The sequence below is a fragment of the Parachryseolinea silvisoli genome, assembly GCF_021190955.1.
Lineage (GTDB): Bacteria > Bacteroidota > Bacteroidia > Cytophagales > Cyclobacteriaceae > Ohtaekwangia > Ohtaekwangia silvisoli.
In genome coordinates this window covers 173015-230685 of sequence record NZ_JAIOAO010000006.1, presented here as the reverse complement: position 1 = coordinate 230685, position 57671 = coordinate 173015, and the positions used below count along the sequence as shown (strand labels likewise).

At 52.9% G+C, this 57671-nt stretch carries 46 protein-coding genes and 1 riboswitch (2 of these 47 running past the window's edge); of the genes, 21 read left to right on the top strand and 25 right to left on the bottom strand.

Annotated elements, in window-relative coordinates; genetic code table 11:
• Positions 1-1111, top strand: the 3' portion of a protein-coding gene (locus K7P01_RS28445; protein ID WP_267297991.1) for an acyltransferase family protein. It extends 8 nt beyond the left edge of the window; the window shows 1111 of its 1119 coding nt (coding positions 9-1119); its start codon lies beyond the left edge, outside the window; it ends in the stop codon at positions 1109-1111.
• Here K7P01_RS28445 and K7P01_RS28440 read toward each other — a convergent pair.
• From K7P01_RS28440 to K7P01_RS28430, 3 genes are all read right to left on the bottom strand, one after another.
• Entirely contained in the window at positions 1108-1818 is a 711-nt protein-coding gene (locus K7P01_RS28440; protein WP_267297990.1) for a 2-phosphosulfolactate phosphatase, read from the bottom strand. The two genes, K7P01_RS28445 and K7P01_RS28440, sit on opposite strands and share 4 nt — an antisense overlap.
• A 73-nt stretch (positions 1819-1891) precedes the next feature.
• The gene (gcvT, locus tag K7P01_RS28435) at positions 1892-2977 is read right to left on the bottom strand and encodes a glycine cleavage system aminomethyltransferase GcvT (protein ID WP_267297989.1); all 1086 of its coding nucleotides are present in this window, start codon (positions 2975-2977) and stop codon (positions 1892-1894) included.
• 124 nt (positions 2978-3101) lie between these two features.
• Complete coding sequence (locus K7P01_RS28430; protein WP_267297988.1) at positions 3102-3563, bottom strand: hypothetical protein; 462 nt, start codon at positions 3561-3563, stop codon at positions 3102-3104.
• Positions 3564-3897: 334 nt separating this feature from the next.
• On the opposite strand from K7P01_RS28430, the gene K7P01_RS28425 reads away from it, so the two are divergent.
• The 5 genes from K7P01_RS28425 to K7P01_RS28405 all read left to right on the top strand — a co-directional run bounded on the left by K7P01_RS28425 (position 3898) and on the right by K7P01_RS28405 (position 9127).
• Positions 3898-4740 (top strand): prephenate dehydratase, encoded by an 843-nt coding sequence (locus tag K7P01_RS28425; protein WP_267297987.1) that lies wholly within the window; start codon positions 3898-3900, stop codon positions 4738-4740.
• 13 nt (positions 4741-4753) lie between these two features.
• Entirely contained in the window at positions 4754-5950 is a 1197-nt protein-coding gene (locus tag K7P01_RS28420) for a pyridoxal phosphate-dependent aminotransferase (RefSeq protein WP_267297986.1), read from the top strand.
• The gene (locus tag K7P01_RS28415) at positions 5947-6855 is read left to right on the top strand and encodes a prephenate dehydrogenase (RefSeq protein ID WP_267297985.1); all 909 of its coding nucleotides are present in this window, start codon (positions 5947-5949) and stop codon (positions 6853-6855) included. Before K7P01_RS28420 ends, K7P01_RS28415 begins: the two co-directional genes overlap by 4 nt.
• Before the next feature lie 12 nt (positions 6856-6867).
• Entirely contained in the window at positions 6868-7971 is a 1104-nt protein-coding gene (locus K7P01_RS28410; RefSeq protein WP_267297984.1) for a bifunctional 3-deoxy-7-phosphoheptulonate synthase/chorismate mutase type II, read from the top strand.
• Between the two features lie 325 nt (positions 7972-8296).
• Complete coding sequence (locus tag K7P01_RS28405; protein ID WP_267297983.1) at positions 8297-9127, top strand: sensor histidine kinase; 831 nt, start codon at positions 8297-8299, stop codon at positions 9125-9127.
• On the opposite strand, the gene K7P01_RS28400 is transcribed toward K7P01_RS28405, so the two are convergent.
• Complete coding sequence (locus K7P01_RS28400; RefSeq protein ID WP_267297982.1) at positions 9119-9751, bottom strand: response regulator transcription factor; 633 nt, start codon at positions 9749-9751, stop codon at positions 9119-9121. The two genes, K7P01_RS28405 and K7P01_RS28400, sit on opposite strands and share 9 nt — an antisense overlap.
• 115 nt (positions 9752-9866) lie before the next feature.
• On the opposite strand from K7P01_RS28400, the gene K7P01_RS28395 reads away from it, so the two are divergent.
• From K7P01_RS28395 to K7P01_RS28385, 3 genes are all read left to right on the top strand, one after another.
• Positions 9867-15470, top strand: coding sequence for an alpha-2-macroglobulin family protein (locus K7P01_RS28395; protein ID WP_267297981.1), 5604 nt, complete (start codon positions 9867-9869; stop codon positions 15468-15470).
• 93 nt (positions 15471-15563) lie between these two features.
• Complete coding sequence (locus K7P01_RS28390) at positions 15564-17111, top strand: hypothetical protein (protein ID WP_267297980.1); 1548 nt, start codon at positions 15564-15566, stop codon at positions 17109-17111.
• 121 nt (positions 17112-17232) lie between these two features.
• Positions 17233-18792 (top strand): hypothetical protein, encoded by a 1560-nt coding sequence (locus K7P01_RS28385; RefSeq protein ID WP_267297979.1) that lies wholly within the window; start codon positions 17233-17235, stop codon positions 18790-18792.
• A 9-nt stretch (positions 18793-18801) separates the two neighbouring features.
• On the opposite strand, the gene K7P01_RS28380 is transcribed toward K7P01_RS28385, so the two are convergent.
• Both K7P01_RS28380 and K7P01_RS28375 read right to left on the bottom strand, forming a co-directional pair.
• Entirely contained in the window at positions 18802-21315 is a 2514-nt protein-coding gene (locus K7P01_RS28380; RefSeq protein ID WP_267297978.1) for an Hsp70 family protein, read from the bottom strand.
• The gene (locus K7P01_RS28375; protein ID WP_267297977.1) at positions 21312-21635 is read right to left on the bottom strand and encodes a hypothetical protein; all 324 of its coding nucleotides are present in this window, start codon (positions 21633-21635) and stop codon (positions 21312-21314) included. The genes K7P01_RS28380 and K7P01_RS28375 overlap by 4 nt, the downstream gene beginning before the upstream one ends.
• Positions 21636-21730: 95 nt before the next feature.
• On the opposite strand from K7P01_RS28375, the gene pbpC reads away from it, so the two are divergent.
• Positions 21731-24094: a penicillin-binding protein 1C gene (pbpC, locus tag K7P01_RS28370; RefSeq protein WP_267297976.1), complete on the top strand. Its 2364-nt coding sequence runs from the start codon at positions 21731-21733 to the stop codon at positions 24092-24094.
• Between the two features lie 87 nt (positions 24095-24181).
• A complete protein-coding gene (locus K7P01_RS28365; protein WP_267297975.1) occupies positions 24182-25414 on the top strand; it encodes an OmpA family protein in 1233 nt (410 codons plus the stop codon).
• 12 nt (positions 25415-25426) lie between these two features.
• Here the strand turns inward: K7P01_RS28365 and K7P01_RS28360 are convergent, their stop codons facing one another.
• The 8 genes from K7P01_RS28360 to K7P01_RS28325 all read right to left on the bottom strand — a co-directional run bounded on the left by K7P01_RS28360 (position 25427) and on the right by K7P01_RS28325 (position 33691).
• Complete coding sequence (locus K7P01_RS28360; RefSeq protein ID WP_267297974.1) at positions 25427-26797, bottom strand: pyridoxal-phosphate dependent enzyme; 1371 nt, start codon at positions 26795-26797, stop codon at positions 25427-25429.
• Between the two features lie 73 nt (positions 26798-26870).
• Positions 26871-27797: an aspartate carbamoyltransferase catalytic subunit gene (locus K7P01_RS28355; protein ID WP_267297973.1), complete on the bottom strand. Its 927-nt coding sequence runs from the start codon at positions 27795-27797 to the stop codon at positions 26871-26873.
• A 6-nt stretch (positions 27798-27803) separates the two neighbouring features.
• The gene (pyrR, locus tag K7P01_RS28350) at positions 27804-28346 is read right to left on the bottom strand and encodes a bifunctional pyr operon transcriptional regulator/uracil phosphoribosyltransferase PyrR (RefSeq protein WP_267297972.1); all 543 of its coding nucleotides are present in this window, start codon (positions 28344-28346) and stop codon (positions 27804-27806) included.
• 39 nt (positions 28347-28385) lie between these two features.
• Positions 28386-29939 (bottom strand): hypothetical protein, encoded by a 1554-nt coding sequence (locus K7P01_RS28345; RefSeq protein WP_267297971.1) that lies wholly within the window; start codon positions 29937-29939, stop codon positions 28386-28388.
• Positions 29878-31485 carry a hypothetical protein gene (locus tag K7P01_RS28340; RefSeq protein WP_267297970.1) on the bottom strand — a complete coding sequence of 536 codons (1608 nt, stop codon included), beginning with the start codon at positions 31483-31485 and terminating at the stop codon, positions 29878-29880. The genes K7P01_RS28345 and K7P01_RS28340 overlap by 62 nt, the downstream gene beginning before the upstream one ends.
• Complete coding sequence (locus K7P01_RS28335) at positions 31482-31886, bottom strand: EVE domain-containing protein (RefSeq protein ID WP_254085480.1); 405 nt, start codon at positions 31884-31886, stop codon at positions 31482-31484. Before K7P01_RS28335 ends, K7P01_RS28340 begins: the two co-directional genes overlap by 4 nt.
• A gap of 112 nt (positions 31887-31998) precedes the next feature.
• A complete protein-coding gene (gene ispE, locus K7P01_RS28330) occupies positions 31999-32811 on the bottom strand; it encodes a 4-(cytidine 5'-diphospho)-2-C-methyl-D-erythritol kinase (RefSeq protein WP_267297969.1) in 813 nt (270 codons plus the stop codon).
• A gap of 67 nt (positions 32812-32878) precedes the next feature.
• Complete coding sequence (locus tag K7P01_RS28325) at positions 32879-33691, bottom strand: enoyl-ACP reductase FabI (RefSeq protein ID WP_267297968.1); 813 nt, start codon at positions 33689-33691, stop codon at positions 32879-32881.
• 178 nt (positions 33692-33869) lie between these two features.
• Here K7P01_RS28325 and K7P01_RS28320 point away from each other — a divergent pair, with 178 nt between their 5' ends.
• Positions 33870-34607, top strand: a complete 738-nt coding sequence (locus tag K7P01_RS28320) for a hypothetical protein (protein WP_267297967.1) — start codon at positions 33870-33872, stop codon at positions 34605-34607.
• Here K7P01_RS28320 and K7P01_RS28315 read toward each other — a convergent pair whose 3' ends face one another.
• The gene (locus tag K7P01_RS28315; protein ID WP_267297966.1) at positions 34608-36752 is read right to left on the bottom strand and encodes a WG repeat-containing protein; all 2145 of its coding nucleotides are present in this window, start codon (positions 36750-36752) and stop codon (positions 34608-34610) included.
• A gap of 85 nt (positions 36753-36837) precedes the next feature.
• Positions 36838-37971 (bottom strand): ABC transporter substrate-binding protein, encoded by a 1134-nt coding sequence (locus tag K7P01_RS28310; RefSeq protein WP_267297965.1) that lies wholly within the window; start codon positions 37969-37971, stop codon positions 36838-36840.
• Positions 37972-37996: 25 nt separating this feature from the next.
• A riboswitch (cobalamin riboswitch) is annotated at positions 37997-38251 on the top strand.
• 58 nt (positions 38252-38309) lie between these two features.
• On the opposite strand from K7P01_RS28310, the gene K7P01_RS28305 reads away from it, so the two are divergent.
• Genes K7P01_RS28305 through K7P01_RS28290 form a run of 4 tightly spaced genes read left to right on the top strand, consistent with a single transcriptional unit; the run spans position 38310 to position 42188 of the window.
• Positions 38310-40178 (top strand): TonB-dependent receptor, encoded by a 1869-nt coding sequence (locus K7P01_RS28305; RefSeq protein ID WP_267297964.1) that lies wholly within the window; start codon positions 38310-38312, stop codon positions 40176-40178.
• Complete coding sequence (locus K7P01_RS28300; protein ID WP_267297963.1) at positions 40175-41242, top strand: YncE family protein; 1068 nt, start codon at positions 40175-40177, stop codon at positions 41240-41242. The genes K7P01_RS28305 and K7P01_RS28300 overlap by 4 nt, the downstream gene beginning before the upstream one ends.
• Positions 41239-41433 carry a DUF5522 domain-containing protein gene (locus tag K7P01_RS28295; protein ID WP_267297962.1) on the top strand — a complete coding sequence of 65 codons (195 nt, stop codon included), beginning with the start codon at positions 41239-41241 and terminating at the stop codon, positions 41431-41433. Before K7P01_RS28300 ends, K7P01_RS28295 begins: the two co-directional genes overlap by 4 nt.
• A gap of 29 nt (positions 41434-41462) precedes the next feature.
• A complete protein-coding gene (locus tag K7P01_RS28290) occupies positions 41463-42188 on the top strand; it encodes an adenine nucleotide alpha hydrolase (protein ID WP_267297961.1) in 726 nt (241 codons plus the stop codon).
• On the opposite strand, the gene meaB is transcribed toward K7P01_RS28290, so the two are convergent.
• Positions 42183-43187: a methylmalonyl Co-A mutase-associated GTPase MeaB gene (gene meaB / locus K7P01_RS28285; RefSeq protein ID WP_267297960.1), complete on the bottom strand. Its 1005-nt coding sequence runs from the start codon at positions 43185-43187 to the stop codon at positions 42183-42185. The genes K7P01_RS28290 and meaB overlap by 6 nt on opposite strands.
• A 62-nt stretch (positions 43188-43249) precedes the next feature.
• Between meaB and K7P01_RS28280 the strand changes: the two genes are divergently transcribed.
• From K7P01_RS28280 to sucD, 5 genes are all read left to right on the top strand, one after another.
• A complete protein-coding gene (locus K7P01_RS28280) occupies positions 43250-44575 on the top strand; it encodes a CHASE2 domain-containing protein (protein ID WP_267297959.1) in 1326 nt (441 codons plus the stop codon).
• A 26-nt stretch (positions 44576-44601) separates the two neighbouring features.
• Positions 44602-45498 (top strand): hypothetical protein, encoded by an 897-nt coding sequence (locus tag K7P01_RS28275; protein WP_267297958.1) that lies wholly within the window; start codon positions 44602-44604, stop codon positions 45496-45498.
• Positions 45499-45610: 112 nt separating this feature from the next.
• Positions 45611-46522 carry a hypothetical protein gene (locus tag K7P01_RS28270; protein WP_267297957.1) on the top strand — a complete coding sequence of 304 codons (912 nt, stop codon included), beginning with the start codon at positions 45611-45613 and terminating at the stop codon, positions 46520-46522.
• 243 nt (positions 46523-46765) lie between these two features.
• Positions 46766-46933: a hypothetical protein gene (locus K7P01_RS28265; RefSeq protein WP_267297956.1), complete on the top strand. Its 168-nt coding sequence runs from the start codon at positions 46766-46768 to the stop codon at positions 46931-46933.
• Positions 46934-47016: 83 nt separating this feature from the next.
• Positions 47017-47895, top strand: a complete 879-nt coding sequence (sucD, locus tag K7P01_RS28260; RefSeq protein WP_267297955.1) for a succinate--CoA ligase subunit alpha — start codon at positions 47017-47019, stop codon at positions 47893-47895.
• A gap of 12 nt (positions 47896-47907) precedes the next feature.
• On the opposite strand, the gene K7P01_RS28255 is transcribed toward sucD, so the two are convergent.
• The 8 genes from K7P01_RS28255 to K7P01_RS28220 all read right to left on the bottom strand — a co-directional run.
• The gene (locus K7P01_RS28255) at positions 47908-48165 is read right to left on the bottom strand and encodes a hypothetical protein (RefSeq protein WP_267297954.1); all 258 of its coding nucleotides are present in this window, start codon (positions 48163-48165) and stop codon (positions 47908-47910) included.
• A 221-nt stretch (positions 48166-48386) separates the two neighbouring features.
• Complete coding sequence (locus K7P01_RS28250) at positions 48387-49724, bottom strand: PhoH family protein (protein ID WP_267297953.1); 1338 nt, start codon at positions 49722-49724, stop codon at positions 48387-48389.
• A 97-nt stretch (positions 49725-49821) separates the two neighbouring features.
• Positions 49822-50517 carry an AlbA family DNA-binding domain-containing protein gene (locus tag K7P01_RS28245; protein ID WP_267297952.1) on the bottom strand — a complete coding sequence of 232 codons (696 nt, stop codon included), beginning with the start codon at positions 50515-50517 and terminating at the stop codon, positions 49822-49824.
• A 23-nt stretch (positions 50518-50540) separates the two neighbouring features.
• Positions 50541-52067, bottom strand: a complete 1527-nt coding sequence (locus K7P01_RS28240; protein WP_267297951.1) for a P-loop NTPase family protein — start codon at positions 52065-52067, stop codon at positions 50541-50543.
• Positions 52068-52139: 72 nt separating this feature from the next.
• Entirely contained in the window at positions 52140-53237 is a 1098-nt protein-coding gene (locus K7P01_RS28235) for a vWA domain-containing protein (RefSeq protein WP_267297950.1), read from the bottom strand.
• Positions 53238-53599: 362 nt separating this feature from the next.
• Positions 53600-54223, bottom strand: a complete 624-nt coding sequence (locus K7P01_RS28230) for a sterol desaturase family protein (protein WP_267297949.1) — start codon at positions 54221-54223, stop codon at positions 53600-53602.
• Between the two features lie 60 nt (positions 54224-54283).
• On the bottom strand, positions 54284-55426 hold the full coding sequence (gene bshA / locus K7P01_RS28225; RefSeq protein ID WP_267298128.1) for an N-acetyl-alpha-D-glucosaminyl L-malate synthase BshA: 1143 nt from the start codon (positions 55424-55426) through the stop codon (positions 54284-54286).
• Positions 55427-55501: 75 nt separating this feature from the next.
• A protein-coding gene (locus K7P01_RS28220; protein ID WP_267297948.1) for a serine hydrolase crosses the window boundary here: on the bottom strand, positions 55502-57671 show its 3' portion. Its footprint extends 749 nt past the window's final position; the window shows 2170 of its 2919 coding nt (coding positions 750-2919); its start codon lies off the right edge, out of view — the gene reads right to left on this strand; the stop codon is at positions 55502-55504.

The window sequence follows — 57671 nt, the reverse complement described above, 5'->3', positions numbered from 1 at the left end:
AAACCAGCGCTTCCTGGCCTTGGACGTCTTCCGGGGAATGACCGTTTGCTTTATGATCATTGTGAACTCTCCGGGCGACTGGAGCATTGCCTATCCGCCCTTGCTACACGCTACGTGGCATGGCTTTACGCCCACTGATCTTGTTTTTCCTTCGTTCCTGTTTGCTGTGGGCAATGCCATGGCGTTTGTGATGTATAAATATGCCGGGCAGGAGGGGAGTAGTTTGTTCTGGCGCAAGACGTTGAAGCGGTTTGCTATTATCTTCTTGCTGGGATTCCTGATGTATTGGTTCCCGTATGTAGACTTTCATACCTGGACGTTAAAGCCTTTTTCAGAAACGCGGATACTGGGGGTGTTGCAGCGTATTGCGATTTGTTACCTGATTGCCTCTATTGTGGTGTACCATGGTTCCAAGACCTTTGCTGTCGTTTTTAGTATTGTGGTGCTGCTGGCGTATTGGTTTCTTCTCTATGCGTTTGGCGATGCGGTTGATCCGTATAGCATGACGGGTTATGCGGGTAACGCGTTAGATAAATTGGTGTTAGGAGAAGCACATATGTATCATGGCGAAGGCGTAGCGTTCGAGCCGGAAGGAATCTTGAGTACGTTACCGTCGCTGGTGAATGTGATTGCGGGGTATCTGGCGGGGGACTTTATCAGGAAGAAGGGTGTGACGTATGAAACCCTGGCGAAACTGTTGATGGTGGGGGCTGTGTTGATCTTTGTGGCGTTGACGTGGAATATGGTGTTTCCGATCAATAAGAAGATCTGGACGAGCTCGTTTGTGTTGGTGACGGTGGGGTTGGATCTGTTGTTGATCCCGTTGTTGCTGTATGTGATTGAGATGATGCGGCGGACAAAGTGGACGGGGTTCTTTGTGGTGTTTGGGAAAAATCCACTGTTTATATATTTGCTGTCGGAGCTATTGTTGATTACGTTTTATCTGATTCCGGTGGGGCAGAGTAATGTCGTGGGATGGTTATTTCATGATGTGTTTGGGAGCTTTGCCAGTCCGATGAATGCTTCTTTCCTGTTTGCTTTCTTTTTTATGATGATTTGTTGGTCGGTGGGGTATCTGCTGGATCGGAGGAAGATTTATATACGCGTTTAACTTGCTTTTACCAGGAAGCCTTCTTTCAGAACGGGGACGACGTCATAGTGGTCGGGGGTGAGGCAGAAGCTGATGTCTTTATAAATATTAAGCTTGGCAAGGCGGCGGACGTGGCTGGCGTCTTTGAGGAAATCCATCATGTCGGTCTTGGCCTGGTTATATAGGTGTTGGGCCATGACGGGAGCGTCGCAGTCGGGTTCGATGTGTTCCTTTAGTATTTCGACGAGAGCCCCGGCAAAGAGGGTATCTTCCTGGTTTACTTTCCCTTTCCATCCAGCGCATACGACCAGTACGTTGTTGTCGCCTTCAAGCAAATAATTGGCTACGGCCGACAAGTTGAGGAAGGAGCCGATGATGATCTCGCGGGCCCCTTCGGATTTGGCAATAGCTTGCGTGCCGTTGGTGGTGGTGAAGGCAATCTTTTTGCCTTTCAGGTAATCTTCCATGTATTCAAACGGCGAGTTGCCCAGGTCGCAGCCTTCTACTTTTTTTCCATCACGTTCACCGGCAGTATAATATTCGTCCGACTTCATGGCTATGCAATCTTCTACCTTGGCAAAGGGCCTGATGCTGTGGATGCCGTGTGCCAGGGCCGTGGTCATGCAAGACGTGGCGCGGAAGATGTCCACGACGACTACGGTGCGGTCGTGTACATTATAGAGGTGCATCAGCTCGGGGCTAAGGCAGACGTCAATGGTTTTTGTCATACGTTTTATGGAAAAAATATGCCCCGGAGTTCCGGCGGGTAGGCCGGGCTCCGGGGCAGCAATATACGTTCATTTATCCGATCAGCGGGAGCTTGCTGACCTGTGCTTTCAGGGCTTTGCCGCGTACGTCGATGGCAATTTCGGTTCCGACGGCGGCGTTCGGGGTAGTGACATAGGCCAGGCCTACGCCAATGCCCAACAGGGGCGACATCGTGCCGGAGGTAACTTTACCGATCACGTTGCCCGCCGTATCTTTTACAGCGTAGTCGTGACGGGGTATGCCTTTCTCGGCCATCTTAAAGCCCACCAGTTTTTTGGTCACGCCGTCTTCTTTCTGCTTCTTCAGCGCGGCACTGTTGGTAAACTCTTTTGTGAACTTGGTGATCCAGCCCAGGCCTGCTTCCAGCGGCGACGTTGTGTCGTCGATGTCGTTGCCGTACAGGCAGAAGCCCATCTCCAGGCGCAGGGTGTCGCGGGCACCCAGGCCGATAGGTTTGATACCAAATTCGGCGCCGGCTTCAAAGATCGCCTTCCATATTTTCTCGGCGTATTGCTTGTGTACATAGATTTCAAAGCCACCCGCACCAGTATAACCGGTGTTGGAGATAATCGCGTCAGGCACGCCGGCAAATTCGCCGATGGCAAAGTGATAGTATTTGATGGCCGACAGGTCTGTCTTTGTAAGCTTCTGCAACGTGGCAGCGGCCTTAGGGCCTTGTACCGCAAACAGGCACGTGTCGTCGGAGATGTTTTTCATCTCTACACCTTTGGTATTATACTGACTGATCCAGTTCCAGTCTTTATCGATGTTGCCGGCGTTGACGACCAGCAGGTAATCGTTGTCTTTGATCTTATATACGATCAGGTCGTCTACGATGCCACCGGTCTCGTTGGGCAGGCAGGAGTATTGTGCCTGGCCGTCTATAAGCTTCGCGGCGTCGTTGCTTGTCACGCGCTGAATGAGGTCGAGGGCGTTGGGGCCTTTGAGGGTAAACTCACCCATGTGCGATACATCGAATACACCCACACCGTTGCGTACGGTCATGTGCTCTTCGATGTCGGAAGAATAACGGACGGGCATGTTAAAGCCTGCGAAGGGTACCATCTTACCACCCAGCGTTGCGTGGAGATCGTTAAGGGGAACATGTTTTATATCCATAGTGCTCGTTTAGGTGGCGCAAATGTAATTAAATCTTATTTCCATACACGTGTCAAACAAAAAGAGGCGTCCCCTAAAGGAGCCTCTTTATACGTGTTAATTTTAATTTTATACCGGTTGCGGATCAATGTATAGCTTCGGCTTTTGCGATGGCTTGCTGAATGTTTTCTTGCACCTTCTTTACCTTCTCCATTTCATTTTCCAGGTACTCGCGGGTCTTCTCTTCGTCCAGCGAGTCCGGTTGCGGGTTGAAGGCGCGCATCCATACCATCATGCCGTCGCTGGCAGAGTCCAGCTGGGTGATGGTCTGCTCTATTTCTTTTTTCTTGTCGTCGGCTACGCCGGTTTCCGACAGTTTCTTTTTGAGGCCTTCTTTCAACTTGTAGATATCGTTCATCCGGGGCATAACCTCGTCGTGTACTTTCATGACCTCTTCCCCCAGGGCCTGGTTCGGGCTGCCGTCAGCGGCGGGATGCTCGTGGTCATGGCCATGTTCGTGGTCATGGTCGTGCTCTTGATTTTTGGACCCGCAGGCACCTGCCAGCAGGGCGGAAACGAACAGGGCGGTTTTCAGGGTTGTGTTCATTTGGATATCGATTTTTGCCAAAAGTACAATTCCGGCGTGAATTTGCCTGTAACTGATTGACTAACAATCATTAGTTTCTTGAAAAGTTTGTAAAAGATGCTCCGTTCACTTTGATCTGCGAAAAAAATGCGTGTATCTTTGGAGCACATCAGCAGAGAAATGAACACAACTACATTCTTTTATTTTTACTACTACTTTTTTAGACCCCAAACGGGACTCTAAGAGTGGTGTTATTGTAAAAGAATAGCAAGATAACTCAGAAAGGTCCCGGTTAGCCGGGACTTTTTTTTTTGTGCTTGATTTCAGAGGCGATGGAAGGGAACAGATTACGTATATGGCCAAAAAGAAGAAATTAAAAATCGCAATTCAGGGTATCACAGCCAGCTTTCACGAGGTAGCCGCCTTCACGTATTTTACGGAGGCGATCGAAACCGTCGAGTGCCTTTCATTTCACCAGCTGTGCGAGAGCCTGAAGCATGGTTACAGCGACTATGCGGTGATGGCCATTGAAAACTCCATCGCGGGCAGCATTCTGCCGAACTACTTTTTATTGCAAGACTATCACTTCAGCATCATCGGCGAGCTGTACCTGCCCATCCACATGAACTTGCTGGCACTGCCCGGCACCAAGCTGAGCGACATTAAGACCATTGAGTCGCATCCCATGGCCATCCGCCAGTGTTCGGACTTCCTGCATTCTTTGAATGGTGTGGAAATCCGCGAGAGCGATGATACGGCGCTGTCGGCCCGTCGGGTGAAGGAGCTGAAGCTGAAAAACACAGCGGCTATTGCAAACGAATTTGCCGCTAAGAAATTCGGACTGCAGATTCTGGAAAAACGCATCGAGACGCACAAGAAGAATTTCACGCGTTTCCTGGTCCTGGCCAAACGAGCCGACCGCAAGATCGAAAGCAACAAGGCGTCTATGTGTTTTGAGGTAGCCAACGAGGTGGGAAGCCTGGCAGATGCGCTTACCACGTTTAAGGACAACCGTATTAACCTGACCAAAATCCAGTCGATTCCGATTATTGGCCGGCCAAGCGAATACTCCATTCACATTGATGTGGAGTGGCGCCGCCGCAAGAACTATGACGATGCCATGAGCGCCGTCATGCGGCAGGTAAAAAACCTGAATGTTTTGGGTGAGTATAAAAAAGCGAAGATCGAATACAAGTAGCCATAGAGAGCGTATGATACAGACAGCGAAACGAATTGCCAATGTGGAAGAGTACTACTTCAGCCGGAAGCTGGCCGAAGTACGCGGCCTTGACACGCCCGAGCTGCGCGTGATCAACCTGGGCATCGGCAGCCCCGACCAGGCGCCGTCTTCTGCCACGATCGATGCTTTGATTGCATCGGCGAAGAACCCTGCACACCACGGCTATCAGAACTATAAAGGTATACCTGCATTCCGCCAGGCGATTGCCGACTTCTATCGCAACGTATATACTACGACGCTGAACCCGGAGACGGAGATTCTGCCACTGATGGGCTCGAAGGAAGGCATCATGCACATCGCCATGGCCTTTGTGAACGAAGGTGACGAGGTACTGATCCCCAATCCGGGTTATCCTACGTATTCTTCGGTTGCTAACCTGGTAGGCGCCAAGCTGCGTCCCTATGCGTTGAAAGAATCATTAAACTGGGGCATTGACATTGCCGAGCTGGAGAAGAGTGATTTGTCGAAGGTAAAGGTCATGTGGGTGAACTTTCCGCATATGCCGACGGGCCGTGTTGCTTCACGCGAAGAGCTGAAGGCATTGGTAGACCTGGCGCGCAAGCACCAGTTCCTGATCGTAAACGACAATCCGTATAGCCTTATTCTGAACGACAACCCCATGAGCATCCTTTCCATTGAAGGTGCCGACGAGGTGGCGTTGGAATTAAACTCGCTGAGCAAGTCGCACAACATGGCGGGCTGGCGCTTAGGCTGGGTAGCGGGTAAGAAAGAGTTTATCGAGGCGGTGCTGAAAGTAAAAAGCAACATGGACTCGGGTATGTTCCTGGGCTTGCAACATGCAGCGACGGAAGCGCTGAAGAATGGCGATGCGTGGTTTAAGGAGCTGAACCAGGTGTACCGCCAACGCAAGCAGGTGGCTATACAGCTGTTGGATGTGTTGGGCTGTACGTATGCGGACCAATCGGGGTTGTTTGTATGGGCGAAAGCGCCCGACCACATCGCCGATGTTGAGAAATGGATTGACGAGATCTTATATGGCACGAAGGTGTTCATTACCCCGGGCTTTATTTTTGGTGAGGCCGGCCGCCGCTACATCCGCGTGTCGTTGTGCTGTACCGAGACCATGCTGCAAGAGGCATTGGAGCGTGTAAAGAGCTTTTTAAAGAAACAGGCTGCTGCGTCAGCCGCAACGACCGCGAAAGTATGAACGTAGCTGTAATAGGGTTAGGATTGATTGGCGGCTCGATGGCGCTAGACCTGCGACACGCCGGGCTGGCAACGTCGCTGACGGGTGTAGACGAGAATGCTGCGAACGGCGAACAGGCCGTGGCCCTGGGCCTGGTAGACCGTGTGTTGCCTGCAGACGTAGCGTTGCGCGAAGCTGACCTGGTGATTGTGGCGATACCGGTAAATGCTCTGGCAAAAACACTGCCGGCCGTGTTGGACTTGGTGAAGCCCGAGGCGGTCGTATTGGACGCAGGCTCTACCAAGAGCTCGATTTGCCGCGCGGTGGCAAACCACCCCAAGCGGGCGCAGTTTGTGGCTGCGCATCCCATCGCCGGTACGGAGAACTCCGGCCCGACAGCGGCCTTCCGTGGGTTGTTTCAGCGCAAGACCAATATCATCTGCGAGCAGGAGCGTTCTTCCGAGCATGCCCTGACCGTTGCACGCCGTGTATTCGACGCCCTGGAACTGAATACAATTTTTATGGAACCGGAGGAGCATGACAAACACGTAGCGTACGTGTCGCACCTCTCGCACGTCAGCTCGTTCTTGCTGGGACAGACCGTACTCGACATCGAGAAGGACGAGAAAAACATCTTCGCATTGGCGGGTAGTGGTTTTGCTTCCACGGTGCGGTTGGCGAAAAGCTCGCCGGCCATGTGGGCGCCGATCTTCGAGCAGAATCTCGATTACCTCAGCCAGGCTTTGCAAGAGTATATCATGCACCTGCAACGGTTTCACTATCATTTGCTAAAGCATGACACACAGGAGCTAAACCGTATCATGTCGGGCGCGAACGAGATCCGCCGCGTGCTGGACGGTATCGAACTCAAAACACAACAACAGACACAACAACAATCGCCATCATCTTCTACAGTAAAAATCTAACTACTCACCCATATGAAACATTCTTTGAAACTCGAATCGATCTCTTCCTGGTTGCCGACCGCCAGCAAACCCGTTATCATCAGCGGCCCTTGCAGCGCAGAAACAGAAGAGCAAACCATTGCCACTGCGAAGCAACTGGCGGCCACTGGTAAGGTCCACGCGCTGCGCGCAGGCATTTGGAAGCCCCGCACCCGGCCGGGCCAATACGAAGGCGCCGGCGAACCCGGTTTGCAATGGCTGGCAGCTGCTAAAAAAGAGACTGGTCTGCCGATCACGACCGAAGTGGCCAATGCCGCACACGTAGAGGCCGCGCTGAAAGCAGGTGTCGATATTCTGTGGGTGGGTGCCCGTACAACGGTAAATCCTTTCTCTGTGCAAGAAGTAGCCGATTCGCTGAAAGGCGTTGACATTCCGGTGATGGTCAAGAACCCCATCAACCCCGACCTCGAGCTATGGATCGGCGCGCTGGAGCGTTTGAACAAAGCTGGCATCACAAAACTGGCGGCTATTCACCGCGGTTTCTCCTCCTTCGAAAAAGGCCCCTTCCGCAACGCTCCCATGTGGGACATGAGCATCGAGCTGAAGACCCGTATTCCGGAGCTCGACATCATCTGCGACCCGAGCCACATTGCCGGCAACCGTGACCTGATCGCCCTGATCTCGCAAAAAGCGCTTGACCTTGACATGGCTGGTCTGATGATCGAAAGCCACATCAACCCGGATGCTGCGTGGAGCGACGCGAAACAACAAGTTACGCCGGCTGTATTGGGCAAGATCGTAGCAGACCTGGTCGTACGTACGGTTTCGTCTGACAGCAAGACTTTCAAAGATACCCTGAGCATCCTGCGCGAGCAGATTGACCAGTTGGATGATGAGATCATGTCGAAGCTTGCTTCGCGTATGAAGATCTCGGAGAAGATTGGTCAATACAAGAAGGAAAACAATGTGACCATCCTTCAGGTAAACCGCTGGGAGGAAATCATTCAGACCCGTATCACGCTGGGTAAAGCCATGGGCCTGAACCAGGACTTCACACAAGAGTTGCTGAAACTGATCCACAACGAGTCGATCCAGATTCAGACAGCCGTTATGAACAAGGTGGCTGAACGCGTGTAATTATTGTATTTATTATCGCCCAGGAAACTTGCGGTGCTGTGAAACTAACTCACAGCACCGTTGTTTTTTTCGTTGGAAAAATCGAACTTATACAAGAATCCTAAAACCTGCCGTGCCCTGATCTATTCCCTTGAGTATCATGGGCTATTCCCCGTACACCTGTTGTCGCGTCTCTGTTTATAGTACATGCTACGGACACTTTTGCAGTTACATCTGTGCGGGTGGCGGTATCTAGCGTCAGAACGAGGAGCTGTCGGTAGGTGCGATATTTTAGTAATGTAATTTATTAGTGACAGGTATAACTTCAACCTTTTCAGTTAGCTATATGGTAACTACCTATATCCTGGTGGCTCTTGGCAGCGCAATCTTTACCGGCTTGCTGGTGTATCTCTTTGGCGGAAAAAAGGCTCCGAAAAAGACTTCGCGCAGCGGTACAGAACCTGTGGCCGAATTAATTCCGTGGTCGCGTGTGAACGAATTTATCGAGCACGATCGCCAACGCATTTCCAGCGACCTGCACGACGAACTTGGTACCGTGTTGAGCCTGATACACTTAGACCTGGAATTGGTGATGCGCGAAGCCGATGCCTTGCCGCCGCACATCGAGGCGAAGCTCATAACAGTCAAGAAGAATCTCAACCTGACGATTGAAACCATCCGCAACATCATCTGGAATCTGTCTCCGGATTTTATCGAAGGCATGAGTCTGAACTTTGCCATTCGTGAGCTGTGCCATAAGCTGGACGCGATGAAGGGCACCCACGTACACTTTGTACAAAGCGGTACACCTGTACCGATTCAACAACGACAAAAGCTCAGCTTATTCCGCATGGTGCAGGAGCTTTTCTCCAATGCCATCAAACATTCCAATGCCTGGAACATTTCAGTACATATACATTGGGATAATGAAAACCTGACCATCACCGTAGAAGATGATGGCTCTGACTATCGCCGTCACGAGCACGAGCAAAAAACTTCCGGCATGGGTATGATCAACCTGTTGAAGCGGGCTAACAGCATCGGCGCTACGTTGCGTCGCGAAGATGTATCGCCCCGCGGGTTGCGCGTGATCATTGAGTTCAACCTGCAACAGCAGAAAGATACTACGTCCAACAAGTTCCCCGCTATGCCCACGGCGGCCGACGTGTTAACCTAACACACCATTCTCGTACGCATACGAGATCAGCTCCGCCACGTTGCGGGTCTTGGTCTTTTGTAGCATATCTTCGCGGTAGCTATTGATGGTATTCTCCTTCAACGCCAACCGTTCGGCAATTTCTTTGCTGGACTTACCCATTTTCAGGTATATCAATATGTCTGCTTCGCGTTTGCTGAACTGAATGGACGGAGCGGCAACAACGGCCTCTTCTTTCAGCAACGACGGGTGGATCATCGGAGTGATATATTGGCGATTGTCCAATACGGTTTCGATGGCTTTTTTGATCTCTTGCGACTCGCTGTTCTTGAGTAGGAAGCCGTGCACGCCCAGGCGTACCAGGTGGGTGATCATGCCTTCGCCATTGTATTGTGTCAAAACGATAATGCGCAGGTCGGGGTATTGCCGTAGCACCTGGCGGGCTACTTCTATGCCATTCATGCCGGGCATGCCGATGTCCAGCAATAGCAGGTTAAAACGATGCTCCTGGAGCATTTCCAGGGCTTCCGGGCCACTACCGGCCTGCCGCAGGTTTATATCGGGAAAAAGCCGGGTCAGCACAAGCGCCAATCCTTCGCGAAAAAGGGATTGGTCATCAACAGCAAGGATTGAAAGAGATTTCATGGTAACAGTCGGTAAAGGTTTCACAAAGTACTTTAAATTTGAAGAAAAAGACACACCTGATTTATCAGGTAGTCACCTGTCCGCTAAACGTCATTTTTAACGCTTCGAACGCTTCATGAAAAGTTTTTCCTGGAAGAAAATCGGCCTTGGTGTGGCTGTCATAGGCATTATTGCCTTTGGAATTTTCTATTTCACCACGTCAACCGGGTCTAAACCGGGCCCCAGTTATATCAACCCCGCTTTTGGCGAGTACATCTCGTCGTACACGGCGGGGGTCGTGTCGTCGGGTACGACGGTACGGATTGTCCTGGCTACCGACGTGGTTGACTCGTCACAGATTGGGCAGGAGAATCTCGCCAGGCTTTTTTCCTTTAGCCCGTCCATCGACGGTAAGACAGTCTGGCTCGACCGCCGCACGGTAGAGTTCCAGCCCGATAAGCGTTTGATCTCAGGCCAGATCTACGAAGTAAACTTTGCCCTGTCCAAGTTGGTGCCGGAGGTTGCAGCTGAGCTGAGCTCGTTTGCGTATACCTTCCAGGTTATGCCGCAGAACTTCGAGATCGGAGTTGACAATGTGAAGCCGTATGTCAAGACCGAGCTGAAGCGACAAAAAATTGAAGGCAACCTGTTCACCGCCGACTTTGCCGAAAAAGATGTGGTGGAAAAAATGCTGACGCCCCGTCAGGAGGGCAATACGCTAAAAATAACGTGGACACATAATCCCGATGGGAAGCAACATGCTTTTGTCGTGGAGGATGTAGCGCGGAAGGATCAGGCCAGCGAGGTAACATTGTCCGTGCAAGGTAAACCGCTGGGCATAGACCGCGATGAGGACAAGGTGGTAGAGATTCCTTCGCTGGGTGACTTCAAGCTCATGCAAGCCCGCGTGGTACAGCACCCTAACCAGTACGTTGTGTTGCAGTTCTCCGATCCCCTGAAAGAAAAGCAGGACCTGACGGGCCTTATCTCCATGGCCGAAGCGGGCACGCTGGACTTCGAGATCCGCGATAACGAGATCAATGTATATCCGCCGGTACGGCAGACAGGCTCCAAAGTGATTCGCATCGAAGCCGGTATTCGCAACATCCTGGACTATAAAATGAAAGATGCGACTACCACCGAAGTTGTATTCGAGCAGGTATCGCCGGCCGTACGCTTTACGGGTAAGGGCTCTATTCTGCCGAGCAGTGATGGAATGGTCCTGCCATTCGAGGCAGTAAACCTGAAGTCGGTAGATGTTACCATTTTCAAGATATTCGAACGTAACATCCTGCAGTTCCTGCAGGTGAATAACATTCAGGGCGGACAGGAGCTGCAACGCGTAGGACGGAAGATTCTAAAGACGACCGTGCAACTTGATAACGCCGGGGTTACCGACCTGGGCAAATGGAACCGGTATACACTCGACCTGTCGAAGTTGATCAACACCGAGCCAGGTGCCATCTACCAGGTGAAGATTTCATTTAAGAGGCCATACTCTACGTATACCTGTGAAGGTGGCGGAGAAGAGGAAGAGGTTGTGGACGAGAATGTCGGACAGTTTGAAGACGAGGAGTCCAACGGCTATTACGACGAAGAAGGCTCCTACTACGACGATTATTATTACTACGAAGACTACGACTGGGAAGAGCGCGACAACCCCTGCCACTCTTCGTACTATACCAACAGCCGCGCCATTACACGCAACGTGCTGGCGTCGGACCTGGGCATTACCGCCAAGCGGGGCGACGATGGCAACACACTGGTGTTTGTGAACGATCTGAAAACAACGCAGCCGCTGTCAGGCACACAGCTCGAGCTTTATGACTACCAACAGCAGTTGATAGGCTCTGCCACGACCGATGCGGATGGCAAAGCGACGATCCTCACCAAAGAAACGCCTTTTGCCCTGATAGCAAAGAATGGCCAACAACGCGGCTATCAAAAGCTGATGAATGGTGACGCGCTTTCGGTTAGTAACTTTGACGTAACGGGCGAAGTGATCCAGCGCGGTCTGAAAGGATTCCTGTATGGCGACCGTGGTGTGTGGCGCCCGGGGGACTCGCTGTACCTCACCTTCATTCTCGAAGACAAGAACAAACAATTGCCGGCTACACACCCCGTGGTATTTGAAATGCAGAACCCGCAAGGACAGGTGGTAAACCGCCTGGTACGGTCAGGCTCCGAGAACGGCTTCTATTCTTTTGCCACCGTCACCGCCTCCGATGCGCCTACGGGCAATTGGACGGGCCGCGTGAAAGTAGGCGGCACCGAGTTTACACAAACCTTGAAGATCGAAACGGTTAAACCCAACCGGCTCAAGATCAACCTCGACTTTGGCGCCGACAAGTTTACTTCTGCTACCGCCACGGGTAAGCTGGATGTAAAATGGCTGCATGGCGCGCCGGGCCGCAACCTGAAGGCCGAGTTCGATATGCTATTGCTAAAAGCACCGACAACCTTTGCCAAATATCCTGACTATGTCTTTGAAGACCCCGCCCGTGAGTTCTATAGCGAGGCCCAGCCTGTATTTGAAGGCATGACAGACGACGAGGGTAAAGCCACCGTCAATGTAAGTCTGGAATCGACATCGGCCGCCCCGGGTTTTCTCACGGCAGTCTTCCGTGGAAAGGTATTTGAAGAGAGCGGTAACTTCAGCACAGACCGGTTCAGTATTCCATACTATCCGTACGAATCGTACATCGGTATGAAGGCGCCCGAAGGCGAGAAGTATAGCGGCATTCTCTATTTCGACAAGCCGCATACATTCAACCTGGTAACATTGGATGAGACCGGTCAGGGGGTATCGCGCGATGATATCGAGGTGTCGGTGTATAAACTTGGCTGGCGCTGGTGGTGGGATAACTCGGAAGAGAGCATTGCCAACTATATAGAAGGATCCTACTCGAAGCTGGTCAAGAGCGGCAAGGCCAGGACCGTTGACGGCAAGGGTAACTGGACAATTGAAATGAAAATGGGTGAGTACGAGTACGGTCGTTACTTTGTGCGCGCCTGTGATCCCGTCTCAGGCCACTGCACGGGACAGATCATCTATGTCGACGAGCCGGGCTGGTATAGCCGCGCGCGCGACGATGACGATTCGCGTGGCGGTGCGACGATGCTTTCGTTCACCACGGACAAGACGAACTATAACATTGGCGAGAAAGTAAACATCACCATTCCCAGCAGTGCGCCGGGTGGCCGTGCGTTGGTAAGCCTCGAGAATGGCAGCCGCGTGCTGAAGACCTATTGGGTAGAGACGCAGCAAGGCGAGACCAAGTTCAGCTTCGATACTTCGCCCGACATGGCGCCGAATATTTACGTGCATGTATCGCTGTTACAACCGCACGCGCAAACGGTAAACGATCTGCCGATACGGTTGTATGGCGTGTCGTCCATTCGCGTGGAAGATCCCAAAACACACCTGGAGCCGGTTATCGCTATGCCCGACGAGCTCGAGCCGGGTAAGGAGGTCACGATCCGTATCTCCGAAAAGACAAACCGCAAAATGACGTATACTATTGCCGTGGTGGACGAAGGGTTGTTGGACATCACCCGCTTTAAAACACCCGACGCATGGGGCCGCTTCTATGCGCGCGAGGCATTAGGCGTTCGCACGTGGGATGTATTTGACGATGTGATGGGAGCCTTTGGCGCCCGGCTGGAACGCCTGCTGGCGATTGGCGGTGATGCCGAGCTGGCGGCCAAGGAGGACGACGCCCGCGCGAACCGTTTTAAACCGGTGGTGAAGTACTTCGGCCCGTATACCCTGAACAGTGGCACCAACAGTCATACGTTCGTCATGCCCCAATATATCGGGTCGGTTAAGACCATGGTGGTAGCGGGCTACGAAGGCGCTTACGGCAAAGCCGAGAAGGCGACGCCCGTACGCAAGCCGTTGATGGTGCTGGCTACGCTGCCGCGTGTGCTGGGGCCTGAAGAAACGGTTAAGCTGCCGATAACTTTGTTTACGCAGGAGAAGGGTATTAAGAATGTAAAAATAGAGGTGAAGGTGTCAGGTCCGCTGCGTTTGGCCGGTAATGCCAGTCAGTCGGTGGCGATGCCGGCAAGTGGTGATCTGACGGTAGATTTCGACCTGGCTGTAAAAGCAGAGGCCGGTATTGCGAAAGTAGAAGTGACGGCCAGTTCGGGTAAATTCCAGTCGACCGACGTGATTGAGATCGAGGTACGGAACCCGAACACACCAGTGACCAAGGTAACGGAATCGGTGTTGGAGGCCGGCAAGAGCTGGGCCGCCGACGCGGTGCCGTTTGGTATAACGGGTACGAATACGGCCCTCGTGGAGGTTTCAAACCTGCCGCCGATCAACCTGGGCAGTCGTTTGAAATACCTCATCCAATACCCGCACGGTTGTATCGAGCAGACAACGTCGTCGGTATTGCCGCAGCTCTACCTCGCGCAGGTGAAGGAGCTGACCGAGCTTGAAAAGAAAAATATCCAGCGCAACGTGACGGCGGGTATCGAGCGGTTGAAGTCTTTTATACAAAGCGATGGTGGTTTTGGCTACTGGCCTGGTCCGGCGGAACATTCTGACCCGTGGGGTACCACGTACGCCGGCCACTTCCTGGTAGATGCGGAGGCGAAAGGCTATTACGTGCCGGCCGATATGCTGAAGCGCTGGAAGAAGTACCAGAAAAACAAAGCGCAGGAATGGCGTCGCAACGACAACTACTATAACAACGACCTGATGCAGGCCTACCGCCTGTATACCCTGGCGTTGGCCGGTGCTCCGGAGATGGGGGCGATGAACCGACTGCGCGAGTTGGGCAACCTCAACACTACTGCTGCGTGGATGCTGGCGGCGGCTTACGCCAAGGCTGGTCAGCCGGAGGCTGCAACTAAACTGATTACCAATCTGACGACCACGGTGAAACCGTATCGTGAGCTGTCGTATAGCTATGGCTCGGACGTACGCGACAAAGCGCTGATCCTGGAAACGCTCGCGGCGCTGGGCGACAAGACCAAAGCCTTTGCCGTGCTGAAAGAAATATCGAAGTACCTGGGCGACTATGGCTATTGGATGAGCACGCAGGAGACGGCCTTCTGTCTGAAAGCCATTGGCGCTTTTGCCGGTATGGATAAACGCGGCGCGCTGAAGTTCTCGTATGTCCTCAACGGCAAGACTGTGCAGGCCAGCACCGAGCTGCCCGTGGCGCAGGTAGCCATCCCGCTGACGGGTTTGCGCAAGGAGAGTGTTAAAATCACCAACGAAAGCGGGGGAATGCTGTTTACACGGCTTATTATGGAAGGCACTCCGGCGCGCGGCGCGGAGGAAGATGCGCAGAGCAATCTGACCCTCAGCGTGCGGTATACCGACACCGATGGCAAAGAACTGGACGTAACGCGACTCGAACAGGGTACCGAGTTCCTGGCCGAGGTTAGCGTCCTCCACAACGGCACCCGCTCGTCGTATGAAAACCTGGCGCTGTCGCAAGTATTCCCGTCGGGCTGGGAAATCAATAACCTGCGCATTACTGACGACGAAGATCAGCTTGCCAATAGCGTCTTCCAATACCAGGATATTCGCGACGATCGGGTATATACTTATTTCGATCTTGCTGCCACCCAGCGCAAGACGTTCCACGTCAGTCTGACGGCCGGTTACGCCGGTTCGTATTATCTGCCGGCGGTCAATTGTGAGGCGATGTACGACAAGAGCATCTACGCCCGCAAAAAAGGGCAGGTGGTGGAGGTGGTAAAAGGATCACCGGCGCAATAGCCACAGCGATATTTCTATAGTATAAAGATCTCCGGGTAATTCCGGAGATTTTTTATTTCTAAGATACCGTACTTATCTATACCTTTCCGGGGAATGCAGTACAGGTCTCCTTTTTCTATTTTATACCTGACCGGTAATTTTCCAGCGTCCTGGGACGATACAGGCCTGTTACGGGTGCAAAAGCAGCTATTGCTTGAGCTCGAGCATCACGGTGGCGGCACGTTTTCAATAGGAGAAGAGGTATGGACGAAAGACGACATTCTCAAGTTGATCGATGCGCTACGCCCTGCCGAAGAGCGTATGTTTCACCAGTGGATCTACGAAAATCCCGCGCTTTTACTATTGCTGGAGCAGGGGCTTATATCCGACGATGGGCCACTGTACAATCCTGCCCTGACGGGCGACCCACGCTTTGAATCGTTTCAGGCATTTGTATCTCCTTATTTGGTGGAGTCGGTCGGCCGGGGGATGAGCCAGTCTTTTGTTCAACAGGATTTTGCTACGGTACGGCGGTTTCTCGAAGCGACCACGTTGTTGGTGCCCGCCCGCGCGGAGGAGATTCTGGCGCGGCTGATCCACATGCTAAAACCCCTTAGTCATGCGCCGGGACGTGTAACAACGGGTGAAGAGCCTTTTAATAGCCAGGCATTTAGGTATATCACACCGGACTTTATAGCGTTGCTCAATGCCTTGCCAGAAAGCGTTGCCGACTTTCGTGAATGGTTCAGTATTGAACTCATAAATATGCTGGTAAAAATAGGCATAACAGACATCGGTTTTTCCCACGGCGTATACAAATGCCTGCTGGCATTGCATTGTGAACCCGACGTGCGGGAAGTGTTGGTGGCCAATTATACGAACTTTCAAACGGAGGCGCCGGAGCTCGTGGTGGGCAAGGTATACAGCGACCTGGGTCGTGGCTGTGCGCGAACGGTTGCCTGGGTGCTCGGCATCATTATTGGCTTGTGTATACTGGTGTACGGCCTCATGAAGCTTTTTCATATTGATCCGCCAACCCCGAACACCCGCCCGCATGTCTTGCGTCGGGCCGAAGAAGAGATCCCTACCGTACAGGAAACCTATCGCGCGTATTGCAATCGCTTGCGAACCATCGTTCAAAAACAGTTGAATCCCTCCGGGGCCGACTCCATGCGCTATATATTGTTAACCAACCCCCAGGTAAACAATGAACATACCCTGTGGCACCACGCTGTGCCCGGCACGCATCTGTCGAACTATAAAGCTACTGCAGCCGTGCCGTTGACGATTGTAAATCAGTCTCCATACGACGCCGTATTGTTTGTTATGAGCGACTCGGCGTTATACAATGGGTTCCTATCCCGGGGAGATTCTTTGCGGACATCGATCAGCGTGCGCGACGACCTTGCCTTTTATGTGGGTAATGACTGGCAGTCACCCGGTAGTATGAAACGCGGTGTATATCCGTGGACCGATGTAAAAGCGCAGTACGGCATTTTTACCAACGTTGATACCACCACGTTGCTGCTGTTAAATAAAACGTATCATCTTCCGGCCAGCTCGGGTAAAAAGCCTTTACGTGTTTCGTTGACCGGTAACGGGGGGTTACAACTCATACCGGACAATGTATTATTACAAGAAATATCGCAAAAGAGCCCTTAAACACCTTATTTGGCAGGCCGGATAAACTTTACTTCCGGGTGAATTATCCTGCACGTAAGGTTTCGCCCGCAAATAGAATCCCGGGAAAGCGTGTTTGCGGTATCTTTCCGGCTCGTCAATCATGCAGTACCGATCGCCCATTCCCGTTTTGCAATATGCCGGAGCTCCGCAGGAGCAGCCCGATGTAAACAGCTTGCTTCGTATTCAGAAACGATTGTTGGTCGAGCTGGACCATGGCGGCACAGGCAGCTTACAGGTGGGAACACAATCGCTTACCAAAGACGACATCCTGACGTTGATCGAAGACCTGAAACAGCAACAGTCCTATCTGTTTCACCAGTGGATATATGACAACCCCCGCTTACTAGCCCTCTTGGAAAAGGGCACGGCGCCCGCAGCCGGCCCGTTATACGACCGCAACCTGAGCTATCGGGCGGAGTTCAGGCAGTTCAAGACTTTTATCTCACCCTACCTGGTACAGCCGGTAGGGAAGGGCATCAATCAAGCTTTTCTAAAACGGGACTTTGCAACGGCGCGTTCTTTCCTCTTAGCCCGCCACTTGCTGGAACCGACTTTCTTCGACAATACCTTTGGCAAACTGGGTCATTCGCTCAAGTCGCTGGCAGAGGAGATCAAACGCACGGAGAGGAAAGAGATAAACTTTGTAGCGGCTCACTATGATTTTGTGGATGGTACGTTTGTCGATTTCCTGAACGACCTCCCCGAGGCGCTTTCGCAGTACCGCGAGATGCTGGCCATTGCGCTTATCAACCTGTCGGTGGAGATACAACGTACGTATGCTGATTTTTGCCAGCGTATATACTCGTACCTTCAGGGACTCAATTGCAGCCCGGAGACGAAGCGGATCATCATGCAAAACCGCGCCATCTTTAACCGTCATCAGGAGAAGCAGGAGGCGACGTCAGGCAACAGTAGCTCAAAGTCCGGATGTGGCCCCATCATCGGCATCGCGTTTTTTATCATCACGCTGCTACGTGTTCTGATCAACTTAGCCGACGACGATGATCATGGCTACACAGGTCCCAACTTAAACCAGACCAGCATTCCCGGTACGAGCATCACGCCGTCAGAAATGGGGTATCAAACCTTTACCGCACGCATCAGGCGTATTGTAAAACGGCAGCTGACGGCCCACGGAAAAGATTCTATTGCCGAGGTAATCCGCCGGCAGCCCCGGTATGTTGCACCTGCGGACGTGCCGCTATATCCCGACTTCTGCGAACCACTGTTAAATTATCAGCCGCAAAATTCCAATCGCGCGGAACTGTCTAACAACTCTGACTATGACATCGTCGTCTTCCTGCGTAACCAGCAGACCACGTACGTGGTATATCTGGCGAAGGGACAAAAGGTAGAAACGAGGATGGTTATGCAGGACGTATTGTCATTCTACCCTGGCAATAACTGGTCGCATGATGTTACATTCAAAGCGAACCTGTTTATGCGCGCCGGTGTTGAGCGTACCGTACGGGGCGTATTTCTGTCGCCGGATTCTACAACGTTAGATTATCTAAAAAGATCTTACCAGTTCCTTGGAGGCGTGCCATCTCACAGTGTGATAGGCATTGCTTTTACGTCGGACACCAAAGGTAGCCTGCAAGTGATAGGATGCAACAATACACATTTTACTGAATACGAAGGCTTTGCCAAGTACAAGTAAGAACAGGCATCACCCGATGCCCGTTCCTTTGAAATTCTTCAGGCGTACGTATTCGCTCTTATCCGGCAGCAGCTGTAGCAAGTTGAGATTGATTACTTTCAACTCGTTATAGTTCTGCCGCTCCAGGGCCTTCTCACCTTGCTCCAGATAACCTATCGCGCGCTGCTTGTCTGTAAACTCATCTTTCGATCGTCCCGCCAGGTCGTAATACAGACGGATCAGGAAATCACGCGAGTTGAGCAATACGTCGTTTAGAATGATCCGTAGCTGTTTGGTCTTCGCTTCCACCAGGAAAACACTTTCGGAGGCGACAAAGCCCGGCTCGCTGTCGACGGCCTGTTTATATTGCGTTTCATACTTCACACGCGTTTCGTCGCTTTGACTAAACTCATAGACCAACCGACTTTTGACCTCAAAGTATTCTGTCCGTGCGGCCGTCAGTTTGCGGAGTCTTCCGAGCTGATCGTATTTCTGGGCCAGCTTGCGCTTACGTTCTTCCAGGTGATACTTCTCGTCGCTGTTAAGCGATGTGCCCAGGTTGTCCAGGCCCTGGCGGATCACCATCGCCTCTTGCAGGTATGTGTCTAGCTTGCCGGCAGTTTCATAGTCTTCCGTCGCTTCATTCTGGCGAAGCTCTGATTTTAGCTTCGCTATGAGAATGTCGACTTCCTCCTCCAGTTTGCCGATGCTCACGTACCGCTCCGACGGGCTGAAGACGTTCTTGAATTCTTGTTCCGTCATGCTGAGGTATACATTCACGTTGATATCACGTGATTCAGAAATTTCCAGCTTGATCTCTAGGTCCGACCCTTTGACGAGGTCGGCGTTCAGCTCTTCGGGGTTGATCTCGATCAGACCGATCACCTGATTAGTCGACGGGAACGCAAAGCGATCACCCTCCAGGATGCTGACGATCAGCTTATCCTTACTGTTCTTATAGATCGTTTTGGATACCTCGCGGTAGATGGTCTTCTTGAGAGGCAAGACACTGTTCTTACCAAAGATCAGCTCCAGCTTGGTTGTACGCTCCTCCAGATCGTCTACTTCCAGGCAGATGTCGTTGGGCAGCGGCTGGCCGTGAATGTTATATTTGCCCTGCACGATCTCGATCGGGTCGATCTCAGCCTCCACCGGGTCGTTACGGTCGTCAAAGAACTTTACCTGGAACCGGCTCAATTGAGCGGGCAACAGGGTGAGGTATTCGCGTATTTTTTCCGTGGCTTTCTTTAACCCCGAGTCGTAGCCCCCATCTTCCCGTTGGATACGATAATGTATATTCGTAATGTCGCCTTCCAGCGTGGCGAGGAATAGCTCTTCGGTATCCATGCTGGTCTTGAGGTACGAGGCTTTTACACGTATGCGGGCCGTGGTGCTGGTACTACTCCTGGGCTGCGCCAGGGCGTCGGCATGGGCCTCGGCCCGTTTCGTGGCTGCATATTGCGCCGCCCCTACCACCACGGCGGTAGTAGGGTCTACCGATGCATTTACACCGATGTTCAGCCTGCGTTCAATCAGCTCGCGCACCAGCGGTATATACGTGCTGCCACCGACCAGCACGACCTGTTGAATGTCGGTTGTGGCCAGGGCATTGCGTTGCAGTAGCTCGTTGATGAGGTCGATGGTATACAACGCCTTGTCTTCAATGCAGCTGTTGAAATCGGCGCGTGTAAGCGTTAATAGGATATCCTGCGTGTTGCCGGAATCGTCTTCTACCGAAATTTCTACTTCGGTTTGTGGGCTGACGGAGAGCTCTTTCTTGGCGTTCTCGGCTTTGTGTAACAAGATCTGATACAAGCGCTTAAACTCAATCGCCTGACTGGCCGCTTTTGCCTGCAGGTTTGTGAGGTGGGGCTGTCGGAAAAGCTGCTTGAGGATGATTCGCTCCACCAGCAGGTTGTCGAAGTCCAGTCCGCCCAGGTAATTGTCGCCCTTGTGATCGATGACGGTCAGCTCCGCATCGGAGATGGAGACGATGGCTACGTCAAACGTGCCGCCGCCCAAGTCGTACACCAGCCACTTGCCTTGTTTCTGTACGCCGTCGCTTTTGTTGGCAAAGGCCAGGCATGCGGCGATGGGCTCTTGCAGCAACACAACTTCTTTAAAGCCGGCTTCGTAGCCTGCCTTCTTGGTGGCGTTGGATTGTACCGTGTCGAAGGACGCCGGTATTGTAATGACCACCGACGGTATAGCAGGGGCGTTGTGCACAAAGGTCTTCAGCTCCTTCAGCACCAGGGCCGAGAGCTCGATGGGAGTTTTCTGCGCCTGCAGGTTTTTGACGAAGAATGTTTCCGATGTTCCCATCTTGCGCTTGAAGCCGCCGAATACATTCTCAGGGTCCTTCTCCACGTACTCGCGGGCTTTGTCGCCAATCAGAATGCGATCATTGCGAAAGCCTACGACAGACGGTAGCGTCTCTTTGTGGCCGATAGGGTTTTTATATACTTCAATGGTCCCGAACTGCCCTTTCGCAATAAGCGAGTTCGTGGTGCCCAGGTCGATGGCGAAGTCAATGGTGCTACTCATACAGTACGATGTTCAACTATAACGACGGCTTTCTGTACAATGGTACGGTTACCCGCCGTATCTTTTTGAAAGACTACGGGTTTGATCACCTTGGTGATATACATCGAGGCATCTACCAGGTCACCAACGATGCTCGCCACACAGTCGGTGCGGGTATCGGTATATTTTTCATTCAGGGGGCTGTGGTATTGCAGTCCGAGCTCGTCGAGGTGGTGACGCAGGCGCTCCATGTTGCGGCCCAGCTCCGCAGGGTCACCTTTGCTAGTATTTTTTTGCTCGATCTCAAAGATCTGGTTTACCAGGTTGATCAATGCACTCATGCGAAACGGAAGCGGTTAGATAGTATGGATAATAATTCTCACGCGGTGAATTTAGTAACTCCCGGCCGCCAGGAAAATGGTATTTTTGCCCAAACATGTCACGGGGGTTAAAATGGAAAATTAGTACAGTCTTGCTGGGGGTTGCCCTGGTAGCCTATTACTTCTCGTTACCGACCACCCTTTTTACCGATCCCTATTCTACGGTGCTTGAATCGGCCCGCGGCGACCTGTTAAGCGCCGCCATCGCCCCGGATGGCCAATGGCGGTTTCCGGAAACGGACACCGTTCCCGAAAAATTTACCGCGGCCCTGCTGGCGTACGAAGACAAGCGGTTCCGCAGCCACCCGGGGGTAGACGTGCTGTCGTTGGGTCGCGCGTTCCGCCAGAATCTGGCCGCGAAGCGTGTGGTCAGCGGGGGCAGTACCCTTACCATGCAGGTGATACGGCTGGCCCGCAAAGGAGAGGGGCGCACCGTCGGTGAAAAACTGATCGAGATCATCCTGGCCACCCGCCTGGAGTGGCGGCACAGCAAAGATGAGGTCCTGGCCCTGTATGCCTCACACGCGCCGTTTGGCGGAAACGTGGTGGGCATTGATGCTGCGTGCTGGCGGTATTTTGGCCGCGATGCGCGATCGCTTTCCTGGAGCGAGGCAGCGTTGCTGGCCGTGTTGCCCAATGCCCCTGCGCTGATCCATCCCGGCCGCAACCGCGCCCAGCTTAAGGCCAAGCGTGACCGGCTGTTGGAAAGGCTGCGGGACCAGGGGCATATCGACGCCTTCACCTGCCAGCTGGCGCAAGAAGAGCCTGTTCCCGAAGAACCTTTGCCGCTGCCGCGCAACGCGCGACACCTGCTCGCGCGCATGCAGCAGGAGGAACTCGCCGGCCACACGCTGCGGTCCACGCTCGACCAGCACGTGCAGCAACGCGTCGAGCAGATTATACAAGACCACCACCAGCGACTGCTGGGCAACCAGATCCATCATAGTGCTGCCATCGTCGCAGAGGTTGCCACGGGGCGGGTACTGGCCTACGTGGGCAACGTAAGCAATACGCGCAACTACCGGGGCGACGACGTCGATGTAGCCCGTGCCCCCCGCAGTACAGGCAGCATTCTCAAGCCCTTTCTCTTTGCAGCTTCGCTTGAAGAAGGAAAAATATTGCCAGGCACATTGCTGCCCGACATACCGATCTTTATCAACGGCTTTACGCCTAAGAATTTCTCGAAAGACTACGACGGCGCCGTGCCCGCCGACCGTGCCCTCATCCGTTCGCTCAACGTGCCGGCCGTAAACCTGCTGCGCAACTACCGCTACGAGAAATTCCACTCGTTGCTGAAAGACCTGGGCATGACCACGCTGCAGCATCCACCCGATCATTACGGACTATCGCTCATTTTGGGTGGCGCCGAAGGCACCCTCTGGGATATCACCGGCATGTACGCCTCCCTGGCCCGTACCCTCAATCGCTATTTCACCGTGGCCGGTGCGAATAAATATATGCCGAAAGATATACACCCGTTGACATACCGGCTTGCACCGATCGATACGACCGCTGCTGTAGCGGGCGAAGCTTCCTCGGTGCTGGATGCCGCGTCGATCTATCAAACCTTTGACGCGCTGAAAGAGGTGTATCGCCCGGGCGAAGAATCCGGGTGGCGCTACTTCAATAGTGCTAAAAAGATTGCCTGGAAGACGGGCACAAGCTTTGGCTTTCGCGACGGCTGGGCTGTGGGCGTAACGCCCGACTACGTCGTGGGCGTATGGGTAGGCAATGCCGATGGCGAAGGACGTCCCGGGCTGACCGGTACGGATGCCGCCGCACCGGTAATGTTTGACATATTTTCACAACTGCCCGGTAATCGCTGGTTCCGGCGACCGGAAGCTGAAATGACCAGGATTACCGTCTGTGCCAAAAGCGGCTATCGCAACAGTCCGCTGTGCGACGAGGTTGTGACGCGCTGGGTACATACCCGGGGCCTGCAGACGGGTGCTTGTCCGCTGCACCGCAGGGTGCACTTAACAGGCGACCGAAAATATCGTGTTCACAGCAACTGCGAGCCGGTAGATCGTATGGTAGACGTAAATTGGTTTGTCTTGCCACCCGCGCAGGAATATTACTTCCGTCCGCATAATGTATCGTACCGCTCGTTGCCACCCTTTCGTAAAGACTGTCAGCCGTCCTCCGCGGTGGTGGCAATGGATATGATCTACCCTAAGCCAGGCGCCCGGATCTACATCCCCCGCGACCTCAACGGCCAGCTGGGCGACGCTGTCTTTGAGCTGGCCCACCGCAACCCGCAGGCCACCGTGTTCTGGCACCTCGATGGCGAGTATCTGGGCAGCACCCAGCGTCATCACCACCTCACCGTCCGCCCTGGCCAGGGGAAGCACATCCTGACCATCATGGACGAAAGCGGTGACATCCTGGAACAACGCTTTGAAGTTCTATCTAAAATGTAAGCAACTGATAAGTAGACAATTAATTGCTTTTTGTTAAATCATTGCCAACTTTGTATTGGTTTAATCACCTAACAAAGCCAGTGAGTCATGAAGACCCTATTTTTTTCCGCACTGGCAGGAATTTTCTCTGTACTCATGGTACAGCCTGCCTACACCAACTCCATCCGTCTGGAGCAACACCTTGACGATGCCCAGAACTACGTCGTGATCGGGGCATTTAAGTATCAGCGTAATGCTGTCCGCTTTACCCAGCATGCCAACCACGATCTGAGCCTGCATGCCAACATTCAGCTCAACCCCGTGCGGAAGCTGTATTATGTGTACGTGCTGCGCACTGCGGACCGTGCCGCGGCCATCTCGGAAGCACGTCGCTTGCGCGCCCAGTCGGAGTTGGCCGATACATGGGTATACAGTGGTTCGCTCGAACTGGGAACGACTGCGTCGCTTCCTGAAAAGACCATGGGCGTAGACATCAACCCCGACACCCAACAGAAAATGGAACGGGTGCCGGACGAGCCTGCCCCGGTCACGACGGAGCCGGTAGTCACCAATGTAGCCGCGCCGCCGCAGCCCGAGCCTGAAAAGAAACCCGAGTTTGTTGACGACGGTAAGCCGGGCAAGCTGTTTGTCTTCCGCCTCTACCGTGCCACTGACAATGCAAAGGTCGAAGGCGAAGTGAAAGCTATCGACCTGGACCGTGCCCGGAAAATAGGGGATTACAAAGGAAATGAGATCGTAAAGGTGGGAGACCCCGCCAGCAAGACCGACAGCATCGGGGTGGTCGCCGAAGTATTTGGTTATCGCAAGCAGCAGATCAATCTATACTATAATAAGCCGGAGGGCGAAGGCATTGAAACCAACGCCGAAGGCGCCATAGAAATACCGTTCGGACTGGTGCGGCTGCACAAGGGCGATGTCTCCGTGATGTTCAACGTGCTCTTCTACCGCGATGCCGCTGTCATGCGGCCCGAGTCGCGTTATGAAATACAGAGCCTGCGCGACATGATGAAAGAAAATCCGAAGTATAAGATCCGTATTCACGGTCATACCAACGGCAACGCTACAGGTAAGATCATCACCCTGCCCGAGGGGAGCACGGAGTTCTTTTCGCTGAAGGATACCAAGGAAGGCTTTGGCACGGCCAAAGCACTGTCGGAAGAGCGTGCTATTGCTATTAAAAGCTTCCTGATCAATGATGGCATCGAAGCCGATCGTATGGATATAAAAGCCTGGGGTGGCAAGCGCCCGCTCTATGATAAGATGGGCAATCGCGCACAAGAAAACGTGCGGGTAGAAATTGAAATTTTGGAGGACAAATAGTCCTCCAAAATCTTAGCTTGTCATGGCTTGCAACACGTCGTGCTGCGTAATGATATGCACCTTCTCTGAATCGTCGCGCACCAGCACCGCTTTATTGTCTTTGTTCAACAGCGATGATAATACGTCCAATGTACTGTCGGGCGCCACGAACGGCATGGGCTTATCCATCACTTCGCCTACAGCCTTGGCTTGCAACTGTGGGTCTTGAATGATCTTCTCCAACAGGCTGGAGGCGCTTACACTGCCAACAAAGTGGCCGTTCTCTGTCACCGGGATCTGGTCAATGCCCTGGCGGTTGATCAACAGGATGGCTTCGCTCACCTTCGCGTCTTTGCTCACCGTAATGAGGCTGTCTTTGCTGGCGCGGCGGCTGATGATGTCGCGGGCCGAGCTAAACGCACGGGTTTCCAGGAAGCCGTGGTCTTTCATCCACTGGTCGTTGTATACCTTGGCCAAATAGCGCGTGCCGTGGTCGGGCAGCAGAATGACCATCACATCATCTTTCTTCAGGTTCTCGCGCGCGTACTCTAATGCACCGTGCAAGGCCGAGCCGCTGGACCATCCCACAAACAAACCTTCTTCGCGCGACAGCCGGCGGGCAGCAATGGCGCCGTCCTTATCCGTTACTTTTATGAACGAGTCGATCACGTCAAAGTCTACGTTCTTGGGCAGAATGTCTTCGCCGAAGCCTTCGGTCATGTAGGGGTAGATTTCGTTCTCGTCAAAGATGCCCGTCTCTTTGTACTTCTTGAATACCGATCCATAGGTGTCGATGCCTATCGCCACCAGGTTAGGGTTCTGTTCTTTCAGGTAGCGTGCTGTGCCGCACATCGAGCCGCCTGTACCCACCGTTGCAACATAGTGTGTGATTTTACCGGCGGTCTGTTTCCAGATTTCCGGGCCGGTGGTGGCATAGTGTGCCGCTGCGTTTGACGGATTGTCGTACTGGTTGGGGTATATCGAGTTGGGAATATCTTTGTTGAGCTTACGCGCCACAGAGTAATACGAGCGCGGGTCCTCGGGGGCAACGTTCGTGGGGCATACAATTACTTCGGCACCCACCGCTTTCAGAATGTTGATCTTCTCCTGCGATTGTTTATCAGCCATGGTAAAGATGCAACGGTAGCCTTTGGCAATGGCCGCTAACGCGAGGCCCATGCCGGTGTTGCCCGACGTGCCTTCGATAATCGTGCCGCCGGGTTTCAGTACACCGGCCTTCTCCGCGTCTTCCACCATTTTAATGGCCATGCGGTCTTTGGTCGAGTTGCCAGGGTTGAAATATTCTACCTTGGCCAGAATGGTACCGGGTACTCCCTTCACCACATTGTTGAGCCTGACAATCGGGGTATTGCCGATCGTTTCGATAATGGAATTATAGATCATACGAATAGCGTCTTCAGAGTAAGTAAAAATACGAAAAAGGAATCGAATGGTTTTGGCTTACGCCAACGGTGTTTTAAGCATTCGCACCGGCCAGCAGGTACAGCACCGCCATGCGGATTGCCACACCGTTTTCTACCTGGTCGAGAATGATGGAATGTGATGAGTCGGCGGCGTCGCTGCTCAACTCCACGCCGCGGTTGATAGGACCGGGGTGCATGATCAGGATCGGCTTCTTGAGGCTGTCGAGCAGCTTTTTGGTAATGCCGTAGTACAGGGAGTATTCGCGCAGAGAAGGGAAATATTTGATGTGCTGACGCTCCAGCTGGATGCGCAGCACGTTGGCCACGTCGCACCACAGCAACGCCTTGCGCACGTCCAGCTCTACTTCAACACCCAACTGGCTGATGAACTTCGGCAGTAACGTGGGCGGGCCGCACACCATCACTTTAGCACCCAGCTTTTGCAGCGCAAAGATGTTGGACAGCGCCACGCGCGAGTGAAGAATGTCACCGATGATCGCCACCTTTTTGCCCGTCAGCGAGCCGAGCTTCTCGCGAATGGAGAAGGCATCCAGCAGCGCCTGCGTGGGGTGCTCGTGTGTGCCGTCGCCGGCGTTGACGATGTTGGCGTTGATGTGTTTGGCAAGAAAGTGCGGTGCACCCGGGCTGGCATGACGCATTACGATCATGTCCACCTTCATGGCCAGAATGTTGTTGACTGTATCGAGCAGCGTCTCGCCTTTCTTTACCGAGCTGTTGGAGGCCGAAAAGTTAATGACATCGGCCGACAGCCGCTTCTGGGCCAGCTCAAAGGAAAGACGGGTACGGGTGGAGTTTTCAAAAAAGACGTTGGCGATGGTGATGTCGCGCAAGGAGGGCACCTTCTTCACGGGGCGATTTAAGACGCCTTTAAAATTCTCAGCGGTTTCAAAAATAAGTTCGAGGTCTTCGCGGGTGATGTTCTTAATGCCAAGCAGATGTTTTTGACTGAGTTTCGACATAGCCCTTTAATCCTTATTGATCAACCAGATTTTATTTTGTTTATGCCCTTGTGCTTCCAGCTCCACCAGCACGCGCTGCGACGTAAGCGTGTTCACAGCCTTGCCGACATAGTCAGCCGCTACCGGCAGCTCGCGTGTATATTTCCGGTCTATCAGAACGAGTAATTCTACTTTCTTGGGACGCCCAAAGGTGATCATAGCGTCCATGGCCGCGCGAATGGTACGGCCTGTAAAGAGCACGTCGTCTACCAGCAGCACTTTCTTGTTTTCGACGGTGAACTCAATGCGCGTTTCATTGGCCTTCACCGGAATCTCGCGGCGGCGGAAGTCGTCGCGGTGAAAAGTAGCATCCAGGTAGCCCAGCGGAATTTTTGTCTTCACCAGCTTTTCCAGCTTCTGGTGAATGATCTCGGCCACATAAATGCCCCGGGGCTGCATGCCGATGACCACCGTTTCAGAAAAAGAACCGTGATTTTCAATCAATTGCTGACAAAGACGACTTATCGTGATATCGAGGAGGTCGGTGTCAAGGATAAGTTTTTTCTGCATACGGCGGGCAAATATAGCAATTTACACCGCGCCCCCGGGCTACCGGCTGCTGATTTTGTTGATGAAAAAGACCTTGCGCTTGCCCGATTCGGGGCTAAAGACGTCCTGGACGCCGTAGGCGTAGAAGTAGTTGCCATACCAATAGTCCAGCCGCGAGGTGTTGCTCTCGTCCATCCGTGTAATTTCGTTCTCCCGGCCTGTGCGGATAATTTCCGATGTCTTGCCTTCCAGCACCTCGTTGCCCTGAATGACTTTGGTCCGCAGCTCGTTGCGGAACATGTACAGCAGGTCGATCTTATCGGTGTGAGGCTCCAGTTTCACAAACTGTTCGAGCGTGTACGTCTTGACGTCATTAATTTCAAAACTATTGTCCCACTGCAGGTTGCCGTCGTTGTCAAAGCCCATCACCACCGCGTGGGTGTAATTGTAGCCGTCAAAAATCCGGCCGTCGCGCACGTAGTTGTTGCGGCCCATGGTGTTGGGCATAAAAAAGCCTGAATAGCCCGCCCCCGCCGACGTATAGTGCGGATAGAACGCCTCGCCCAGCAACACATACTGGTTTTTATACGGCACCAGCTCGTGCACCATAAACCGGTAGTTAAAACGGATCTTCTTGCCACGAATGCGTCGCCGGGCAATGCGCTCACGCACGCGCTTTTCCCGCCCCGCCTTCATGTACTTAAAGAAGTTTTGCAGGTCGCCAAAGTTGTAATACCGGATCTGCTGCAGGCCCGAGGGGTCGATGCTGGCCATGAAGATGCCTTTGGAATATTCTGAATTACGCGACCCATACACGCCTGCAATCACCTGCATGTTGTTCGCCGTTTTAAGCGAGCGGGCAAAGAGCAGGTTCTTGTTGTCCTCCGGTTCCAGCGGCAGGTTGCGGATCAGGTCCGCCTGCGCGTTGTAGCTCTTTACCCAGATCGTGCGTGTGCCCTGCAAGTTTCGCGCGCTCACCAACACGTCAAAGCTGCCGTCGGTATGCACCTTGATGTGCGTAAGCTCGCCGATGTCACTTTGCAATCCGGGCAGCAGCCGCGACTTCTGCGTGTCAAAGGAATAAAAGATCACCACGGGTATCTTGTTAAAGTACCCGCCCAGCAGAACACCTTCTTTTGTCACTTGAAACTCCGACGGGTTGAAAGGAATAAAGTTCTTGATAACATGGCGCACGTATCGACCCGTGCCTTGTTCCAGGGCGAACATTTCCAGGTCGTTGCGGCTAAAGTCGACGTAGTGAAACAGCAGGTATAAATAATCGGCATCTGCCTTGCGTCCTACTAACAGGTATTTTTTCTGTACAGCCAGGTAGCCGTGCCACGTTGGATTGAACGCCGTGTCTAATTTTTGAATCTCGAGCTGGTCGTTGGGCTCGTTGGGAATGCCGGTCAGGCGGCGGTATAAAAAGAGGCCATTCTGAAAGGCAGGCACAATTTCAAATGGCTGGCCGAAACCGAGCATGGGAATTTCGTACCGGGCAGATTGCTCTACCTGTGCCTGGCAAACCGTGGCTGCCAGCCAAAAGAACAGGTTAATGTACCACCACTTTGTTGATATAGAACACGTCGCGCACGCGATCGGTCTTCGTAACATTGCGAATGGTTTGGTAGCCCCATACATAGAATGTGTTGTCGTACCAATGCCGAACACTTCCTTCGCCTTCTTTCTCCGAACGTATTTCGTCGACCGGATCCAGGAGCTTGATCTTCTCCTGCAGCAGTTGCGTAGTATCTTCCTTTAACGGAATGGACTTTACCATCAGGTCCGATTCGTTTTTATAGAGCAAATGTACGTGGCCGTTCTTCAGGCTGAAGTCCGCCACCTGCTCTACCGAGGGCAGCTTGATGTCTTCCAGCTTCAGGCTGTGATCCCACTTCACTTTGCCGGCCGCGTCAAAGGCCAGCAACACGGTCTCGCTGCTCTTAATGTCGTCGTTATTCTTAACGTTGTTGCCATACGCATACGGCCGGTACATACGCCCCATGCCCGGATAATAATAACCAGGGCCATACATGCCATAAGAACCGTAGGGGCTGTAGGAATAGGGATTATAATAATAGGGGTTGCTGTAGTACGGATTCAAATTGCTGGAGGGTGTATACACTTCCGCCAGCAGCAGGTAGCCATCCCGGTATTCGTTGAGCTTAAACGGCATGACATAGTTGATGTAGTTTGGGATCTTGTTGGCGGCCAGGTCTTCCCGGGTGTCTTCCTGGATCTTCTTCATGCGCTTGGGGGAGAGATACTCCAGGTAATGCGTCAGCTCGCCAAAGCTGAAGTAGCGGATCTTCTGTTCATTAAAGGGATCGACCACCAGGGAATAGAAGCCGTTGGATTGTTTGGAGTTGCGCTCGCCCCAGGTGCCGAGCAACACCAGGTCTTCACGTTCCAGCGTGCTGGTAATGCCCGTCTGCAGCGTACGGTTTTCTTCGATGGGCACACGGTCTTCCAATAGCAGCTCGCCGCTGCCGTCAAACGTGCGGAACAGCATAAAACGATCGCCTTTGCTACCGCGGTCGATCGTGACGGTGTTGAAGGTGCCGTTCTGATTGGTGCGCAGGTCTACCAGCTCGGTATCTTTCTGGAAGAAGCCCGGCACGACCTTCCGGTTGCCTGTCTCGAGCTCGTATAAAAAGATAGCCGGTTCGTTGTTAACATAGCCACCAAAGGCAAAGCTGCCGCCGGCCTTGCTAAAATGGGTGAGCTTAAAGTCGAGGTCGGGCTTGATGGAATACCGCGTGTATTCACCCGATGCCAGCGTCACGCGCACCAGCTCGAAGTCGTTGCGCGTAGTCTCACCGGTGCGGTACAAAAAGTACAGCTGCCCCGCCGTTACCTCGTAGCCGACCATTTTATACCGCTCTTTGATCTCGAGCTCCACCACGCGCTTTTCTTGCAGCGCGGTGTCGAGCAGCAGCAGCTCCCAGATGCGATTGCTGTTTTTGTATTTGTCACGCTCGCGGTAAAGGGCGAGACCCTCTTCCTTGAGGGAGATGACATTGTAGTAGTCGTCGGAATTTTTTTGTTCCCGCTCAAAGCGGTGTGGTTGCTGCACCTGGGCCCAACCCGTAGTGGCTGGCGCACCGAGGACGGTCAGCAAGACCAGCATCCACCCTGTACGGTGTACATTCCTTCTCATTTTTCTTCGCTTAAGGCTATAACCATATCAAATTCTTCACGCTTAACGGGCTGTACGGAAAGGCGAGACAGCTTCACCAGCGCCATATCTTTTAAACGCTTATCGGCTTTGATTTGTGCAAGCGTCACTGGTTTTTTCAATTTTTTATCCGGCGCCAGCTCCACGGCTACCCAATTCTCATCTTTTGGATCGGGGTAAGCTTCCTTCGTAATGCGGGCAATGCCGACAACGGCCTTGTCTTCCATGCTGTGGTACACAAAGGCCAGGTCGCCTTTCTTCATGGCCTTCAGGTTCAGGCGTGCCGCATAGTTACGTACGCCATCCCATCCCGTCTTTTTGTCGCGTACCAGGTCATCAAAGGAGTATACGCTCGGTTCACTTTTTACCAGCCAGTAATTCATGCTTTCGGTTACAGTTAATTCTAAAATTACAAGAAAGCGGCAAAGATAAAAATGCCCTGCATACAGACGGTACACGGCGGCAAAAAGCAATACCGGCGGGGGAATATATACCTCAGCGGGGCAGCACACCCGACCAATGCGCCACGCCCGGATCAAAGGCCAGGTCTACGCCCTGGTCAAAAATGCCAAACACGGCCGCGCCTGATCCGCTCATGCTGGCATACACGGCGCCTGCGCGATACAATTTTTCTTTCAGGGCCTGAATCGGAGGGTGGCGTGCAAAAACAGAGGCCTCGAAGTCGTTGTGAAGCTTTTCTTTCCAGGCTGCCAACGGTTCTTGCGCCAATATTTGTGTCAGACCGGTTGCTGGTGTCGCGGGCGTTATGCCGGCGTACGCCTCGGCGGTGGAAACGTGAATGGGCGGCTTGGCCAATACCAAAAACCTGCCCTTTAACGAGATGTCAACAGGGTTTAGGATCTCTCCCCGGCCGGTGCCGAGCTGTGGCGTGTCCTGGGTGAAGAAAGCACAGTCGCTGCCCAGCTGCGCGGCATACGCCGCCAGGGCGGTAGGCGCCAGGTTGAGATTGAAAAGGTCGTTGAGAAGGCGCAACGTATAGGCGCCGTCAGACGACCCTCCCCCCAGGCCGGCGCCGGTAGGAATGATCTTGTGCAGGTGAATGCGGACCGGCGGCAGTGTAAAATCTTTTTGCAGCAGATGGTACGCCCGCAGGCAGAGGTTGTCGTGGGGATCGCCGGGAATGGCGTCGCCCGACTGAGAGAAGGCCAACGTGTCGGAAGGGATCACCTCTAGAATGTCCGTCCACGGCACGGGGTAAAAACAGGTCTCCAGCGCATGGTATCCGTCGGTTCTTTTGTAGAGAATGTGGAGACCGAGATTGATCTTACAGGGCGGGAAGGCAACCATGCCGGCGGAGGTTTAAAAAAGAACCCTGGCCGGAAAGGGGGTACCCGCCGGCCAGGGAGTAACGATTTTATTTGCTGAGGCGCTCGACGATCTCTTCGGTAATACCCGAAGCAGAGAAACCACCGTCGTGCATCAGGTTTTGCATGGTCACCATGCGTGTGAAGTCAGAGAACATCACGGTGATGTAGGCGGCGCAATCTTCGGCAGAAGCGTTGCCCAGCGGCGACATCATGTTGGCAAAGTCAAAGAACACGTCGAAGCCCGAAATGCCCGAGCCGGCCGTGGTACGGGTAGGCGACTGTGAAATGGTGTTAACACGCACCTTTTTCAGTTTGGCATAACGCGCACCGTAGCTGCGGGCAATCGACTCCAGCATGGCTTTCGCTTGTGCCATGTCGGTATAGTCGGGGTACGACCGTTGCGCGGCAATGTAGCTCAGGGCGAGCACCGATGCCCACTCGTTGAGGGCGTCCAGCTTCTCGGCGGTCTGCAGCACTTTATGAAACGACAGCGCCGAAATGTCGAGCGTCTTTTGGAACCACTCGTAGTTCAGGTCGCCATAAGGCTTCTCTTTGCGGATGTTGGGGCTCATGCCAATGGAGTGCAGCACGAAGTCGATCTTGCCACCCAATACCTCCTGCGATTTGGTAAAGAGGTTCGCGAGGTCTGCTTCAGACGTGGCATCTGCGGGAATAACTTCCGCATTGCATTCCTTCGCCAGCTCGTTGATCTTGCCAAGGCGCATCGCAATGGGGGCGTTGGTCAGGGTGAACACACCCCCCTCTTCCTTTACTTTCAGCGCTGTTTTCCAGGCAATGGAGTTTTCGTCCAGTGCACCGAAAATGATGCCGCGTTTGCCTTTCAGTAAGTTGTTAGCCATAGCTTATAAATTAAACTGATGTGGTGTTAGTTAAGCCGCAATATTACAATACATCCGCAAAAAACAAGAATTAAAGTTGCGGTGCAGAACGGTACCAGTGTACCTTCTACACCGTTTGAAACGAGAAAATAACGCGTTTTTTTCTTATATTTCTTTGAAACATAAACATTCAGCGTCTATGGAAATTACGTCTTCTTTTTTGGATTCGTGGCACGGCTACATGTATGCTGGTGCGGCGGTCTGCATGGGCATGGCCATCCTGCTTCTGGCGTATCATGAGCTTCGCATCGCTATGCTCAAAGACTACAAAGCGAAGTATGATTATGTAAACCTGCACGAAGTCCGGTATTTCTGGTACTCGGTTATGATGGTGGTATTTGCGGCGGCCTTCTTTGGCAACACCATCGGCTCACAGGCCATACAGGAAGAAGGCCACCGCTGGTTCTATGTACGCCTGTTCATATCGGTAAGCTTTGTGATCATTGCTTACTTTGTTTTCTTCAGCCTGGTGCGTATTTATTACCCCGGCAAGCTCGAACGCCGCCTGTACAAACTGCGCAATACGCCGCGTACCTCGCCTGACGGCAACATTATGCGCAAGCTGGCCGAGTCGGAGGAGGAGCATCACCTGGAGAAAGAACAGGTGGAGGATGGCAAGGTGCACTCGATCGACTACGACATCTGGCTGGATGATAAAACAGGTTATAAGAAGATCGAAAAATACAGCGCTTATCAACATGCCGAGGAGTGCTCGGAATGCGGCTACTTCACCCTCAAGATTCATCACGAGGACATCGCCCAGGCACCGACACTGTCAGACGAAGGGGAAATGTTACAACATTACCGCTGTAGTTACTGCGGCCACCGTGAGCAACGGCAAGTGATCGTCGCCCGGCTGTCGGCCAACATCGCATGATTAATTAACCGTCAGGTTTTGCCACGGCGACTTCTTCAACGCCAGGAAGACGTTGTTAAAGGGATCGTATACAATCGTGTCATAGATCATGGGCACGGTGCTGATGCCTTGCAAAGTAATGACGCCATAAGTGCCCTCGCGCTCGACCACGGCAAAGCCCTTGCCGGTATCTTCCAGTTGCTGGTACTTGGGTTGAATCAGGATTTTGCCGGTGTTGTCCGCCAGTCCTACCAGACCGTTACTGCGGATCAGCAGGTTGCGCGTAGGGAGTACAGTAATATCGTCATAGCGGGTCGGTAACAATAGCCGGCCCGTTTTGTCGACGATGCCGGCGAAGCCTTTTTGTTTCACGAGCGCAAAGCCATTCTGAAAACCTGATACCTCGTCGTATACCGGCTGAATGGCGATCTGATCGTCGTGGTTGATAAAGCCCCAGTGCCCGCGAATCATGGCAGGTGCCAGGGTCTCGCTGAATTGTTTTACACCTTCATACCGGTTGGCAATGCGCAGCCGTCCCAGGTTGTCGATAAAGCCATACTTGCCGTTCTTGCGAATGGCCCGCAGCCCTTCGCTTTCTTCATAGATCTTTTCCAGCGCCTCGGTGGGAAATACGCGCCGGTCGGCAATGCGGCCGTTCATGTCGATTTTCCACAGCGTGCCCGACGGCAGCAGCTCCAGGATGTAGTCGGGGTAATACGTCAGTGGGTTCTCGGTAAAATAAATGACGATGCCGTCCAGCGACTTCAGGAAACGCGTGCGCGGCGTCTGCTCAATGTAGCGGTCGTGCCCGAGCAAAAACAGCTTCGACGCCCGCGGCGTAACGATCCACTCCTCGCGTTGATTGATAATGCCATACTGCCCGCGAAACTTTACCACCAGCAAGTTGTCTTTGGTCTGCAACACCGAATCATACGTGCATGGCACGACCTCGCGCCCTGCCAGATCCATGGTGCCGGCGTAGCCGCGGCTGCGGACCATAAAGTAGGTGCCGTCAAAGTGGTCGATGTAATCGTATGACTTCGACGACAAGCGCGTACCCGTTGTATCGGTTAAAGTCCAGCTATACCGGGTACCCTGGCGCTGACCCGCCAACGCGCGGTGGTGCGTCAGCACGAGTACCAGGCTGTCGTGCGTCGGTTGTATAAGTGTACGACCTGACAAATTGATCAGTCCATATTTGTTTTGCACCTTCACCAGGGCCTTACCATGTTGAAAGGGTGCAATAGTGGTGTATTGCTGCGGCGATAGCGGCTTCAGCGAAAGGTCCGTCAGTTGCAACATGCCGCCCTGCATTACTTTCAACCGGTTCGGCGCGACCGGATACAATGCGTCGGCCTGCACCTTTTGTGTGAGCTTGTTCTGACCGTTCAGGAATTGCCACTCATCGGCCTCACGCGCTTTCACGGTACCATCTTCCAGAATGGCAATGCCGCGGTACCGCGGCTGCACTTTTATTTGTCCGTCGCGATCGATCACGCCCTGCATGCCATTTTGATAAATGGTGGCGTAGTGCTTGGTGAACGGTGCAATGCGGTCGATTGTAAAGCCGGTAAGCTGGCGACCGGTCTCCGTGAAGATGGCAATCTTGTCGTCAAAGTTCGCCACGGCAAAACGCAAGCTGCCAATGGGGTAGATGCTTTGATACTGTTGAGGAATGATGGTGCGGTTATCCAGTGACAGCAACCCATATTTATAGGTGTTGCCGCTTTTGCTAAAGACAATGGCCCGCAGCGAGGCAAGCTTCAGGCCGTCGTATTGAAAAGAGATGATCTCCTTGCCCGCTGTATTCAGACAGCCCGTGGCGACGCGCAGCACATGGGGTTGTACTTGCTTGCGGGCAATGAGCACAGACCCATCGCCGGGAAGAATTTCTTCGTATTCGTTTTTGGTGAGCGTGCGGTTGGTAATGCTGATCAGACCCCAGCGGCCATTCAGCTTATAGCCAATAGTTTGATCAATGACCGAAAAGCGGCCGTCGCTCCATCCCAGTGCATCGTACTTCGCCGGAATCAGTACCTTGCCCTGGTTATCTTTCAACCCCACCTTTCCATTCTCTTCAAAAACCGACAGCTCCTCGGCGTGTGCAGCATCCGAAAGAAAAAATACCAGCAGACAGCAATACAAAAAGCGGCTCACAATCCTCATCGCAGACAAAGTTAAAAGGTCGTGCGCATACCGGCGCTATCCTTGAACGAATTGTTGCGTCGGTCGTCGCCGCGAAGCGCATGCCCTATTGCAATGGTGCGTAGAAGTACAATGTGTGGTCGGGCAGCAATGTGGGGTGCGTGATCTTGACGAGGTCGCGCAAGATCAGGTCGGGACGCAAATACCCCAGCTCCAAAAACTCGCTGCCACCCCGCGCGCCCTTGCGTGCATCGTAGGTGTACACCTGGCGCGTAGTCACCGGTTTGAACTGCGCGTAGCGATGGTCGGCGGCGCGTAGTGCGGGCAACGTGTTGTAAGAGCCCACTCCGATCCAGAAGTCAGCGTCATGCGCTTTTTCATAGACATGCTCAAAGCTGAGCTTCAGCGCACCGGTCGATGAGTCTGCCGCCCATAAGTACTGACAGCCGGCATCGTTTAAGATGCGCGCCGCATAATTCTGGCCACCGGGTAGAAACCACGCATCGCCATACACCACGCCACTCAGCACCGTGGGGCGGGTGCGTACTGTGTCCACCACGGCCTTCGCGTCGAGATAACTTTTTTCGATAACCTGAAATACCGAGTCGGCGCGCTTCTCCTGATTAAAGAACAGCGCCATAAACTTGATCCACTCGGCGCGGCCCAGCGGATGTTTCTCCAGGTACTCTGCATTGATTACCACCGGCACGCCGAGGTCTTCTATTTTTTTAAACTGCCCATAGTCGCTGCTTTGGGTATAGCCCATCAACATACCGGGTTTCAGCATGACCAGTTGCTCCAGGGTAATACTGTTGTCGACACCCAGGTCTTTTACCTGGCCGGTATCAACGCGGCGTCGCATCTTCTCCGAGCTGATATAATCGGTCGATGGAAAGCCCACCAGTTTGTCGGTCTCGCCGAGATAGTCCAGCAACGGTATATGCGAAGTGGAGGTACACACGATGGAGGTGAGGGGTGTGCGGATCACCCTCACATCGGGAGCATGCGCCGGCACCTCTTCGTCCGCCGGCACGAGCAAATATGTAAAGCCCGTGGACGCGCCCTGAAAAGGCGTTAACACGGTTACGGTCTTTATATTCCCATCGTAGGCCACGGTAAAGCCCCGTGCATACTTTAATAACGTTTGAGAAGGCAGGGAAACGGCTGTTGGTTGGTCAGCAGCCGGGCGGTTACAGCCCGCCAGAACGAGCACCAGCACGAAAATGATTACACGATACATGGCTGCAATGTTAAGAAAATAATTAAGTTCGCACCCGATTCACGGTTCTTCTGCTGTTTGCAACCGCAGAAGATGAAAAGGGAATACCGGTAAGACTTAACGTCAAATCCGGAGCTGTCCCCGCAACTGTAATCCCGGTCTGCCAGGCTGTTTGCTACTCCTGGCGGAAATTCAACTTTTGTTCTGCAACACCATTGTTCGCTCCCGACGCGTCGGGACGAATGAGAAGGTAAGCAAAAGCCGGGCGAGCCAGGAGACCTGCCGTGATACTAAAATCTGTTTTCAGGCTTCCGACTTTCGGGTGAAAGGTTAGAAGTATAGTAGTCGAAGAAATATTCATGCGGGTAGGTATTCTTATAGTCGTGAGCATGCTCACAAGCGTGTACTGTTTTGCGCAACAGACAGCCCCGGTGTTGCTGGACTCGGTAGAAGTGTATGGTATAACCGACGAGCGCTTCCTGGCCGGCTCCTCTTTTACTACTGTCGACTCTGCCTTGTTGCGTCAGCAACGCTCCACGCATCTCGGTGAAGTACTGGCCACACAACTGCCGGTATATTTTCGAAGTTACGGTCAGGGCATGATCTCGGGCATCAGCCTGCGGGGTACGGCACCGCAACATACGGCCGTGTTGTGGAACGGTATAAATATCAATAGTTTCTCCCTCGGACAAGCAGACTTCTCCATTTTACCCGCTTCGGCTTTTGGTTCTGTCAAAGTACACGCGGGTGGCGGCAGCGCCCGCTATGGTAGCGGTGCGTTGGGGGGTACGGTGCTGCTGACCTCACCCGAAGCGTCGTCGCAGGAAATATTTCACATCGCACAGGTAGTGGGCAGCTTTGGTCAGTATACTACCGAAGCCGGTGGAGCATTCACCCTGGGGCGGTGGAACGCGCACACACAAGTATACCATGTGCAAAGCGAAAATGACTTTACGATACAAGCCCTCGGCCAGCGCCAGCCACATGCGGCCTTCAAGCAGATCGGCATACTACAAGACATCGTATACAACCTGACCAATACAAAGTCGCTGTCATTGCACTATTGGTATCATGATGCTGATCGAGAGGTACAGCCGCCCATTGGGCAGTATTTTAGTGACGCCACACAGCGTGATAAGAATCATCGCCTTAGCCTGCAGTACAAAAGCAACGGTCGCCGCGGCCAATTTACCGCCACCGGCGGTTACGTGCGCGACGTACTCTTTTATCGTAAAGAGGACCTTGTAACCCGCTGGACGGGCAGCGTCAAGCATGCCTTTATCCTGCCAGCACGCATACACGCCGAAGTAAGCGCCGAGTGGAATCACATCCGCGCCGACATTGACGAGTATAAAGATCACCATGCCGAAGAAGACAGGTTCGATTTTATGGTTTCCCTGCAGAAAAGCATCAGTACACGCTTGTCGTTGGCGTTGAACTTGCGTCAGCCCGCCGTATCGGGTTTCTCGCCGCCCTTTCTGCCGTACATCGGTGTGGAATACATAGTCGTGAAACGGCCTGCTGCAACGTTTACCCTGCGTGGCAACGCCTCCCGGAATTACCGGGTGCCCACGCTCAACGACCGCTACTGGCAGAACGCCGGTGACAGGAGTCTACAACCGGAACTAAGCTATGCCGCAGAAGCTGGCTGGCGGTGGATATGGAACCAGTTGACGGTCGAAAATACGTGGTACACGCAAGAGGTCGATCAATGGATACAATGGGTGCCGGTAGGAGGCAACTACATTCCGCGAAACATCCGGCATGTGCAGGTGCGAGGTGCCGAGATGCGAGTGCATGGGCCGATATACCAGGGTATCGTAACCGTGATAGCAGGCGTCAACTATCAATATACACGCTCCATTAGCACCGAGGTGCCACCCAATGACCCGTGGTCTCTTGACCGGCAGTTGATCTATACCCCCGTGCAGACCGCGTCAGGCTACCTGCGCGGCAATTGGCGCGGCTATAACGCCACGGTACAGGCGCAGTACAGTGGCCGGCGGTACTACCTGTTTGCCAACGAAGCAGACTATTCGTTAGACCCGTATACCCGTATCGATTTGTCCGCGGGGCGAACCTTAACCCTGAGGCGGCATACTGTAACGCTGCAAGGATCTGTGCAGAACCTGCTGGATGAAGAATACAGACAATATGCGGCCTATGCCATGCCCGGCCGGTATTATACCCTGCAACTTAATTACCAACTAAATTCTATATCGAAATGAAAATGAAATCGTACATGTGGCTAGTAGCCGTCAGCGCCGTGCTGGTATTCCAACGCTGTTCGGATGACGACGGCGAAAAGGGAAACCAGTCGGTTGTCACCGGTGTGCTGGTCGCCAACGAGGGTAACTTTCTGGCCGCCAATGGCAGTGTTACCTATTATAATCCCGAGAAGGACTCTGTCGCGCAGAATATATTTCGCAATGCGGCTGGCGATTTTGCGGGCGACGTGCTGCAATCCATCACGCTGGACGGCGAGCGCGCTTACCTCGTCTTGAACAATAGCAATACGATCGAAGTGGCCAACAGTACCACCTTTGCACGTGAAAAGACAGTAGCCGAGCCGGTACTGGATAAACCTCGGTACGTGTCGGTCATTAACGGCAAGGCATATATCAGCGTATTCGGCCCTTACGATGCAGAGTACAACCTCACCAACTCTTCCATTGTAGTAGCGGATGCCAAGACGATGAACATCACCGGTAACATCCCAACGAGACCAGGTGTCGATGATTTGTTTTATGCCGGTGGCTACCTCTTCGCCTCCATTAACAACTTTGGCGCGGGAAGCGCGGTGTCGGTCATCGATCCATCAAAAAATGAAGTGATCAGAGATGTGGCTGTGATGAACGGCCCCTCCGGAATGGTACTGGATGCTAATAACAAACTGTGGGTGATTTGCCGCGGCGGCTATGGTGCCGAAGATAGCTATCTGGAGAGCATCGGGGTAAAGAATTTTGAGCAAGTGCAAATCCACCTCGACTTCCAGGCAGGTTCCGATCTGGCAGTTTCGCCCGACGGAAAGACACTGTATTTCACCGGAGGCAACAATATTTATAGCATGCCGATTGATTCTAAAGAAGCGCCTGCGGCCCCCTTGTTTACAGCGGAAGAAGTAGTCGACCTATATTCGTTTGGCGTAAACCCGGAGAATGGTGATTTTTACGTAGGCGACGCCCGCCTTTTTTCAGCCAGCGGTGGCGCATACGTGTATACCTCCACCGGTGCTTTAAAAACGTCCTTCACCACGGGTGTTGGCCCGACGCAGTTTATCTTTAAGAAATGAAAGACGACGTGACGGACAAATCCGCGCCCGAAGAAAGTAGCCCCTACTATTACATGGAAAATGGCCTCATGGTTTTTACCGAGGCCTTTTTCCTCAAGCGGGGCTTTTGCTGCGGGCGCGGATGCCGTCATTGTCCTTACGGACATAAGAAGGGCGCCACCACGCCCATCCATCAACAGCCAGAAAAATAACAGCCGGCCGGTACAGACTCGAGGGGTTTATGGAGCAGACAAGAAAAAATGTAACGATAAGCTGGAGTGGCGGCAAGGACGCGACCTTTGCTTTACACAAGATTCTGGCCACCGGCGAGTACAACGTAGTAAACCTGCATACCGTTATCGGCGACACGACGCGTCGCGTAGGCCTGCACGGTGTTCGCGAAGAATTGATTGATGAGCAGGCTGCCTGCCTCGGCATTCCGCTTCACAAATTATACCTTCCCGAAGCGCCTGATCACGGCGCCTACGAAACCCTCATGCAAGACTTCTACCGGGAATGCGCGGCAGCGCATATAGAGGCCGTTATCTTTGGCGACATCTTTCTGGAAGACTTGCGCGCATATCGTGAGGCGATGCTGCAAGCCGTAGGTTTGAAAGGCATCTATCCGTTGTGGGCGATACCCTCTGAAAAAATATTGCACGACTTTCTGGCCTCGGGGTATAAAACTGTCTTGTGTTCCGCCAACGCATCGTGGTTCATGCCCGGCCGATTGGGGGTAACGCTTGATGATGCCTTCGCCGCCTCGTTGCCTGCCGGTGTAGACTGTTGTGGTGAGAATGGTGAATTCCATACGTTGGTATACGACGGTCCGTTGTTCAAAACGCCGCTATCGTTTCGCGCGGGAGAGGTCGTCAAGCGCTCCTATAATTTTCAGAAAGTATCCCCCACAGGCGAGCCTGAGCCTTCATCGCTCGACTTTTGGTTTCGCGACCTCGTGCCGTTATAGTGTACGATGGTGATCTCGGTATGCCTGCAATAAACGAAGCGCCGCTTCATGTGACGATAATTCCTGCCGTGCCACTGCTTGTTCCAGGGAGCTGCGGAGAGCCTGTACAGAAGCTTGCAGATCTGCTTGCAGCAGTAGCTGAAAGTAATCGTTAAACCAGTTGATATTTTGCCGGCTGCGGGTGGCCTGAAAGAACCCTGACGCCCGGGTGTGATCGCAGTAACGTTCTACAGTGGCCCACGTTTCGTCAAAGCCATCGCCGGTTAAAGCCGAAGCCGTCAACACCGGCACCGTCCACTCGTTGGCCAGGGGTGATGCTACCAAATGCAACGCTTGCGTATAGGCGCCCCGGGCCTCCTGTGCAGCTTTTTTGTTCTCGCCGTCCGCTTTGGTAATCACCAGCGCATCGGCCATTTCCATGATACCTTTTTTGATGCCCTGCAGCTCATCACCAGCACCGGCCAGCATCAGCAACAGAAAGAAGTCAACCATGTTACGCACAGAAATTTCCGACTGCCCCACGCCCACGGTCTCGACGATGATCACATCATAGCCGGCAGCCTCGCAGAGCAACATCGCTTCGCGCGTGCGGTGAGCAACACCGCCGAGGGCATCGCCGGCCGCAGTAGGTCGTATAAAGGCATGCGGGTTGCGTGACAGTTCCTCCATGCGGGTTTTGTCACCGAGAATGCTGCCGCCGGTCAGCCGGCTGCTGGGATCGATGGTAAGGACAGCCAGCGTTTTACCCTGGTTCGTAATGTGCTTGCCCAGTGTCTCTATAAATGTGCTCTTGCCGACACCGGGCACTCCGGTAATGCCCATACGGATGGCGTTGCCGGTATAGGGCAGCAGCCGCTCCAGCAAGGCGTGCGCAAGCTCCTGATCAGCAGGCAGGGTGCTCTCCACCAAAGTAATGGCTTGTCCCAGCAAAACGCGGTTACCCTCTCGGATACCGGCAGCAAATTGATCAGGTGTAGGGCGCGCTTTACGGGGTGTCATGCAGTGTGCTTTCGAAAAGCACCGGTAAATTTCTAAATTTACCTGATACATCGCCTACCGCCATGCGTAAATTCTGGTCAGACTCGCTCATTGCGACAATTTTCGTTTTCCTGGTATTGTTTGCCGTTCGGGAAGTGTCGCAATTCAACATCTTCAACGTGTTCGATCCGCTCGGAAAAGCGCTCGGCGACATGGAGCTTACCGACATCACTTTCTCCAACCTGCGTGTAGAGGTGCCGCCGCCCGACGAGAATGTCACTATCGTCAACATTGGCAACCTGACACGTGGCGAGATTGCCCAGCAAATACGGGCCATCAGCCGTTTCAAGCCCAAGGTGATCGGCATCGATGCATTCTTTGGTTGCGGTGCCTGCTTCGATGGCAAGATAGACTCCGTATGTTGCCCCCTGGCATACGACACACTTAACAACCTTTTACTGGCCGATGCTATTGCCGAAGCTGGCAACGTTGTGCTGGTGACAAAACTGTTACAGTCACAGAAAATCACGACGCAATACGGCGATGTAGACCGCTATGACTCGCTGCAACATACCGATGCCTTCATACGCCGCAATGCCTTTGAAGGCTACGCCAACCTGGAGACCGACGCCGAGCATCAGGAAGACCTGAAGACCTGCCGCCGCCTGAATCCCTCCATGAACATGGAGGACGGCAACGTGGAGCTGGCGTTTGCCACACGCATCGCCATGTTATACGACTCGGCAAAGACTCAACGTTTCCTGGAGCGCGAGAACCATTCAGAAGTAATTAACTACCGGGGTAACGTGCCCGATCCCTATAAAGCTTCCGCGCCCGAGTTCTCGAGCCGCTACACCTATCTCGATTGGTACCAGCCGTTTGATACCACATCGTTTTTACCCTCGATCATTACCGACCGCATCGTACTCTTCGGTTTTATGGGCAATGACATGCTCGACACCTCGTGGGACGATAAATTTATTACTCCGCTCAATAAACAGTTTGCCGGCAAAACCCGCCCTGATATGTACGGCGTGGTCGTACACGCCAATGTTATCTCCATGATTCTGGACGAAGCCTACATAGACGAATTGGAGGCCTGGCAGGAATATGCCATTGCGATTCTGGTGTGTTTTCTAAACGTCGTGCTGTTCACCTATATAAACAGGAAAATTCCGGTTTGGTTTGATGCGTTGAGCATTCTCGCACAGCTGGCGCAGTTTTTGGTGTGCACCTTTTTAATGATCTATGCCCTCTATTGGTTCAATTTCAAGCTTAATCTGACGTATACGTTGGCGGCACTCGCGGTCGTGGGAACATGCTTTGAATTATACCACAGTGTGGTGCGCGCGGGTCTTTCTGCGATAAAAACCCGCAGATGGTTTACCATTAAGAAGGAAGAGGTATAAACATTACATTAGGACACGAAGAACCCATGAAAACCGTCAAGTTGAGCTTTTTTTCGATTTTTTTACTGTCTGCCACCCTGGCAGGCGCCCAGAGCTATGCTTTTAAAGTATTGGCCAATAAGGGCGCAAACGAGGTTAAATCAGGCACCGAAGCCTGGCAGCCTATCCGCACCGGTGCCACGCTGAAAAGCGATGACGAGCTGAAGCTTTCAGATAACTCCTATATCGGGCTGGTGCATGCCAACGGCAAACCAGTCGAGCTGAAGCAACCCGGCAGCTACAAAGTAGCCGACCTGGCCGCCAAAGTAGGCGGAAGCTCTACGGTACTGGGCAAATACACCGATTTTATCATGAGCAACAATTCGGCCGAAGCCAAGAAGAACCGTCTCAGCGCCACGGGAGCGGTACATCGGGGCGAAGCGACCGCGATCACCATCAAATTGCCGGAAAACCCCTCCGTATACAACAGTGCCAAGACCGTGATTACCTGGGAGGCAAACAAAGTAGAAGGCCCCTATATCGTGGTCATCAACGACATGTTTGGTGAACAACTGGCAAAGCTTGAAACCAACGAGTCCGCCATACAAATTGACCTGGACGACGCGAAATTCGCCGGCCAGAACGCGGTGGTGCTGGAGGTATACTCCAAAACAGATCCTACAAAAAAATCAGCTGAGAAGATGATCAAAAAGCTGACGCCGGCAGAGCGTGTGGCGCTGAAAACATCTATCGACGAGGTTGCGAAGGACATCACCGAAGAGACGGCTATCAACAAGATCATCCTGGCGCAACTGTATGAAGAAAAGAAATTGCCCATTGATGCGATCGCTGCTTACGAAGCGGCTATCAAGCTGGCGCCGGAAGTGCAAGAATATAAAGACATGTATGAAGATTATCTGATCCGTGCAGGTATTAAACGTTAAGAAAATAAAAAATTTTCCGTTGAAGGCCACCCAAGCGGTGGCTTTTGCGTTTAGGAGCAATAACCCTATTGTTCTACTTTTGTAAAAAAAGAACCCCCAAAACAAACACCCTATGAAAATTTTGAAGTTGGTTTTAATCGGCCTGTTGGCGGTCGTATCATTGGAAGGAAGTGCCCAGGATTATGCGTTTCGGGTACTGGTCAATAAAGGAAAGAATGAAGTAAAAGCCGGCGAGAACTGGCAGGCAATTAAGGTCGGCTCCAGCCTGGGGTCGAAGGACGAAGTAAAGGTTTCGGAAAACGCCTACATCGGTTTGGCGCACGTGAGCGGCAAAACACTCGAGCTCAAACAACCGGGCAAATACAAAGTTGCAGACCTGGCCGCCCGTGTCAGCGGTAATACCAGTGTGTTAAACAAATACACTGATTTTGTGCTTAGCGCAAACAAACAGCGCCAAAACAACCTGGCGGCTACGGGGGCTGTAACACGCGGCGAGGAGTTCCAGGTATACCTGCCGCTGCCGACGAAGAATCCCGTGGTCTATAATGACGTGATCACAATTGCCTGGGATAACAAGTTGCCATCACCTTACGTTGTGAAGTTTAACAGCATGTTTGATGACGTGCTGGCCAACATCGAAACGTCGGATTCCAGTGTGACCATCAACCTGAGCGATGCCAGGTTTGCGAATGAAGACAACATCATCGTATTCGTGAGCTCAAAGACGGATCCCAATAAAAAATCCTTGCCCTATACGCTGAAGCGCCTGTCGAAAGCCGATAAGGAACGGATCAAGACCGAGCTGGCGGATTTCAGTCAGGAGCAGACGGCCGCTGCCAAGCTGATGTTGGCGGCCTTCTACGAGACGAATGGCCTGATAATCGACGCTGGTACCGCTTACCAGGATGCCATCAAGCTGGAACCGACTGTACCCGACTTTAAAGAGCGTTACAACCAGTTCCTGGAAGGCAACAACATGAAGAAGTTGAAAGAGGAGCCCAAGGGGCAAAAGAAAATTAAATAGTCCGCTCACAACGTGATTCAATAAAAAGGCCGTCCCGGAGCTCCGGGGCGGCCTTTTTGCGTTTACGGCGACAATTGGGACTGTCAAATGCATATCAATAGCCTGTCATACCAAAAAATAACATAGATATGAAGTAGGGATATCCAATAGATAACCAATACCTATATAAGTATTGGTTATCTATTGATAAACTCTTGCTTATATATTGGTTATCTATTGGATATCCTGGTTTTTAACAGACTTTTGATCCCCTGGTCTGGGACTAAAACGAGCCTGAAAGGCACAGCAAAAGCATTGAATTTCTATTGGAAGGGCACCCCGCGGGGATGGACGGATCATGGTGCAGGCGTCGTGGCAGCGCACGGCGGCGATGTGGCGGAGGCACGCGAAAAAGTCGGATTTTCGTGCTAAAAACACGTTTCCTGGCGTAATGTAGGACGTTTGGTTGGAAGTTTTATTATCCTATTTTTGTGCTTCCTAAAAATTAAACATCCATGAGTGTACTGGTCAATAAAAATTCAAGGGTAATCGTTCAGGGTTTTACCGGTTCGGAAGGTACTTTCCACGCTGGTCAAATGATTGAATACGGAACAAATGTGGTAGGCGGTGTAACGCCTGGAAAAGGAGGGACGGAGCACCTTGGAAGACCAGTATTCAACACCGTAAAAGATGCGGTTGACAAAACCGGCGCTGACGTATCGATCATTTTCGTACCCCCGGCTTTTGCCGCTGACGCCATTCTGGAAGCTACTGACGCCGGCATTAAAGTGATCATCACCATCACCGAAGGTATTCCGGTGAAGGACATGATGGCCGCAAAAAAATATGTAAAAGATAAAAAAGACGTAGTCCTGATCGGCCCCAACTGCCCGGGCGTAATCACGCCGGGTGAAGCGAAGGTAGGCATCATGCCGGGCTTCGTATTTAAGAAAGGCCGTATAGGCATTGTGTCGAAGTCCGGTACGCTGACGTATGAAGCGGCTGACCAGATTGTGAAAGCCGGCATGGGCATTTCTACGGCGATTGGCATTGGTGGCGACCCGATCATCGGCACACCGACGAAAGACGCTGTGGAGATGTTAATGAACGACCCTGAGACTGACGCGATCGTGATGATCGGTGAGATCGGTGGTAACTACGAGCCATTGGCTGCCCGCTGGATTAAAGAAAATGGTAACAAGAAACCTGTCGTAGGTTTCATCGCGGGTCAGACGGCCCCTGCAGGCCGTAGAATGGGCCACGCCGGTGCGATCATCGGTGGTGCAGATGATACCGCCGAGGCCAAAATGAAGATCATGCGTGAGTGTGGCCTTCATGTAGTGGAATCGCCCGCTGAGATCGGCGAGACCATGCTGAAAGTTCTGAAGAAATAATACAGAATACGATCAGAAGGTTGTCGTTGTCTTAAATTCCTTCTCTAAGTATTCGTTCAGATTGTGGAGACCCTGGAGGATGTTAAGCTTCTCCGGGGTTTTTTCTGTATTGTCGTCTTTGAAGTATACTTCTACAAAGAGATTTCGGAGCATGTAGATATAGATTGTGCGGCCATTCTTGAGGCGGGAGCCTAGCATAATTCCGTTTTTCTGGAGATAGCTTACTTGCTTGCGCAATGGCATTTTCTTAAAAAGAAAACTCAGTATCATAACGATTTTTCGTTTTGGCTTTGTCGGGTTGCCCAGTAAGCAACCAATTCTGAGCCAAAGGGAAAAACAGTGTTTTCTCTTCGATTTCAATAGCTTTCCTTAATCCTCAATCCTGTTGTGGGAATTTGATGTAATGTAACGTCCGAAAAAAGGAATAACTGTAGCAACATGAATCAGTGTGAGCGTGAAGTGTGAGAGTGCCACTTCACGCTTACACTGATTTACAGTAGCTCATTCGCCAGGTTGGCCAGCTCGGAGCGTTCGCCTTTCTCGAGGGTCACGTGGGCATACAGTTCGTGGTCTTGCAGACGGTCGATGAGCGTTGATAACCCGTTGGACTGTGAGTCGAGGTAGGGGGTATCGATCTGGTAGATGTCGCCGGTGAAGATGATCTTGGTGTTCTCGCCGGCGCGGGTGATGATGGTCTTCACTTCGTGCGGCGTGAGGTTCTGTGCTTCGTCTACGATGAAACAAATGTTGGATAGACTGCGTCCGCGGATATAGGCCAGTGGTGTAATGACCAGCTTTTCCTGGTTGATCATCTCGGTGATCTTGGCGTATTCCTTGTCGGTCTCGTTGTACTGGTTTTGAATGAACTTGAGGTTGTCCCACAGCGGCTCCATGTAGGGGTTCACCTTTGACTTGATGTCGCCGGGCAGGTAGCCGATGTCTTTGTTGCTGAGGGGCACGATGGGCCGCGCCAGGTATATCTGTTTGTATTCGCGTTTCTGCTCGAGGGCGGCGGCCAGCGCCAGCAACGTTTTGCCCGTACCGGCCACGCCCTGGATGGACACCAGTCTGATCTCGGGCTTGAGCGCCGCGTGTATGGCAAAGGTTTGCTCGGCGTTGCGCGGCTTGACGCCGTACACGGCACGTTTCTCGACGTGCTCGATCATATTGTTGAAAGGGTTGAAGTAGGCCAGCGCCGACTTTTTGCCGCTCTTCAGTATATAGTAGTGGTTCTTGACGGGGGCGAGCTTGCCGAGCAGCTCTTCCGGTGGGCAGTAGCCTTTTTCGTAGAGCAGGTTGATGAGGTTGGAATCGATGTTGTCGATCACGGTGCGGCCGCTATAGAGCGAAGAGATGTTCTGCACCTTGCCCGTGGTGTAGTCTTCTGCCTGCAGGCCGAGCGACTTGGCCTTGAGCCGCAGGTTCACGTCTTTGGAGACGAGAATGACCCGCTTGGTCTTCTCATCTTTCTGTAGCTGCAGCGCCGCGTTGAGAATGCGGTGGTCGGCTTTTACTTCGTTGAAGATTTTGTTGGCGTCAATGGCGCTGTGGGTGTCCATCAGCACCTTGAAGTTGCCCTTACCCTTGCCGTTGATGGGGTTCCAGTCTTGCAAGCTGCGGTCTTTGGCGAGCTTGTCGATGAGCCGGATAAACTCCCGGGCTTCGAAATTCTTGGTGTCGTTTCCTTTTTTGAAGTTGTCCAGCTCCTCCAGCACGGTGATCGGGATACCCACGTCATGCTCGTCAAAATTCAGGATGGAGTTGTGTTCATAGATGATAACCGAGGTGTCGAGAACGAAAACTTTTTTCTCCTTCTTTGCTTTAGCCATGCTTCACGATCTGCGTTTGATTGGAACGCGATGGACGAAATGTAAAGAAATGGTTAAGATTTCGATAGTGGGAATAAAATGAAGTTTTTTTATACCTTTACGTCCCCGTTGAACGGCTGCCTGGCCGTAGTACCAGTGAATACAGATCGCCCCGCTCGTGCGGCGTTACCTTCAGCACTCCTCCTAAGGTTAGCAATATCAGTTTGCGCGCAGCCATCGATTTTTTCAGTCCACTGATCGTTACGAAAGTCTGCAACGTAATGGATGGATGTTTGTCAAGGTATTGCATCAGCAACTGTTCGTAGTCACCATAGTTGAAGTGTATATCCCGCTTCTGACTTAGACGACGCACAATCTCGCGCACTTCACGGCTCGCCTTGATACTTTTGTCTTCGACGCGAACAAACGACTCTTTGCGTTCTGCCCCCACCAGTAATCCATGGGGCTTCACCGTGCTTTCGGACACCACGTATTGCAATACGGTGCGCGCATTGCCAATGGGTATAAACGTTTCGGTATACGACAGCGGCGGCGTGCATTTCTGCAAGGCCTGGCGTATGACATACGATTCGTCTTCGGGATATTTAAGCCCCGGTATGCTTAGGTCGTCGCCGATTCCTACGAGCAGTATACCACCTTTGGTATTGGCAAAAGCGATCATCTCCCGAACGATCTTGTCGGGAAACGCAGCTTTGCGTTTGAACTCCAGCGTCAGGCCTTCGCCCTGGGCCACCAGGTTCTTAAGCTGTTGATATTGCTGCACCTGGAAGGTATACGAGTCGTGTAACTTCATGGAGCCCGGCATTATACCGGCGTTTACCGGAATCGTCCGCTCGAGAGCTCGTCGTCGTTGTCTTCGTCTTCGTCGTCCCGTTTACCGGAAGGCATGGAGAGCATGCCGCTGAGCAAGTCCTTAAACTGCAGGCCGGCCGTGAGGTTGTGTTTGCTGATGAGGCTGTGCTCGGCCAGTCCGTGTAACGCAAACTCCATCAGCAGCAGGCGCGAAGCGACATCCTGGTTGGGGTGCAGCTCTTGCACCAGCTCGGCAAGACCGGGTACGGCCTTCAGTACTTTCTCGAAGTCGGCCTGGGGCATGTTGTGCAGCACATCTACCGCATTGCCATCGTTAAACCAGTCGGCAATTTTTTTATAGGGGCTCTTCTCTTTCTGTTTACGGAATTTGTCGGGGTCAGGAAAGTAGTTGGCGAACTGCGTGCGCAGGGCTTTGCCAATCAGGTTCTGGGCGACAATGCCCGGGCCCTCTTGCTCACCTTCGTATACCAGCTCGACCTTGCCGGTAATGGCCGGTACCACGCCAATGAAATCTGCAATGCGGACGTTGGTTGTTTTTTCCTGGTTGATAATGGCGCGGCGTTCCGCGGCGGCAACCAGGTTTTCGTATGCCGAGATCGTGAGACGTGCCGATACACCACTTTTGGCGTCTACATACTCGCTCTTGCGTGCTTCGAAGGCGATCTGTTCAATGAGGTCCTTGGTGATGTCGTGGGCTGATACGCGTGTGCGTTGCTCGTCTTTGAGACGCGCTTCCTGTTGGGTGATGCGGCGACCGATGTCGAGCGTGCGCGGATAGTGCGTAATGATCTGGCTGTCGATACGGTCTTTCAGTGGCGTGACGATGCTGCCCCGGTTGGTATAGTCTTCCGGGTTGGCGGTAAAGACAAACTGGATCTCCAGCGGCATGCGGATTTTAAAGCCGCGGATCTGGATGTCGCCTTCTTGTAAGATGTTGAACAGGGCCACTTGGATACGCGCCTGTAAGTCGGGCAATTCGTTGATGACGAAGATGCAGCGATGCGAGCGGGGTATGAGGCCGAAGTGAATAACACGCTCGTCGGAGTAGGGTAGCTTGAGGCTGGCAGCCTTAATGGGGTCTACGTCGCCGATGAGGTCGGCGATGGAAACGTCGGGGGTGGCCAGCTTTTCGGTATAGCGCTCGTCGCGGTGCAGCCAGACTACGGGCGTATTGTCGCCGCGCTCGGCCACGATGTCTTTGCCAAAGCGGGAGATGGGCGCGAGCGGGTCGTCGTTCAGCTCAGAGCCTTCAATGACGGGTATATATTCATCGAGCAGGTTGACCATGAGGCGGGCCAGACGCGTTTTGGCCTGACCCCGCAGACCTAATAAATTTATGTCGTGGCCGGCCAGGATGGCGCGCTCGAGGTCGGGAATAACAGTTTCTTCATACCCCCAGATGCCGGCAAACACCGATTCCTTTTTTTGAAGCTTTTGAATAAGGTTCTGGCGAAGCTCTTCGCGAATGGAACGCGGCGTGTAGCCTGACTTTTTTAAATCTCCTACGTTTTTGATGGATGTATGCTGCATACGGTGTGTGAAAATCAGATGTATGATTGAGTATATAGATGGAAGGAACGACGGAACAACCCGTGGTTTCCGTTACAGGTTTTTTGTACGGTTCCGTTTAAAATCTTCGAAGACGAGGTTGCCCAATCCTTCCAGGCTGCTGTAGTACGCATTGCCGTTGTTGGCTTTGGTAAACTCGCGCACAAAAGCTTTCAGGTAAGGGTCGGTGGCGATCATAAAGGTCGTGACCGGTACCTTCAGCTTGCGCAGCTGCGAAGCCAGGTTGAGCGTAGCCCCGAGTATTTTCTGGTCGAGGCCAAAGGCGTTCTTGTAATATTTTATGCCTTGCTTAATGCAGGTAGGCTTGCCGTCGGTGATCATAAAGATTTGCTTGTTGGCGTTCTTGCGCCGCCGCAGAATGTCCATCGCCAATTCGAGGCCCGCGACGGTGTTGGTATGGTACGGGCCTACGTGCAGGTAGGGCAGGTCTTTGATGGCGATCTGCCAGGCGTCGTCGCCGAAGACGAGTATGTCCAGGGTGTCTTTGGGATATTTCTTAGTGATGAGCTCGGCTAAGGCCATGGCTACTTTTTTCGCGGGTGTGATACGGTCTTCGCCATAGAGGATCATCGAGTGCGAGATGTCGATCATCAACACGGTGGAGGTTTGCGTTTTATATTCGCTCTCCATCACTTCCAGGTCTTCTTCCGTCATGAAGAAGCTCTCGAGGCCGTGGTTGATCTGCGCGTTACGCAGCGAGTCCGTTACCGCGATTTGCTCCAGTGTGTCGCCGAACTCGTAGTCACGCCGTTCGGTCGTTTGCTCATCGCCGCGTCCGCTGTGAGAGGTGTTGTGTTCACCTGATTTGGTGCGTTTGAGCTTGCCGAAGATTTCTTCGAGCGCGGATTGCCGCAAGCTTTGTTCGCTTTTGGGCTTTAGTTTGAACTCACCCCGTGGGCCTTCGTCGGTGACGTACCCATTCTTTTTGAGATCTTCAATAAAATCACCAATACCATACGTGCCATTCGTCAGGCCATGTTGGCGGTCTACCTCCGTAAGCCATTGAAGTGCCTCTGCTACGTTTCCAGAAGTCATGAGCACCAGTTGCATGAAGATGTTAAGTAATTTGTCAAAATCACTTTTCCCATTTTCTTCCGGTGGCGTATATTTAGTGAAGCGGTGTCCGAGCATGCTGTTCTTTCAAACTGTAACCAATAATTACGCTATTCTGGTTCAGCGTCAAAGTTTAATTTCTTAAAACTTTAGAGGCATATGTAAGAATTCTTTGGGAAACAGAAAATGGCGATAAACGGTCGTTAATATCTTTGTTTTACAGTTTAACCGGGTCGCTATGAAATCTTCTCTTTTACTCTTGGTCCTTGTGGCAGTGATTCTTTCTTCGTGCGGTTTTGCGCACACGTGTCCGACGTATGCCAGGAAGCCCGTTGAAAAGACTGCGCCTGTCAAAGGTGCACGTATCTAAGGCTTAAAAAAACAGGAAAGCCATCCGGCACACGGCCCGATGGCTTTTCTGAAAAGCTGTTACAAATGCGCTAGGCCGCTTTCTTGTCGCGCATGGTACCATAAATGTAGTCCCACAGCGGTGACGATACGCCGAAGATCACTTCGCCGTCTTTGTAATGGTGTACGCTGTGGTTTACCCAAAGCTTTTTGAAGACATTTTTTGGGGGCTGGTAAGCGTGTACCATGTAGTGTACGGCCAGGTATGCGGCGTAGCCCACCAGGAAGCCCGGCAGGAACGCGAATACCAGGTCGCCCATGATGACGCGCAGCAGCAGGAGCAGCACCGTAGAGATGGTGATGCTCAGCAGCGGCGGCATGGCCAGCCGGTCTTTGTCTTTCGGAAACTCATGGTGGATACCATGCAGCGTGTATTGCAGTTTTTCCCGGACCTTACTGTACGTGGGCATGTGGAACACGTGACGGTGCACATTATATTCCACCCATGTAAACGTAATTAGCCCTGTGGCAAACAGGCCTATGGTTTGCCAGGGGTCAAGGGTTGTGTGCGTGATGCTCCAATAGAGCAATCCTCCTGAGTACACAAAAAACACGATCAAAGGAACCGAAATATGAGTTCTGGACAGTTTCTCCAGGATTGGGTTGTCAAAAAGTTGTTTGGTTCCTTTGTTTTTGGGTGATACTGTTGCCTCCATACACATACTAGACTTTTGTGAAAATCACATATTAGGTTCTGGCTCTGGCTAAAATAACGTCTAAACAATGGTTTTAGCTGCAGTTTTTTCCAGAATTCGCTGATAATAATTTTCGTATAAGGGTAATATGCGTGTTATGTCAAATTCCTGTGCCCGCTTAAGCGCGTTTTCTTTAAAGCGCGGAAGGTTGTTTTTGTCGAGGATCAATAACGCTTTTTGGGTCATATCTTCCACATCTCCCACGGGACTCATAAAGCCAGTCTGACCGTCAATGTTCAGTTCGGGCAACCCGCCGGTGTTGCTGGAGATGACCGGTACCTCGCAGGCCATCGCTTCGAGCGCGGCCAAACCAAAGCTTTCTTTTTCGGAAGGCATGAGAAAAAGATCGGCTACCGACAGTACTTCTTCTACGGCATCGAGCTTTCCGAGGAAACGAACGTCGTCATAGATGCCGAGCTCGCGGCACATCTTCTCGGCATGGCTGCGCTCAGGACCGTCGCCGATCATCAGCAGCTTGGCCGGTATCTCTTTGCGGATGTTGGCGAAGACGTGGATCACATCGGGTATGCGCTTCACCTTGCGGAAGTTCGAAGTGTGTACCACCAGCATCTCGCCGTGGGGACAGATAGCTTTTTTGAAGTGATCTTTCTTTTGCTTCTTAAATTTCTCCAGGTCGATGAAGTTGGGAATGACTTCGATGTCATTCACGATGGGGAAGTATTCGTAGGTCTCTTTTTTCAGGTCTGCTGACACCGCCGTTACGCCGTCCGACTGGTTGATGCTGAAGGTTACGACGGGCTCGTAGGAAGGGTCTTTTCCCACCAGGGTGATGTCGGTACCGTGCAACGTTGTGACGACGGGTATGATGATGCCTTGTGATTGCAAGATCTGCTTGGCCATGTATGCGGCCGAGGCGTGCGGTATGGCATAGTGCACATGCAGCAGATCAAGGCGTTCGTTCTTCACGACGCTGACCATTTTACTGGCCAGTGCCAGCTCGTAGGGCGGGAATTCAAACAGGGGGTAGCTGCGGAAGTCCACCTCGTGGTAGAACAGGTTTTCGTTGAAGAGGTCTAACCGCGGAGGTTGCGAGTAGGTGATGAAATGTACTTTGTGACCCTCTTGGGCCAGGGCTTTGCCGAGTTCAGTGGCCACGACGCCGCTACCGCCAAAGGTAGGGTAGCATACGATGCCGATCTTTATCTGTTGCACGTGGTGGTAGGATTTATGGAAGCGTAACCCTTTTAAGCGCACGTAAGTTTCCGTGCAAATGTTAATTTATTGCGAATTCGCGCAATATTGAAAGATTGCCTGATAAATGACGTCCTGAATACGCGGGCGGATATTAGCCGAGTTCAAGCGGCCGCTGCGGTCGGGATAGACCCGGTTGGATAGAAATATATAGACTACGTCGAATTCTGGGTCTACCCAAAGGCATGTACCCGTAAAACCGGTGTGTCCATAGGTGCGAGGCGATGCCAGCAGGGACGTGGGGCTGTTCCAGTCGCTCTGCACGGGTTTGTCCCAGCCCAGTCCACGACGTCCTTTATACATGCGGTCGGAAAAGAGCCGTACGGTCTCGGGTTTATAGTAGCGGTAGCCGCCGTAGTTTCCTTCCTGTAAAAGCATTTGCCCGAGCTTGGCCAGGTCGTTGGCGGTACTGAACAGGCCGGCGTGGCCGCTTACACCGCCCATCATGGCGGCGCGCTCGTCGTGTACCGTACCGGCTACGGGCTCGCGCCGGTAGATCTTGTCGTATTCGGTCGGGGCAATGTGTTGCATGGGGAAGCGGTCCAGCGGGTTGAAGCCCGTGGTGTAGGCGCCGAGCGGCTCGTAAAAGTTTTGGGCCAGGAAATCGTCCAGCGGTTGGTTGAGTACTTTTTCTGCCAGGTGCTGCAAGATCATAAAGCTCAGGTCGCTGTATTTGTACGGATAGGGTGTGCGTGGCGGCTTCTCCGTCAGCTTGGACTGGATGATCCACGACCAGATGGAGTCGCGCATGACCTTGTTGGTATACAGGTGCGGCGACACCTGCAACGGAAAGGCTGCACTGCGTGTACGGCTGTAATACTGCGGCAGATAGGTAGTGTCTTTTACCGTTTGTGGCCACAGCGGAATGAAGGGTTGCAATCCTGCCTGGTGCGTGAGCAGCTCTAGGACGGTAATGTCTCTTTTATTCGACCGCCGCAGCTCGGGCAGGTAGCGTGACACCTTGCGGTGCAGCTCGATCAATCCTTTTTCATGCATAAACATGACGGCCTGCAACGTGGCCGACACTTTGGTGAGTGAGGCCAGATCATAAATGGTTTGCTCGTCGACGGGTGTCTTGCGATCATAGGTCTGGTAGCCGAAGGTCTTGTCGTATACTATTTTGCCGTGGCGGGCCACCAGCACCTGGCAGCCGGGGGTGGCCTGGGTGCTGATGGCTTCGTTGGCGATGTCGTCGATGCGGGCCAGGACGCGGCTGTCCATGCCGACGGCTTCGGGCACCGCGTAGCCCAACCGGTCGAGTGCCGGTGTGGCGGCACCGAGGCCTGCCGGTAGAAGCGCGGAGGCGGCCAGGGGTAGTTGCCCGTCGGCCGGCAAGCTGCCGAAGATGACTTCGGCTACGCTGCGCAACAGCTCGGGCGAATGTTTGTAGGTGGTAATAACCGTGGGAAAGCGCGAGGCTGTTCGTAAAAAATGTTCGTTGCCAAAGTCGCAGAGTATGACTTCGTTGGAGTTGAGCATGCGCGGGAGCATGCCGCTGATGCGCCCGATCGTCTCCGGGGAGGTTTGCGGGAAGATGCCAATGATGATCGTGCCGGGACGTTCGGTGGCGCGGGCAAATACTTCGGTGCCGGTGTTTTCGTCGATGGTATACTGCGCAGTCTGCGCGTAGCGGGTCAGGTATTCGTAGAACGCGCTGTTGACTTGGGTCGTGTCGGTGGCAAAGTAGGTGAAGTATTTATTGTCGAGTACTTTGACGGGCAGTGTGCCGGCCTGGTTGCGCACCACGGTGATGGCCGCTTGCTCCAGTCGCTCGGCCAGCATGCGTGTTTTCGCGGGATGCAGCATAGCCGGTACGTTATCGACGGGCGGTGGTTGTGGCTTGTTCAGGCCGGCATCGTATTTGGCGGCGAGGATCTTTTTGACGGTTGCGTTGAATTGGGCTTCCAGGGCCTCATCGCGGCGTATGGCCCGGCGTATGCGCCGGATGGCGTCGCTGATATCGATCGGATAGACCAGCATGTCGTTGCCCGCCAGGAAGGCGTTAAGCTCGGCTTCGCCGGCGCGCTGGTCTTTGGCCTGGGCGGTGGCGACGCGGATGTCGCCAAAGCTCATGCCGCGGTAGCCGCTCTGCTGCTTCAGCCACGGGCCGGTATAGAGGGATGCGAGCATGGCCGAGTTAAATACATTTTTGCGCGCCTGGTTGCTGTTGGCATAGAACAAAGGGAAGCTGCCCGAG

What these genes read in the sequence shown, in the direction of transcription:
- K7P01_RS28290 (WP_267297961.1), top strand. Translation starts at nt 41,463, where the DNA reads ATGGAGCAGACAAGAAAAAATGTAACGATAAGCTGGAGTGGCGGCAAG.
- K7P01_RS28340 (WP_267297970.1), bottom strand. Translation starts at nt 31,485, where the DNA reads ATGAGAAGGAATGTACACCGTACAGGGTGGATGCTGGTCTTGCTGACC.
- K7P01_RS28275 (WP_267297958.1), top strand. Translation starts at nt 44,602, where the DNA reads ATGAAAACCGTCAAGTTGAGCTTTTTTTCGATTTTTTTACTGTCTGCC.
- K7P01_RS28300 (WP_267297963.1), top strand. Translation starts at nt 40,175, where the DNA reads ATGAAAATGAAATCGTACATGTGGCTAGTAGCCGTCAGCGCCGTGCTG.
- K7P01_RS28395 (WP_267297981.1), top strand. Translation starts at nt 9,867, where the DNA reads ATGAAAAGTTTTTCCTGGAAGAAAATCGGCCTTGGTGTGGCTGTCATA.
- K7P01_RS28235 (WP_267297950.1), bottom strand. Translation starts at nt 53,237, where the DNA reads ATGCTCGGACACCGCTTCACTAAATATACGCCACCGGAAGAAAATGGG.
- gcvT (WP_267297989.1), bottom strand. Translation starts at nt 2,977, where the DNA reads ATGGATATAAAACATGTTCCCCTTAACGATCTCCACGCAACGCTGGGT.
- K7P01_RS28315 (WP_267297966.1), bottom strand. Translation starts at nt 36,752, where the DNA reads ATGAGGATTGTGAGCCGCTTTTTGTATTGCTGTCTGCTGGTATTTTTT.
- K7P01_RS28230 (WP_267297949.1), bottom strand. Translation starts at nt 54,223, where the DNA reads ATGGAGGCAACAGTATCACCCAAAAACAAAGGAACCAAACAACTTTTT.
- K7P01_RS28335 (WP_254085480.1), bottom strand. Translation starts at nt 31,886, where the DNA reads ATGAATTACTGGCTGGTAAAAAGTGAACCGAGCGTATACTCCTTTGAT.
- pyrR (WP_267297972.1), bottom strand. Translation starts at nt 28,346, where the DNA reads ATGCAGAAAAAACTTATCCTTGACACCGACCTCCTCGATATCACGATA.
- ispE (WP_267297969.1), bottom strand. Translation starts at nt 32,811, where the DNA reads ATGGTTGCCTTCCCGCCCTGTAAGATCAATCTCGGTCTCCACATTCTC.
- K7P01_RS28270 (WP_267297957.1), top strand. Translation starts at nt 45,611, where the DNA reads ATGAAAATTTTGAAGTTGGTTTTAATCGGCCTGTTGGCGGTCGTATCA.
- K7P01_RS28245 (WP_267297952.1), bottom strand. Translation starts at nt 50,517, where the DNA reads ATGAAGTTACACGACTCGTATACCTTCCAGGTGCAGCAATATCAACAG.
- K7P01_RS28375 (WP_267297977.1), bottom strand. Translation starts at nt 21,635, where the DNA reads ATGAGTGCATTGATCAACCTGGTAAACCAGATCTTTGAGATCGAGCAA.
- K7P01_RS28280 (WP_267297959.1), top strand. Translation starts at nt 43,250, where the DNA reads ATGCGTAAATTCTGGTCAGACTCGCTCATTGCGACAATTTTCGTTTTC.
- K7P01_RS28250 (WP_267297953.1), bottom strand. Translation starts at nt 49,724, where the DNA reads ATGGCTAAAGCAAAGAAGGAGAAAAAAGTTTTCGTTCTCGACACCTCG.
- K7P01_RS28310 (WP_267297965.1), bottom strand. Translation starts at nt 37,971, where the DNA reads ATGTATCGTGTAATCATTTTCGTGCTGGTGCTCGTTCTGGCGGGCTGT.
- K7P01_RS28320 (WP_267297967.1), top strand. Translation starts at nt 33,870, where the DNA reads ATGGAAATTACGTCTTCTTTTTTGGATTCGTGGCACGGCTACATGTAT.
- K7P01_RS28415 (WP_267297985.1), top strand. Translation starts at nt 5,947, where the DNA reads ATGAACGTAGCTGTAATAGGGTTAGGATTGATTGGCGGCTCGATGGCG.
- K7P01_RS28360 (WP_267297974.1), bottom strand. Translation starts at nt 26,797, where the DNA reads ATGATCTATAATTCCATTATCGAAACGATCGGCAATACCCCGATTGTC.
- K7P01_RS28295 (WP_267297962.1), top strand. Translation starts at nt 41,239, where the DNA reads ATGAAAGACGACGTGACGGACAAATCCGCGCCCGAAGAAAGTAGCCCC.
- K7P01_RS28405 (WP_267297983.1), top strand. Translation starts at nt 8,297, where the DNA reads ATGGTAACTACCTATATCCTGGTGGCTCTTGGCAGCGCAATCTTTACC.
- K7P01_RS28255 (WP_267297954.1), bottom strand. Translation starts at nt 48,165, where the DNA reads ATGATACTGAGTTTTCTTTTTAAGAAAATGCCATTGCGCAAGCAAGTA.
- K7P01_RS28305 (WP_267297964.1), top strand. Translation starts at nt 38,310, where the DNA reads ATGCGGGTAGGTATTCTTATAGTCGTGAGCATGCTCACAAGCGTGTAC.
- K7P01_RS28325 (WP_267297968.1), bottom strand. Translation starts at nt 33,691, where the DNA reads ATGGCTAACAACTTACTGAAAGGCAAACGCGGCATCATTTTCGGTGCA.
- K7P01_RS28430 (WP_267297988.1), bottom strand. Translation starts at nt 3,563, where the DNA reads ATGAACACAACCCTGAAAACCGCCCTGTTCGTTTCCGCCCTGCTGGCA.
- sucD (WP_267297955.1), top strand. Translation starts at nt 47,017, where the DNA reads ATGAGTGTACTGGTCAATAAAAATTCAAGGGTAATCGTTCAGGGTTTT.
- K7P01_RS28400 (WP_267297982.1), bottom strand. Translation starts at nt 9,751, where the DNA reads ATGAAATCTCTTTCAATCCTTGCTGTTGATGACCAATCCCTTTTTCGC.
- K7P01_RS28385 (WP_267297979.1), top strand. Translation starts at nt 17,233, where the DNA reads ATGCAGTACCGATCGCCCATTCCCGTTTTGCAATATGCCGGAGCTCCG.
- K7P01_RS28420 (WP_267297986.1), top strand. Translation starts at nt 4,754, where the DNA reads ATGATACAGACAGCGAAACGAATTGCCAATGTGGAAGAGTACTACTTC.
- K7P01_RS28425 (WP_267297987.1), top strand. Translation starts at nt 3,898, where the DNA reads ATGGCCAAAAAGAAGAAATTAAAAATCGCAATTCAGGGTATCACAGCC.
- K7P01_RS28365 (WP_267297975.1), top strand. Translation starts at nt 24,182, where the DNA reads ATGAAGACCCTATTTTTTTCCGCACTGGCAGGAATTTTCTCTGTACTC.
- K7P01_RS28355 (WP_267297973.1), bottom strand. Translation starts at nt 27,797, where the DNA reads ATGTCGAAACTCAGTCAAAAACATCTGCTTGGCATTAAGAACATCACC.
- meaB (WP_267297960.1), bottom strand. Translation starts at nt 43,187, where the DNA reads ATGACACCCCGTAAAGCGCGCCCTACACCTGATCAATTTGCTGCCGGT.
- K7P01_RS28410 (WP_267297984.1), top strand. Translation starts at nt 6,868, where the DNA reads ATGAAACATTCTTTGAAACTCGAATCGATCTCTTCCTGGTTGCCGACC.
- K7P01_RS28440 (WP_267297990.1), bottom strand. Translation starts at nt 1,818, where the DNA reads ATGACAAAAACCATTGACGTCTGCCTTAGCCCCGAGCTGATGCACCTC.
- K7P01_RS28390 (WP_267297980.1), top strand. Translation starts at nt 15,564, where the DNA reads ATGCAGTACAGGTCTCCTTTTTCTATTTTATACCTGACCGGTAATTTT.
- K7P01_RS28240 (WP_267297951.1), bottom strand. Translation starts at nt 52,067, where the DNA reads ATGCAGCATACATCCATCAAAAACGTAGGAGATTTAAAAAAGTCAGGC.
- pbpC (WP_267297976.1), top strand. Translation starts at nt 21,731, where the DNA reads ATGTCACGGGGGTTAAAATGGAAAATTAGTACAGTCTTGCTGGGGGTT.
- K7P01_RS28380 (WP_267297978.1), bottom strand. Translation starts at nt 21,315, where the DNA reads ATGAGTAGCACCATTGACTTCGCCATCGACCTGGGCACCACGAACTCG.
- K7P01_RS28345 (WP_267297971.1), bottom strand. Translation starts at nt 29,939, where the DNA reads ATGTTACGAAGACCGATCGCGTGCGCGACGTGTTCTATATCAACAAAG.